The sequence below is a fragment of the Acidovorax sp. KKS102 genome, assembly GCF_000302535.1.
Taxonomy (GTDB): Bacteria; Pseudomonadota; Gammaproteobacteria; order Burkholderiales; family Burkholderiaceae_C; genus Acidovorax.
In genome coordinates this window covers 2,959,055-3,016,131 of the sequence record NC_018708.1, presented here as the reverse complement: position 1 = coordinate 3,016,131, position 57,077 = coordinate 2,959,055, and the positions used below count along the sequence as shown (strand labels likewise).

Here is a 57,077-nt window from a genome sequence, read left to right as displayed (position 1 = left end):
GGCGATTTCTTTCGCGGTGTTCTCGACGGCGTTCTTCACTTCAACCAGGTTGGCTTCGCAGACGGTGTCAAAAGATGGCATGGTGGTCTCAATCAATCTCGGGAAACAAAGGTGGCTCACAGGCCGCCGGCAGGGGCGGGTGCGACAATCGGGCCAATGGTAGTCGAGAAAAACGCCCCTTTACAGCCCTGCAACACCTTCGGCATTGCCGCGCGCGCCCAGACCCTGGTGCGTGTGCGTTCAGTGGATGACCTGCTGGCTGTGCTGGCCGACCCGGAACTGGCACCCGCACCCAAGTTTGTGCTGGGCGGAGGCAGCAACATCATCCTGACGGGCGATGTGAAGCCCGTCGTGCTCAAGATGGAAATCAAGGGCCTGCGCCTGGTCGAGGAAACGCCCAAGGCCTGGATCGTGGAGGCGGGTGCTGGCGAGGTCTGGCACGACGCCGTGGCCTGGACGTTGGCGCACGGCTATCCCGGCCTGGAGAACCTGGCCCTGATCCCGGGCACCGTCGGGGCATCGCCCGTCCAGAACATTGGTGCCTACGGCGTGGAGTTGCAGGACCGTTTCGAGTCGCTCGACGCCATCGATCTGACCACGGGCCAGTCGTTCAGCCTAGATGCCGCGCAATGCGGCTTCGGTTATCGCGATTCGGTCTTCAAGCACGCCCCTTCTGAGGCGCAGGACGGCAGCGGGCTGCCGCGCGGCATGGGGCTGGCCGGCCGGGCGGTGATCACCCACGTGCGCTTTCGTCTGCCCAAAGCCTGGAAGCCGGTGCTGGGCTACCTGGACCTGGAGCGCCGCCGTGCCGAGGCGGGGGTGGAGCACCCCAGTGCCCAGCAGATTTTTGAATGGATCTGCGATATTCGCCGCGCCAAGCTGCCCGACCCTGCCGTGGTGGGCAACGCCGGTAGCTTCTTCAAGAACCCTACTGTGTCGCCCGACCAGTGCGCCGACATCATCGCCCGCGAGCCCAAGATCGTGCACTACCCCATGCCGGACGGCAGCATCAAGCTGGCGGCGGGCTGGCTGATCGATGCCTGTGGCTGGAAGGGCAAATCCATCGGCAAGGCCGGGGTGTACGAAAAGCAGGCCCTGGTTCTGGTCAACCGGGGGCGGGGGGCCGAGAGTGTGACGGGGGGCGAGGTGATGACCCTGGCCAAGGCCATCCAGACCAGCGTGTACGAGCGCTTTGGCATCCGGCTGGAGCCCGAGCCGGTGGTGGTGTAGCGCGCGAAGTGTTTTGCGGCCCCTGTGCCTCGGGCGTGCATGTGTAGCGCCTGCTCTGATGCGGCAATGAAAAAGCCACCCCATGGGGTGGCTTTACTCATTGATTGATAGCTGCTCAGGCATATTGCACTTGCGCTACCAGCCATTTTTATCCCCAAGGAACTGCCAAGGCGCTCCCGGCGGCACCCGGGAGGCTTCTGGCAGTTGGGGGCTTCTGCAGGGCTTACTTGCGGTCGTTTTCCAGCTGGGCCAGGGCGGCATTGCCTCCCAGCGACAGCAGGCCAGCGCGCGAGTACACGCCCAGCTTGTCGCGCGTGTCCACGATGTCCAGGTTGCGCATGGTCAGCTGGCCGATGCGGTCCAGCGGGCTAAACGGCGCGTCCTCCACCTTTTCCATCGACAGGCGTTCGGGTGCGTAGGTCAGGTTGGGCGACTCGGTGTTGAGGATGGAATAGTCGTTGCCGCGGCGCAGCTCCAGCGTCACGGTGCCTGTCACGGCGCGCGCCACCCAGCGCTGTGCGGTTTCGCGCAGCATGATCGCCTGGGGGTCGAACCAGCGGCCCTGGTACAGCAGGCGGCCCAGCTTCAGGCCGTTCACGCGGTACTGCTCGATGGTGTCTTCGTTGTGGATACCACTCACCAGGCGCTCGTAGGCAATGTGCAGCAGCGCCAGGCCGGGGGCCTCGTAGATGCCGCGGCTCTTGGCTTCGATGATGCGGTTCTCGATCTGGTCGCACATGCCCAGACCATGGCGGCCGCCGATGCGGTTGGCCTCCAGGAACAGCTCCACCGGGTCGTTGAACTCGACGCCATTCAGGGCCACGGGCTGGCCTTCTTCGAAGCGCACCGAGACTTCCTCGGCCTTGACGACCACGTCATCCTTCCAGAAGGCGACGCCCATGATGGGGTTCACGATGCGGATGCCGCTGTTGAGGAACTCCAGGTCTTTCGCCTCGTGCGTGGCGCCCAGCATGTTGCTGTCGGTGCTGTAGGCCTTTTCGGCGCTCATCTTGTAGCCGAAGCCTTCCTTCGTCATGAAGGCCGACATTTCGGCGCGGCCGCCCAGTTCGTCGATGAACAGCTGGTCGAGCCAAGGCTTGTAGATCTTGAGGGACGGGTTGGTCAGCAGGCCGTAGCGGTAGAAGCGCTCGATGTCGTTGCCCTTGAAGGTCGAGCCATCGCCCCAGATGTTGACGTCGTCTTCCTTCATCGCGGCCACCAGCATGGTGCCGGTCACGGCGCGGCCCAGGGGCGTGGTGTTGAAGTAGGTGGCACCGGCGGTGCGCACGTGAAAAGCGCCGGCCTGCAGCGCGGCGATGCCTTCGTGGGCGAGCTGCGTGCGGCAGTCGATCAGGCGGGCCTTCTCGGCGCCGTATTCCATGGCCTTGCGCGGAATCGCGTCGTAGTCGGGCTCGTCGGGCTGGCCCAGGTTGGCCGTGTAGGCGTAGGGCAGGGCGCCCTTGTTCTTCATCCAGCGCAGCGCGGCGCTGGTGTCCAGGCCGCCGGAAAACGCGATGCCGACCTTCTGGCCGAGGGGGAGGTTCTGGAGGATGGTTGCCATGGAGTTTTCTTCAAAAATGATAGCTGCCAGCGCATTGTGGACTAGCGCCAGAGGCCAAAATCAATCAAATTTCAGCCCGAACATCTCAGCCGAAGTGGCAGATGTAGTGGTAGGCCTCGGTCACGCGGATGTCGAACTTGGAGTTGCCGGGTACGCTGAACTTTTCGCCTGCGGACGATTTCACCCACGCATCGGTACCCGCCAGCTTGTATTCGCACGAGCCTGCCACGCATTCCATGATTTCAGGAGCGCCGGTGTTGAACGTGAGCGTTGCGGGCAGCACCACGCCCACCGATTTCTTCGTGCCGTCCGGGAAGGTGATGCCGTGGCTCACGCACTTGCCGTCAAAGTACACATTGGCCTGGGTGGTGACGGACACGCCGTCGATTTTTTCGGTGGTCATGGATGCGCGGGTAGGAATGGAGGAAACCCGCGATTTTAGGGCAGGGTGCTGACGCCCCGGGCGGCGCGTTGGCACGAAATCCGCGCACGTGACCGCACGCACCAAGAAAAAGAGCCCCGAAGGGCTCTTGGTTCACTGGGCTGCGCAACTTGGCTGCCTGCGCTTAACGCCAGTAGGGGTTGCGATGGTGCGGGTAGTAGGGGCGGCCGCTGTCGTAGCCATACTCAATCACCGTCACCGGGGGCGTCACATAGGTAGGGGGCGCCTGGTACACCGGCTGCACAGGGTAGGTGGAGGTCACCACCCCCGGCTGGCTGTACACGCCTTGGGCGGCATACGGGTCGGGCTGTGTGGAATAGGTCTGGCCAGCGGGCTGCACGTTCACGGGGATCCAGCGGCCTGGATCGTTCTGGGTGCGCGTGGTGTATTGGCGCCCAGCGTATTCATACACCACGTTGTAGCCTACGGTGCGGTTTTCGTAGTAGGTCTCGGTGGTGCAGCGCTGCACATTTTGGTATTGCGGCTGGCCGTTGCCCTCGATCTGGTTACCCACCACGGCTCCTCCCAAAACCCCGATAGCGGTGGCTGCGGCACGGCCGCTGCCCTTGCCGATGGTGTTGCCCACTGCGCCACCGGCAATGGCGCCGATCACTGCGCCAGCGCCCGTTGTGCGGTTGCCGCTGTAGACGGTCTCATTGCCACACACCTGCTGCGGAACGCCGACCTGCTGAATGATGGGCGTGGCAGACAGCACACGGCCTTGTTCCTGAGCGCTGGCCACGACGGCGACGGCTGCCAGGGCAGAAAAAATCACGATCTTTTTCATGGAGAAACTCCTTTCGGGTCGGTACATAACGCACCAGACTGAAGAAAAGTTTAGGCCCGCAAGGTCAATTCGGGGTCCGGACGCCGTAAATCTGCGTAAAGATTTGTGCGATTTTCCCGCGTTCCTCGTCCGAAGTCAGCCTTTGGATGCGCGATTGGGCCCGACGGGCCACTGGTCCGGCACAAATCCGACCGTGACATGCAGACCTTGGGCGTCCTGCCACTGCACCACGGGGCGCTTGATCACGCTGGGTTGTTGCTGCACCAATGCGCTGGCGCTCGCGTCGTCCTGCACCGATGCCTGGGTGGCTGCGTCCAGCTTGCGCCAGGTGGTCCCCTGGCGATTGACCAGCTTTTGCCAGCCGACTGCCTTCAGCCAGCCAGGGAGCAGGTCGGCGGGAACGCCTTGCTTCTTGAAATCATGAAACTGGATATCCAGCCCCTGCTCGGCAAACCAGGCGCGGGATTTTTTGACGGTATCGCAGTTGGGGATGCCGTAGACGGTGATGACGGTGTTCATGCCGCGCATCATCCTCGAAATTGCCGGGGTGAATGCGGGCTCGGCGACAATCCCGGGCTGTATGCAAACCAAACCCCACACCCTGGAAGGCTGGCTGCGCCACTGCGAGCAGCTGCACCCCCGCAATATCGACATGGGCCTGGACCGGGTCGCGGAAGTCGCCCGCCGCATGGCACTGCGGTTCGAGTGCCCGGTGATCACGGTGGCGGGCACCAACGGCAAAGGATCGACCTGCGCCATGCTGGAGGCGGTGGCGCTGCAGGCAGGTTATCGCACCGGCGTGTACACCTCGCCGCATCTGGTGCACTTTGAAGAGCGCTGCCGGGTGCATGGCGAAATCGTCTCGGCGGCCGATTTGGTACCGCATTTTGAGGCAGTGGAGGCCGCCAGAATCCAGAACGGCAATGAGGTCTCGCTTACGTATTTTGAGTTCACCACTCTGGCCATCTTGCGCTTGATGAGCCATGCGTTGCTGGATGTGGCGATTCTCGAAGTCGGCCTCGGAGGACGCCTGGATGCCACGAACGTGATCGATACCGACTGCGCCATCATCACCAGCATCGACATCGATCACACAGAGTTTCTGGGCCCGGACCGCGAGAGCATTGGCCGCGAGAAGGCGGGCATCATGCGCACGGGGCGCCCAGCCATCGTGAGCGACCCCATGGCGCCGCAGAGCGTGGTGGACCACGCGCGAGAGATCGGCGCCGATTTGTGGAGTTTTGGGCGCGATTTCAATTTCTCGGGTGACAAGCAGCAGTGGAACTGGGCTGGTCGTGGGCGGCGCTACGCCGGGCTGGCTTATCCGTCCCTGCGTGGGGCCAACCAGCTGGTGAACGCCTCGGGCGTGCTGGCGGCTTTTGAGGCATTGCGTGAGCGACTGCCTGTGACTGCCCAGGCTGTCCGCAACGGCATGGCCATGGTGGAGTTGCCGGGGCGCTTCCAGATCGTGCCGGGGCAACCGACCCTGGTGCTGGACGTGGCGCATAACCCGCACTCCGTGGCCGCGCTCACGGCCAATCTGGATGCGATGGGTTTTTTTCCTACCACTCACGCGGTGTTTGGCGCGATGGCGGACAAGGACCTGGCGCCGATGCTGGCCAAGGTCGGGCCTTTGGTGGATCGCTGGTATTTCACCGACCTGCCCACGCCGCGCGCAGAGTCGGCTGCCGTGTTGCAGCAGAAGTGGAATGCTGTGCACATGGTGGCGGGCGGTCGCCGAGACGTCACCTCCAGCTTGCATGTCGACCCGCTGCAGGCCCTGCAGGCGGCGGTGGCCGCCGCAGACCCCGCTGATAGAATCTTGGTCTTTGGCTCGTTCTATACGGTGGGTGGAGTGTTGATCAACGGAACACCCCGCTTGCACGCCAAACATCTGGGCGCCTGAGCGCCTCACGAGTCCTTAGTCCATGGCATTTTTCAAGTTCCGGTGGCCCGGTCAGGGTGAGCAGCAACAGGCTGAAAAGCCGTCCAAGCGCTCGCGCACACCCCAGGCTGAGAGCATCGAAGTGATGCGCCGCCGCGCCCGGCACCGTTTGATTGGCGCCGCAGTGCTGGTACTGGTGGGGGTCATCGGGTTTCCGTTGCTGTTTGATACCCAGCCACGGCCCATCCCCGTGGACATTCCCATCGAGATTCCGGATCGTAACAAGGTAGCGCCGCTGGTGGTGCCCACGCCGGTGGCTGATGCACCCGCCGCCAAGCCCGCGGCCCCCGCGACACCGGAGCCTGCTCCGACGGCTGCTGCGCAGCGGCCTGCGCCTTCGCGTACGGCTGCTGCCAATGGCTTGGCGGACGGTGAAGAACTGGTGCCGAGTGCTCGCCCGGCTCCCTCCAAACCCACTCCTCCTCCGGCAGCTGCACCTGCAGCCGCCAAGCCTGAGGTGAAACACGAAGCCAAGCCGCCCTCAGCTCCCGCGCCGTCTCCCGCCCCAGAGCCCAAGCCTGCACGCGCAGATGATTCGGCGCGAGCCCGTGCCCTGCTGGAAGGCCGCAGCACCGAGGCGCCTGCCGCTGCTGGTTCCGAGGAAGCTCGCTTCATTGTTCAGGTGGGCGCCTTTGCCGATGCCGAAAAGGCCCGTGAGGCACGTACCAAGGTGGAGCGGGCGGGTCTCAAGACCTACACGCAGGTGGTGGACACGAAGGACGGAAAGCGCACCCGTGTGCGCGTGGGCCCGTTCACCAATCGGGCAGAGGCAGACAAGGCGGCGGCGCGCATCAAGGCGCTGGACTTATCGGCTTCGGTGCTCACCCTGTAAACGTTAGTCGGACTGCCATTTGTCCATGGCCGCGCTGGATTGGGTATTCCTGGCCGTGTTGCTGGCCTCCATGCTGATTGGTGCGTGGCGCGGTTTGGTGTTTGAGGTGTTGTCGGTATTGGGTTGGGTGGTCTCGTTTTTTGTGGCGCAATGGTTTGCGGCCGATGCGGCGGCCTTGTTGCCTATGGGCGGGTCGGGTGAGTCGTTGCGATACGCCGCTGGCTTCGTGGTGGTGTTTGTGGCTTCGGTTTTTGCTTGTGGTTTTCTGGCCTGGGTGGCCAAGAAGCTGGTGGAAGCTGTGGGGCTGCGTCCGGCAGACCGCACCTTGGGCGCTGTTTTTGGTGTGTTGCGCGGCGTCGTCTTGTTGCTGGCGGTGGCTGTGGTGGCGGGTATCACCCCCGTGCACGAGGCACAGTGGTGGCAGGAGTCGCAGGGTGCACCGGTCTTGACCGAGGTGCTCAAGGGGTTGAAACCGGCGCTGCCGGACGAATTTGGAAGGCATCTGCCTTCGTGAGGATCGAAGCGGCAGCGGTCAGAAGCTGCTGCCGTTGGATGACCGCGGGGCTGTTCCCGCAAACGGATGGAATACAACTATGTGTGGAATCGTCGGCGTCGTCAGTCCTGCGCCCGTCAATCAGCTGATCTATGACGCTTTGCTGCTCCTGCAGCATCGTGGCCAGGATGCTGCTGGCATCGTGACCCAGCAGGGCCGCAAATTCTTCATGCACAAGGCCAAGGGCATGGTGCGCGACGTTTTTCGCACGCGCAACATGCGTGCTCTGCCGGGCAACGTGGGTCTGGGCCAGGTGCGCTACCCCACCGCCGGCAACGCCTACAGCGAAGAAGAGGCCCAGCCGTTTTACGTCAACGCCCCGTTCGGCATCGTGCTGGTGCACAACGGCAATCTGACGAACGCCCGTGAACTCCGCACCGAGCTGTTCCAGACAGACCACCGCCACACGAACACGGAGAGTGACTCGGAAGTCCTGCTGAACGTGTTTGCGCACGAGCTCGAACGAGCCACGCGCGGCGTGCCTCTGCAGCCCGAGGATGTTTTCACGGCCGTGCGTGCGGTGCACAAGCGCATCAAGGGTTCGTATGCCGTGATCGCGCTGATCGCAGGCCACGGCCTGCTGGCCTTCCGCGACCCGCATGGCATTCGCCCTTTGGCCATGGGCCGCAGCCAGGACGGCACCGTGATGGTGGGTAGCGAGTCGGTGGCGCTGGAAGGCACCTCCCATGTGTTCGAGCGCAATATCAACCCCGGCGAAGCGATTTTCATCACGCTCGATGGCCAGGTTCACGCCAGCCAATGCGCAGAGAATCCGCAGCTCAATCCATGCATCTTTGAGTTTGTGTACCTCGCGCGGCCTGATTCGGTGTTGGACGGCATCTCGGTCTATCAGGCGCGTCTGAATCTGGGTGAAGCATTGGCCAAACGCGTGGTGTCCACGGTGCCGCCCAACGAGATCGATGTGATCATTCCCATCCCCGAGTCCAGCCGCCCCAGCGCTACGCAACTGGCGCACCTGCTCGGCGTCCCGTACCGCGAAGGCTTCGTCAAGAACCGTTATGTGGGTCGTACCTTCATCATGCCGGGGCAGGGCGTGCGCAAGAAGTCGGTGCGCCAGAAGCTCAATGTCATTGGCAGCGAATTCAAAGGCCGCAACGTGTTGCTGGTGGATGATTCCATCGTTCGCGGCACCACCAGCCGCGAGATCGTGCAGATGGCGCGCGATGCGGGAGCCCGCAAGGTGTACCTGGCCAGTGCCGCGCCGCCTGTGCGCTATCCCAATGTGTATGGCATCGACATGCCCACCAGCAGCGAACTGGTGGCCCATGGCCGCACGGTCGAAGAAATTCGCCAGGCCATCGGCTGCGACGCTCTCATCTACCAGGACGTGGATGGCATGAAGAAGGCCGTGGGTGCGCTCAACAGCGCTATCGTCGGCTTCGATGCCTCGTGCTTTGACGGTGTGTATGTGACTGGCGACATCACGGCGGAAGGGATTGCCAGCCTGAATGAAGGGCGCGTGGGCTCTGAAGAGGGTGAGGAAGACACTTCGCGCCTTGCTTTGCCCAACGCGCAAGAAGCGTAGCCAAGGGCTTGCGCAGCCCCTTGGGGCCGTCGCACGCGATGCTGGACTTTCGGCAAAGCGGGCGATGCTGCTTCAGGATGGGCTGCGCCCGATGGATTGACCTCACTTGAGAACTGGCCCTGTTGAGGGCCAGCATTGATTTTTATGACTGAAACCACTGCTTCCAGCACGGGCCGCGTACGCACCCGCTTCGCTCCTTCGCCCACCGGCTTCATCCACCTGGGCAACATTCGCTCGGCCTTGTATCCCTGGGCGTTTGCCCGCGCCACGGGTGGTGACTTCATTCTGCGCATTGAAGACACCGACCTGGAGCGCTCCAGCCAGGCGGCGGTGGACGTCATCATCGAGGGTATGGCATGGCTGGGCTTGAACCACGACGAAGGCCCGTTCTATCAGATGCAACGCATGGATCGTTACAAGGCGGTCCTGGCAGAGTTGCAGGCTGCCGGTCACGTGTATCCCTGCTACATGAGCGTGGCCGAGCTGGATGCGCTGCGCGAGCGTCAGATGGCCGCCAAGGAGAAGCCGCGCTACGACGGCACATGGCGCCCCGAGGCTGGCAAGACCCTGCCCGCCATTCCGGAAGGCGTGCAGCCTGTGCTGCGCTTCAAGAACCCGCAGGGGGGCGTGGTGGCCTGGGACGACAAGGTCAAGGGCCGCATCGAGATCAGCAACGATGAGCTGGATGACCTGGTCATCGCGCGGCCCGATGGCACACCCACCTACAACTTCTGCGTGGTGGTGGACGATATCGACATGGCGATCACGCACGTAATCCGTGGCGATGACCACGTGAACAACACTCCACGCCAGATCAACATCTTCCGCGCCCTGGGCAAGGAGCCTCCGGTCTATGCCCACCTGCCTACCGTGCTGAACGAGCAGGGCGAGAAGATGAGCAAGCGCAATGGTGCCAAGCCGGTCACGCAGTACCGTGATGAAGGCTATTTGCCCGACGCCATGGTGAATTACCTGGCCCGCTTGGGCTGGAGCCACGGCGATGATGAAATCTTCAGCCGTGAGCAGTTCCTGCAGTGGTTCAACCTCGACCATCTGGGCCGCAGCGCGGCGCAGTTCGATGAAGCCAAGCTGCGCTGGGTGAATGCCCAGCATCTGAAAGCCATGGCTGATGACGCTTTGGCTGCGCTGGTGGCTCCGCAATTGCAGGCGCGTGGTGTTTCGGCCGAGGCGCTGGCCGATGGGCGTCTGCCCCGCATCTGCGCACTCTTCAAAGACCGGTGCGACACCACCGTCGCGCTCGCCAACTGGGCGCAGGTTTTTTATGGCGATATGTCGCCCGTGGATGCAGAGCGCGCGCAGCATGTCACCGACGCCATTGCGCCTGCTCTGGACGCATTGGCCGATGCGCTGTCTGCGTGTGAATGGGACAAGGCTTCCATCAGTGCGGCGTTCAAGCAGGTGCTGGCTGCCCAAGGTCTGAAGATGCCCCAACTGGCCATGCCTGCGCGCGTGTTGACGGTTGGTACCGCCCACACGCCATCGGTCGATGCGGTGCTGGAATTGGTCGGACGTGAAAAAGTTGTAGCGCGTTTGCGAAACCGCTAAAAATCTGTCTATAATTCAAGGCTCAGGTGATGACAACAAATACTAAGTGTTTGAAGTCATATAGTGGGGGTATAGCTCAGCTGGGAGAGCGCTTGCATGGCATGCAAGAGGTCATCGGTTCGATCCCGTTTACCTCCACCACATCGCTTGATAACGGTTAGTTCCAAGGTTTTGACCCTATCGTCTAGAGGCCTAGGACATCACCCTTTCACGGTGAGTACCGGGGTTCGAATCCCCGTGGGTCGCCAAGTTTGTAGCGCTTGGCTTGTGTTGAGAAATGCGAGCGAAAAGCTGCCTGCCAGGAGTGGTAGTTCAGTTGGTTAGAATACCGGCCTGTCACGCCGGGGGTCGCGGGTTCGAGTCCCGTCCACTCCGCCAGATATCAACCGCTGCAGTCGCAAGGCTGCAGCGGTTTTTTTATGCCTCTGTTGGTACGTCATGCGCTCGCATGGCTGTACAAGCATCTTGAGACAGGCCGCTGCTGGGGTTCAACCTGTTACAAGTGATAGGGCCTGTGCAAGAATCAGCGATAGTCGGCTGCACAGCCATACCGCCCAGGCGGCTCTCACAGACCCATCCCGCGCCTATGAACCTTTTTCGGCTGCAGATTCACCCACAGCACCTGGCCAGCTTCAAGGCTGTGGCGCCGGTGCTTTACTTGTTGACCGGTGGGGTGATTGCAGCCTGGGCCTATTTTTCGGTGGCCAGTCCGCAGCGGGTGGGGCACTACCTCACGCTGCACCAAGTGCTGGAGACGCTGTCCATTGCTGTGTCTGCCCTGGTATTTGCAGTGGGGTGGAAGGCACACAGCCTCAATCCGCAGCGCAATGTGCTCATCCTGGCCTGCGGCTTTCTGGGCGTGGCGATCCTCGATTTTTCGCACATGCTGTCATTCGCCGGCATGCCCGACTACATCACGCCCAACTCGGTGGCCAAGGGCATCAATTTCTGGTTGCCCGCGAGATACCTGGGGGCGCTGACGCTTCTGGGTGCGGTGGCGTTGCATTGGCGCGTGCCCGGCGATGCAGCAGCACCCGGCCCTGGCAGGTTTTTGGTACTGGCGCTGGTACTGGCCGTTGTTGCAGTCATCCACGCCGTTGTGTTCTGGTTTCCACATTGGTACCCGCAGACCTACGACGACCAGGGGCTCACACGGTTCAAGATCGCCTCCGAGTACGGGGTGGTGGCCTTGTACGCGGCGTCGCTGGGCGTGCTGCTGCACTGGGCGCGGGGGCGTGCCGCCTTTGATGTGGCCAGGTTGTTCGCCACCGTGTGGGTGATGGCCCTGAGCGAGTTTTTTTTCACGTTCTACGTCGTCGCAACCGACCCCTTCAATCTGCTGGGCCATATGTACAAAGTGGTGGGGTACTACTACCTGTACCGCGCCATTTTTGTGGGCACCATCGAGGCACCGTACCGGGTGCTCAAGCAGTCCGACAAGGCCATGCGGGCCGTGCTGGACGCCGTGCCCGACCTGATGTTCGAGGTGACCCGCGACGGGCGCTATGTGCAGATCCATACGCGCCAGCCCGAATTGCTGCTGATGCCTGCCAGCGAGGTCGTGGGGCGGTCGATCCACGACATCCTGCCCCCTGCGGCGGCCGCCGTAGCGCAGGCTGCGATCAATGCTGCAGCAGAGCAGGGCCTGGCCCGCGACTTCCAGTACGCGCTGGACTTGCCCGATGGCCAGCACTGGTTTGAGTTGTCTGTGGCACGCAAAGTGATGGACGACGAAGGGGACGATCACTTTGTTGTGCTCTCGCGTGACATCACCCAGCGTGTGCAAATGCTGGACACCTTGCGCAAGCTGCGGCATGCCGTGGAGCAGGCGCCCAACTCCATCTTCATTGCAGGCGCTGACGGCAACATCGAATACGTGAACCCCGCGTTCACCGCCACGACAGGCTACAGCCCCGAGGAGGTGATTGGCCGTAACCCGCGTCTGCTGAGTGCCGGGGCCACGCCTGCCAGCGTGTATGCCGACCTGTGGGCGCATCTGACATCGGGCCGTCCGTGGCGTGGCGAATTCGTCAACCGCCGCAAGGGCGGCGGCGAATACAACGAGTCCGCCATCATCTCGCCACTGCACGATGAGCAAGGCCGCATCACCCACTATCTGGCCGTGCAGGAAGACGTGACGGAGCGCCGTCGTGATGAGGAGCGCATCCGCAAGCTGATCAACTTCGATGCGCTGACGGGCCTGCCCAACCGCACGATGTTCGCGTCCCGGTTCAGCCAGGCCCTTGCACTGACGCAACGCAGCGGCCATCAACTCGCGCTGCTGTACCTGGACCTGGATCACTTCAAGAATGTGAACGACTCGCTCGGTCACCAGGTAGGGGACGGCTTGCTGATCGAGATCGCGCACCGGTTGCAGTCGGTGGTGCGCGATGAAGACACGGTGTCGCGGCAGGGCGGGGATGAGTTCGTGATCGTGCTGCCGCTCACCGACGCACAGCAGGCAGCCCATGTGGCCGATGAGCTGCAGGCGCAGGTGCGCCGCATCTGCAAGCTGGAGCACCACGAGCTGGTGGTGACTTCTTCCATCGGTATTGCGATGTACCCCGAGGATGGGGGGGACTTCGAGACCCTGGCGCAGCGCGCCGACGCGGCCATGTTCCGTGCCAAGGAGTCCGGGCGTGACACCTACCGGTTCTTTTCGGCGGACATGCAGGCCCGGTCGCTCAGGGTGCTGCAGATCGAGAATGCCCTGCGCAGTGCTTTGGTGCTGGGCCAGCTGACACTGCACTACCAGCCACAAATCCGGCTGAAGGATCGGCGACTGGTGGGGGTGGAGGCCTTGCTGCGCTGGACGCACCCCGAGCTGGGTGCCGTCAGCCCGGCCGAATTCATCCCGGTGGCAGAGAGCAGCGGCCAGATTCTGGGCATCGGCGAATGGGTGCTGCGCACCGCGCTGGCCCAGGCCCGGCAGTGGCGTGATGCAGGCCATACCGAGCTGGTGGTGGCGGTGAACCTGTCGATGGTGCAGTTCCGCCACCCGGGTCTGGTGGACATGGTGGGGCGGGCGCTGGCCGACAGCAACGTGCCACCGCAGATGCTGGAGCTGGAGCTGACCGAAAGCATCGCCATGGATGCACCGGAGCAGGTGATTGCCATCGTGCGGCAGTTGTACGACCTGGGCGTGCAGCTGTCCATCGACGACTTTGGCACCGGGTACTCGTCGTTCAGCTACATCCAGCGCCTCAAGGTGCACAAGCTCAAGATCGACCAGTCGTTTGTGCGCCATCTGGGCGAAGACCCCAGTGCGCCCCACATCGTGCGCGCCATCATTGGCCTTGCGCAAAGCCTGGACCTGGAGACCATTGCCGAAGGTGTGGAAACGGTGGCGCAGCGCGATGTGCTTTTGGGACTGGGCTGCGACACGGGGCAGGGCTACCACTTCAGCCGCCCCGTGCCTGCCGCCGACTTGCAGGGGCTTCTCACCCAGGGCCACGCGGTATTGGGTTGAGACGGCGGGAGGCAGAGGCAAGCCGCCGCCCAAACAAAACAGCCGCGTTTTGGGCGCGGCGGTGGGGGCGTTAGCTAAGGGTTTGACTCGCGGCAGTCCCGTGGCCTGTGCAGGCTCCTGGTGGACTGTTTTGGTGCCGAACCGGCACCATGCGCTAGAGGAATATGCCTGAGATGCTATCGAAAGAGTAGCGTTCAGGTAGGCCTCTTTGACTTCTGCCCCAGCTCAGCGTGGAGCCAGGCGAATGGCACCGTCCAGACGGATCACCTCGCCATTGAGCATGTCGTTTTCGAGGATGTGGCGCACCAGCTTGGCGTAGTCCTGCGGGGTGCCCAGCCGGCTGGGGAAGGGCACGCCAGCGGCCAGCGCGTCCTGCACTTCTTGCGGCATGCCAAACAGCATGGGGGTGCCGAAGATGCCGGGCGCAATGGTCATGTTGCGGATGCCGTTGCGTGCCAGGTCACGGGCAATTGGCAGGGTCATGCCCACCACGCCGCCCTTGGAGGCTGCATAGGCGGCCTGGCCGATCTGGCCGTCATAGGCAGCCACGCTGGCCGTGGAGATCAGCACGCCACGCTCGCCGGTGGACTCGGGCTCGTTCTTGCTCATGGCCTCGGCGGCCAGGCGGATCATGTTGAAGCTGCCGATCAGGTTGACCGTGATGGTCTTGCTGAACAGGGCCAGCGCATGCGCGCCGTTCTTGCCCACGGTCTTCTCGGCGGGGGCGATGCCGGCGCAGTTCACCAGGCCCACCAGCTTGCCCAGCGACACGGCCTTGGCCACCACGGCCTGGCCATCGGCCTCGTTGCTCACATCGCACTTCACGAAGGCGCCGCCGATTTCCTTGGCCACAGCCTCGCCTTTTTCGGCCTGCATGTCGGCAATGACCACGGTGCCGCCCTGGGCGGCCAGCATGCGTGCTGTGCCTTCGCCCAGGCCCGATGCGCCGCCGGTGACGATGAATACCTTGCCTTGGATGTCCATGGTTGTCTCCAGTAAGTGACGTTAACGTAAACGTCAATTATGGCGCATCTCCCTGCCGTGCTGAACGCGAAAAAAAGCCCGGACCAGGCCGGGCTTGTGGTGGGTGAGGGCAGGGCAGGTTACTGGAAGCCCACGCGGTCCAGCATCTGCTGCACCTTGGTGGTGTTTGCACCCACCGCGCTGATCGGGATGGTCTCGCTCTTGAAAGGCTTGCCACCGGTCATGGCCTTGAGTGCCGGGTTGTCCAGCGTCACGCCTTTGGCTGCGGGCCACTCGTTGTTGCCATTCGCAAAGTAGTTCTGTGCCTCGGGGCTGGCCAGGTATTCGAGGAACTTGATGGCGTTGGCCTGATTCTTGGAGTGCTTGGCCACTGCGCCGCCAGCGATGTTCAGGTGCGTGCCCCAGGATTCCTGGTTGGGGAACACCACGCCCACCTTGTTGACCACGGCTACGTCTTCGGGCTTGTTGGACCGCATCATGCGCGCCAGATAGTAGGTGTTGGTCACGGCGATATCGCACTCGCCGGCGGCCACGGCCTTGATCTGGTCAGTGTCGCCGCCCTTGGGCGGGCGGGCCAGGTTGGCCACCATGCCCTTGAGCCAGGCTTCGGCCTTTTGTTCGCCCATGTGTTCCGTCACCGCGCCGAACAGGCTCAGGTTGTAGGGGTGCGAGCCGGAGCGGATGCACAGCTTGCCCTTGTTCTTGGGGTCACCCAGCTCTTCGTAGGTGTCCACATCGGCCTTTTGCATCTTGACCTTGTTGTAGACGATCACGCGCGCACGGGTGGACAGGCCAAACCACGAGATACCGCCGTCCGCTGCAGGCTGGCTGCGCAGATTGGCGGGGATGGCATCGTTCAGCACCTTGGACTGGATGGGCTGGAACAGGCCGTCCACCTCGCCCTTGTACAGGCGGGCAGCGTCCACCAGCAGGATCACGTCAGCGGGAGAAGCAGCGCCCTCGGCCTTCAGCCGGGCCAGGATGCCGGCATCGTCCGCGTCCACGCGGTTGATCTTGATGCCCGTGGCCTTGGTAAAGCCGGTGTACAGCGCTTCGTCGGTGGAGTAGTGGCGGGCCGAGTAGAGGTTGACCACTTGTTCCTGGGCGTGCACGGCGCCTGCAGCGGCGGCCAGGGCACAAGCGCTCAGCAAGGCTTTCACAGTCTTCGACATGGGTTGCGTCTTTCGGGGTTGAAACTGCGTCAATGATAAAGCAAACGCGAATTATTCTTGATCAATGTCTTGCGCAAAGGCCGGATTTCGGGTCCGGGTTTGAGGTGGCGCAAGGGCCGCATGCCGTGGATGCCGGACCACCGTAAAAAGATCGGTTCGCCGCGCGGGCCCGTTCCCACGCTTGCGGCCTGTGGGTGGTCAGGCCAAAAAAAAGCCCGGTCGTAAAACCGGGCTTTAAAAGGATCCTTGAAACGGGGGTTTCGAGAGGATCCAAGGAGACAACTGAGGCGCTGTCGACAAGGTCAGCAGCGCATGGGTTGAATTATCAGGGTATTCCCTGAACACGGCCTAGAGGTTGCACTCCAGACCGCAGGTAGGGCGATTAACGCTTGCGGGGAGCGGCCGTCTTGGCAGCGTTGGCAGCGGTGTTGGCCACGGCGTTGAAGTTGGCTTCAGCCACATCAGACGCTTGCTTCACAGCCTTTTGTACCGACTCAAACGCGTTGTTGGCGGCAGACACGGCGCTCTTCATCACGGCCACAGCGGTTTCGGAACCGGCGGGGGCGTTCTTGGCGGCGCTGTCCACCAGGTTGGTGAAAGCCTTCTGTGCGTCGGTGGCCTGGGCTTCGAAAGCCTTGCCGAACTCGGCACCGGTGCCCGAAGCGATGTCATACAGGTGGCGGCTGTAAGCAGCGGTCTTTTCAGCCAGGGGCTGGAACAGGCCGGCTTGCAGGGCCAGCAGTTCTTGGGCGTCCTTCACGGCCAGCACGGCTTGCGTGTGGTTGGCGGCTTCGGACAGCGCAGCGCGCGAAGCGGTCACGTTCAGTTCGACCAGCTTTTCCACGCCTTCGAAAGCCTTGGAGGTCAGGCCAAACAGGGTTTCGATGTTGGCCTTGTGGGATGCCAGGATTTGTTCTGCGGTCAGCGACATGTCATATCTCCTAAAAATGAGGGCCCATGGGGCCGGGGTGGTTCACAGACATCTGCGCTGACCTTGACCTGATAGTCATGTTGCAGTGCAGCATGGGTTGAATTTTAGGGACTTGCGGCGCTATTGCAAGGGGTTTTTGTTGCAACGCAGCAAATTAGACACGATCACCCAGAAATCCTCGGCTTGCCACAATCGTGTCATGCATGCTTACTACGCCGACCACTTCGTGTTGCCCCTGCCCGAGGGTCACCGCTTCCCCATGGCCAAGTACCGCATGCTGCGCGACCGGATTGCAGAGCATTTGCCGGGCGCCGTACTGAAAGAGGCACTGCCCGCATCCGATGAGGCGCTGGCGCGCGTGCACAGCCCGCAGTACATAAACGCCGTGGACCACGGCACGCTCGCGCCCGCCGCCCAGCGGGAGATCGGCTTTCCCTGGAGCCCGGCCATGGCTGAGCGCGCGCGCCGCTCGGTGGGCGCCACCCTGGCCGCTACCCGCGCCGCGTGGCGCGAGGGGGTGGCGGGCAACCTGGCTGGCGGCACGCACCACTCGTATGCCGACAAAGGCAGTGGCTTTTGTGTGTTCAACGATGTGGCGGTGGCTGCCCGGCAGGCACAGGCCGACCACCTGAACGATGGCTCGGGCTGGCCGCTGCAGGTGGCGGTGATCGACCTGGATGTGCACCAAGGCAACGGCACAGCCCATATCTTTCAGGGGGACGACAGCGTGTTCACCCTGTCGCTGCATGGCGCACGCAACTTTCCGTTTCGCAAGGAGCCGAGCGACTTGGATGTGGAACTGCCCGACGGGTGTGCGGATGATGAGTACCTGCACGCGCTGGACCAGGCCTTGGAGACGCTGGACCACCGCTGCAAGCCGGATCTTGTGTTTTATCTGGCGGGGGCGGACCCCCACGTGGGTGACCGGCTGGGGCGTCTCGCCGTCACCCACGATGGGCTGGAGGCACGCGACCGGCGGGTGTTTGACTGGGCCTGGCAGCGGCGCATTCCCACGGTGTTCGTGATGGCGGGCGGTTATGGCAACGACCTGGAGGACACGCTGCAGGCGCAACTTACCACCTGGCGCGTGGCCTGGCAGTACCACCAGCGCTGGCAGAATGTGCGGCCATGACCTCTGCCGCCAGCCCCTCTCCTGTCGCTTCTTCCGCGCCGGTCCGCCCGGCTCCGCAGCCGCGCAGCGCCTACCGCGTGTTTCGCCCCATCACCACACGCTGGGCCGACAACGACGTTTATGGGCATGTGAACAACGTCGTGTACTACAGCTGGTTCGACACGGCGGTGAACGCCCATCTGATCGACCAGGGCGTGCTGGACATCCATGCGGGCCAGACCATCGGCCTGGTCATCGAGACCCAATGCAATTACTTCGCGCCACTGGCGTTCCCGCAGACCGTGGAGGCGGGCATTCGCGTGGCGCGGCTGGGGGGCTCCAGCGTGCGTTACGAGGTGGGCCTGTTTGCGCAGGGCGAGCCGCTGACTGCGGCGGCGGGGCACTTCATCCATGTGTACGTGGACCGTGAAACCCGCCGCCCGGTGGCTGTGCCAGACGCATTGCGCAATGTGCTGCAGGCGCTGGTCATGCCCGGCTGACAGGTCGTTGATTGGCGGCTGATCAGTAGCTGCAAACCGTAGCTACTGATTTGATAGCGCCAGGCGCAACTGCAAGGTGCGCCTGGGCCCAGAACAGCCTGAATTGCCGACGGCGGCTGAACACTGGCTGACGCCGCCCGCCGTGCCGCGCACCGGACGCCGTGATGGCCTACACTTTGCGGCTTTGTTGTCCGGTCTGCGGCCGGAGCATCGCGTGCCCAGCGTGCGCGGTTTCTGAGGCTTGCCCTGTCCATGATCATCACCAGCCTGCTCGACACCGACCTGTACAAGTTCACCATGATGCAGGTGGTGCTGCACCAGTTTCCGGGCGCGCAGGTCGAATACAAGTTCAAGTGCCGCAACCCCGGCGTGCAGCTGGCGCCGTTTGCTAACGAGATCCGCGACGAGATCCGTTCGCTGTGCAGCCTGCATTTTCAGGATGCCGAACTGACCTACCTGCGGTCGCTGCGGTTCATCAAGAGCGACTTCGTGGACTTTCTGGGGCTGTTCAGGCTCAACGAGAAATACATCACCGTCGTGCCCCAGCACAATGGCGAGATCGACATCACCATCCGCGGGCCCTGGCTGCACACCATCCTGTTCGAGATCCCGGTGCTGGCCATCATCAACGAGGTGTACTTTCGCAACACGCAGAAGGTGCCCGACTTTCCGGAAGGCCGCCGCCGGCTCGATGCCAAGATCGCACTGCTGCAGGGCGAGGGCCTGTCGGACCTTAAGATTGCCGACTACGGCACACGCCGCCGCTTCAGCCGCGCCTGGCACGAAGAAGTGCTGCGCGTGCTGGTGGCCCGCCTGGGCACCGGCGACCGCCGCCCGGGTGCACCCGCAGGCCCTGGGCAGTTTGCGGGCACCAGCAACGTGCTGTACGCGATGAAGCTGGGCGTGACCCCTTTGGGCACCATGGCGCACGAGTATCTGCAGGCCTGCCAAGCGCTGGGCCCGAGGCTGCGCGACAGCCAGGTGTTCGGCTTCGAGATGTGGGCCAAGGAATACCGGGGCGACCTGGGCATTGCGCTGTCGGACGTGTACGGCATGAGCGCCTTCCTGCGCGACTTTGACCTGTACTTCTGCAAGCTGTTCGACGGAGCCCGCCATGACAGCGGCGACCCGTTTGCCTGGGGCGAGCGCCTGCTGGACCACTACCGCAAGAATCGCGTGGACCCGCTGACCAAGACGCTGATCTTCAGCGACGCACTCACCATCCCGCGCACCATCGAGCTGTACCAGCAGTTCCGGGGCCGCTGCCAGCTGGCGTTTGGCATTGGCACCAATCTGACCAACGACCTCGGCAGCCCACCAGCCCACGAGCCCTTGCAGGTGGTCATCAAGATGACACGCTGTAACGACCAGCCGGTGGCCAAGCTGTCCGACACGCCGGGCAAGGGCATGTGTGATGACGAGAAGTACCTGGCCTACCTGCGCCAGGTGTTTGATATCCCTTCGCCGGTGTGACCGTGCCCCGCAGGTGCCATGGCCCTGCGCCCCCTGATTTTTAGCAATGAGACGGAGACAAGAACCATGAAATTTTCGCGCGGGCTGGCAGTGGCCGGCCTACTGGCGGCGTTGCCGGGTCTGGCACTGGCGGCCGATATTGATGGCAGTGCGCTGTCGGTGCTGTGGGGCGTGCCCTTTGCCGGCATTCTGCTGTCGATTGCCTTGATGCCGCTGTTGGCTCCTATCTTCTGGCACCACCACTTTGGCAAGGTTGCAGCCGGCTGGGCGCTGGCTTTTCTGGTGCCGTTTGCGCTGGTGTTTGGCCCGGGCGCAGCGGGCGCAAGTTTTGTCCACGCGCTGGTGGCCGAATACATTCCGTTCGTCATCTTGCTCACTGCGCTGTTCACCGTGGCGGGGGGCATCTACATCCGGGGCAACCTGCATGGCAGCCCGGCGCTCAATACCGCCATCCTCGCTATTGGCGCGGTGCTGGCTAGCGTCATGGGCACCACGGGGGCGTCGATGCTGCTCATCCGCCCGTTGATCCGCGCCAATGACAACCGCAAGCACACGGCGCATGTGGTGGTGTTTTTTATCTTCATCGTCTCCAACGCCGGGGGCTCGCTCACGCCGCTGGGCGACCCGCCGCTGTTCCTGGGCTTCCTGAAGGGCGTGGACTTCTTCTGGACGGTGAGCCACATCTTCCCCGAGACCCTGTTCCTGGTCGGCTCCCTGCTCGCCCTCTTTTTCGTGATGGACTCCTGGTACTACCACCGGCGCGAAGAGGTGCTCAAGGCCGACCCCACCCCCGACACCAAAGCCATCGGCTTTGACGGCAAGGCCAACTTTGCGCTGCTGGGTGTGGTGGTGGCGCTGGTGCTGCTCAGCGGCCTGTGGAAATCGCAGGTCGCGTTCACCATCGCCGGGGCCGAAGTGGGTCTGCCCGGTATCGTGCGGGATGTGGGCCTGATCATCGTGGCGCTGGTGTCCCTGCGCATCACGCCCAAACAGGTGCATGAAGACAACCAGTTCAGCTGGGGCCCCATGCAGGAGGTGGCCAAGCTGTTTGCGGGTATCTTCCTCACCATCATTCCGGTCATTGCCATGCTCAAGGCGGGCGTCAATGGTCCGTTTGGCGCCGTGGTGTCCGCCGTCACGCGGCCGGACGGCACCCCCGACCCGGCCATGTACTTCTGGGCGTCCGGGCTGCTCAGCTCCTTCCTCGACAACGCGCCGACCTACCTGGTCTTCTTCAACACCGCCGGGGGCGACCCCGCCGTGCTGATGACCACCCTGGCCCCCACGCTGGCTGCCATCTCGGCCGGCTCGGTGTTCATGGGCGCCAACAGCTACATCGGCAATGCGCCCAACATGATGGTCAAGGCCATTGCCGAAGACCGGGGCGTGAAGATGCCCAGCTTCTTCGGCTACATGCTGTGGTCGGGGGGCATTCTGGTGCCGCTCTTTATCGTCATGACTTTCATCTGGTTTAGATAGTGAACATCCCCCTGAGCGGCTGCGCCGCTTCCTCCTTCTCTCGCACCGCTGCGCGCTGCGGGAAGGGGGACGCCGCCCTCGCTGCAGGGCGGCCTTTGCTCGGCGGCCGCTGGCTTGGTCCACGCCAGTTTTTATAGGCCGACGTGCCTTGCGAATAGTTTGGAGATTGAAGACTTATGAGCAAACCCCGCATCTTGGTCGCCCGCGCGATCTTTCCCGACATCGTGGACCGTCTGCGTGAGCATTTCGACGTCGAAGCCAACCCCGACGACGTGATCTGGGCCCCGCAAGAGTTGGCTTCGCGCCTGGCCGACAAGGACGGTGTCCTGACCACCGGCAGCCAGCGCATCGACGGCGCGCTGCTCGCCGCCGCGCCGCGCCTCAAGATCTGCGCCAACATGGCCGTGGGCTACAACAACTTTGACGTGGACGCCATGACGGCGGCTGGCGTGCAGGGCACCAACACGCCCGATGTGCTTACCGAGACCACGGCCGACTTTGGCTTTGCATTGCTTATGGCCACGGCCCGCCGCATGACCGAGAGCGAGCATTACCTGCGGGCCGGAAAGTGGACCAAGTGGAGCTATGACATGTTCGCGGGCAGCGACATCCACGGCAGCACGCTGGGCATCATCGGCATGGGCCGCATCGGACAGGGCATTGCCAAGCGCGGCGCACACGGCTTTGGCATGAAGGTGATCTACCACAACCGCTCGCGCCTGTCGCCCGCGCTGGAGGCCGAATGCAAGGCCACCTATGTGGGCAAGGAAGAGCTGCTGCGAACCGCAGACCACGTGGTGCTGGTGGTGCCCTACACGGCAGCGTCGCACCACACCATTGGCGCGCCTGAGCTGATGCTAATGAAGCCCACGGCCACGCTGGTCAACATCGCGCGTGGCGGCATCGTGGACGACGCGGCGCTGGCGGTGGCCCTGCGCGAGCGCCGCATCGCGGCTGCAGGGCTGGATGTGTTTGAAGGCGAACCCAGCGTGCACCCCGATCTGCTGACCGTGCCCAACGTGGTGCTCACCCCGCACATTGCCAGCGCCACCGTGCCCACCCGGCGCGCCATGGCCAACCTGGCGGCGGACAATCTGATCGCGTTCTTCGACGGGCGCGGGCCGCTCACACCGGTCAATCGGCCTGCCAGCCTGGGTTGATTTCAAGTTTCGAGTCCAATCGACCGGATGCGCTAGTCGATCATGCGCTGATAGCTATCAAAACCATAGTAAACCTTGACCACTGACACCCTTGTTCTCCTGGCAGCGCTGGCACTGGCGCTGGTTCTTCTGGTGGTGCTGTTGCTGCGCCGTCCCCGCGTGGATCTGCCGCCCGAGTGGCTGGCACGCCTGCAGTCGCTGGAGCAAACCACGCAGGCCACGCAGATTGCCGTGGCCAAGAATGACGGCGCGCTGGACGGCATGGGGCAGCAGCTGCGCGGCTTTACCCAGACCACACAGTCCACGCTGGAGACCCTGCGCCACGCGGTGGATGAGCGACTGGCCCAGGCGGTGGCAGAGTCCCGCAACGGCCGGGCGGAGCTGCTGGCAGCTTTCGGCGTGTTTGAAGGGCGGCTTGACCAACGCCTGGCGGCTTTCGATGCGGCGCTGACGCAGCGCCAGGCCGCGCAAGACGCCGCCCTGGCCCAGCGGTTTGACGCCTTGCAGAACGCCGTGGCGGGTCGGCTGGAAGAGAGCAGCAAGGCTCTGCTGGCCCATCTGGCCCAGGGCCAGGCCGACGCGGCAGCTGCGCGCACCGAGCTGTCGGCCACCTTGGTGGGCTTTCGCACCGAGCTGACCACCACCACCGCCGCGCTGGCGGCCGAAAGCGTCAAGTCCCGAGAAGCCATGGCCGAAAGCACGGCGCTTTTTGAAAAGCGCATCCAGGAGCGCTTTGAGGCCCTGCAGGCCGCCACGCGCCTCACGCTCGACTCGCTCAAGGGCGACATCCAGACGCAGCTGGGCGCCATGTCCACCGCGCTCAAGGACCAGCTCGAAGCCAACGGCTTTCAGATCAAGAACCAGTTCTCGGTGCTGCAAGACGCCGTGTCGCAGCAGCTCACCGGCATGGTGCAGGGCAGCCAGCACAACGCTGAGCAGCTGCGCAACGCGCTCAACGAGCGGCTGGCCGCCATACAGGCCGACAACGCCACCAAGCTCGAAGAAATGCGCCGCACAGTGGACGAAAAACTCCACGCCACGCTGGAGCAGCGCCTCGGCGAGTCCTTCAAACTCGTCAGCGACCGGCTCGAACAAGTGCACAAGGGCCTGGGTGAGATGCAGACCCTGGCGGGCAGTGTGGGCGACTTGAAGCGCGTGATGACCAACGTGAAGACGCGCGGCACCTGGGGCGAAATGCAGCTGGGCGCCATCATCGACAACGTGCTGACGCCCGACCAGTTCGCGCGCAACGTCAAGACTGTGCCGGGCAGCGACGAGCTGGTGGAGTTTGCGATCCGCCTGCCCGGCAAGAGCGACGAGCATCCGGTGTGGCTGCCCATCGACTCCAAGTACCCCGTGGAGCAGTACCAGCGCCTGCTGGACGCGCAGGACGCGGCCGACAAGGCGGCCATCCTGTCGGCGGGCAACGCGTTCGAGACCTCGATCAAGCTCGAAGCCAAGAAGATCTTCGCCAAGTACGTCTCGCCCCCGCACACCACCGACTTTGCCGTGCTCTACCTGCCTACCGAAGGCCTGTTCGCCGAAGTCATGCGCCGCCCCGGTCTGGTCGAGGCCGTGCAGAACGACTGCCGCGTGATGATCACCGGGCCGGCCAATCTGGCCGCCATGCTCAACAGCCTGCAGATGGGTTTCAAGACGCTGGCGATTGAAAAGCGCTCGTCGGAGGTCTGGAGCCTCTTGGGCATGGTCAAGACCGAATTCGCCAAGTTTGGCGATGTGGTCGAGGCCACCAAAAAGTCCATCGACGCCGCCGCCAAGAAGTTTGACGAGGTGGGCGTGCGCACCCGCGCCATCCAGCGCAAGCTGCGCGATGTGCAGGAATTGCCTGCGCCCGGCGCGGCCGGTCCGCTGGTGGGCGGCAGCACGTCGGCATTGCCCGGTCTGGACCCCGAGGAAGACCTGCAGTGAACTGGGCTCTGGCGCGCCTGATTGCGGGCCAGATCTGCGTGCACGCCTGCATGGCGGGCATGCGTCTGGCCGCTCCGCTGCTCGCCCTGCGCGAGGGCCACAGTGCTGCGGCCGTGGGGGTGTTGCTGGCACTGTTTGCCCTCACGCAGGTCTTTCTGGCCCTGCCCGCAGGGCGCTATGCAGACCGGCACGGCCTCAAGCGCCCCGTGGGCTACGCGGTGGCGGTGGCATCGGTCGGGGCGGCGCTGGCGCTGGTGTTCCCCGTTTTTCCGGTGTTGTGCCTGGCGGCGTTGATGACCGGTGGCGCCAGCGGCGCCGCGATCATTGCGCTGCAGCGCCACGTGGGGCGCGCCGCGCACGACGCCACGCAGCTCAAGCAAGTGTTCAGCTGGCTGGCCATCGGGCCTGCGGTGTCCAACTTCATCGGGCCCTTCTGTGCGGGGCTCATGATCGACAACGCGGGCAGCGCGGCAGGCAGCGTGGAAGGCTACCGCGCCGCCTTCGCGCTGATGGCCGTGCTGCCCCTGCTCACCTGGTTCTGGGTGCGCGACACGGTCGAGCTGCCGCCCGTGATCGCGGCCGCAGGCGGCCCCCCCCAGCGCGCGTGGGACCTGATGAACGAGCCGTCGTTTCGCCGCCTGCTGCTGGTCAACTGGATCTTGTCCTCATGTTGGGATGTGCACACCTTTGTGGTGCCGCTGCTCGGGCACGAGCGGGGCCTGTCGGCGTCGGTCATCGGCTCCATCCTGGGCGCGTTTGCAATTGCCGCTGCCGTCATCCGGGTGCTGATGCCCATCGTGGCCGAGCGGCTGCGCGAGCGGGTGGTGGTGGCGGGCGCCATGGTGGCAACCGCCGTGCTGTTTGGTGTGTACCCGCTGCTGCACAGTGCGCTGGCCATGGGCGTTTGTTCGGTGCTGCTCGGGTTTGCGCTGGGCTCGGTACAGCCCATGGTGATGAGCCTGCTGCACCAGATCACGCCGCCAGCGCGCCACGGCGAGGCACTGGGCCTGCGGCTCATGGCCATCAATGCATCCAGCGTGCTCATGCCCATGCTGTTTGGCTCGGCCGGGGCGGTGATTGGCGTGGGAGGGCTGTTCTGGGTGGTCGGGGTCTGCGTGGGCTTAGGTTCCCGCCAGGCTTGGCTGATGGGGCGCCGCACTTGACGGGTGCGCCGCGATACTGGTGCTCCGGGGCACCAGCATCGTGTCGCGACTACCGTCAGAGCTTGTAAAACGCCCGAATCAAATCCCAGGCTTCCTGGGGTTCATCGGTGTAGTGAAACAGGTTGAGGTCCTGCGCAGAGATGGTGCCTTCTTCCACCAGTACATCGAAGTTGATGAGGCGCTTCCAGTAGTCCGTGCCGAACAGCACAATGGGCACGGGCTTGGCCTTTTTGGTCTGGACCAGGGTCAGCACTTCAAACAGCTCGTCCAGCGTGCCAAAGCCGCCAGGGAAGGCCACCAGCGCCTTGGCACGCATCATGAAATGCATCTTGCGCAGCGCGAAGTAGTGGAACTTGAAGGACAGCGAGGGCGAGATGAAGCGGTTGCCGCTTTGCTCGTGGGGCAGGGCAATGTTCAGGCCCACGTTCAGTGCGCCCGCATCGTGGGCGCCCCGGTTGGCGGCCTCCATGATGCCCGGGCCGCCGCCGGTGCAGATGTAGATGCGGTCGGCAGGGCGCTGACGCTCGCTGTAGTCGGCCACCAGCTTGGCGAACTGGCGGGCCAGGTCGTAATAGCCCGCGTTGCGCACGGCCAGGCGTGCGCGGCGCACGCGCTCGGCATCGCCACTGGCTTCGGCGTCGGCCAGCTGGGCTGCGGCTTCGTCGGGCGCCACAAAGCGCGCACTGCCGTACACCACCACGGTGCTTTCAATGCCTTGTTCGGCCTGGCCCAGGTCGGGCTTGAGCATTTCGAGCTGAAAGCGGATGCCGCGCGTTTCGCGGCGGAACATGAATTCGGGGTCGGCAAAGGCCATGCGATTGGCATCGGCCTGCAGGGGGTTGCCGTTGTGGGCGTGGTTGTGCAGCTCGGCCCAGGCATCGGCCAGGCGGCGTTCATTGAGTTGGGTGTTGGCTTCCATGAGGGGCTCGCGTATCGGTAGGTGAACAGAGAAGAGCGGGGCAGCACCGGCAGCAGCAGGTTTGGGCCCATGCAGTGTGGCGTGGATTGATGACGAAATGACGTGCTAGTGCTGGAATATCAAGCGCGAGATGCTATGAAATACGAAGCACTTTGCATGCCAAGCACTGTGAGGCCCAGGGAGCCCAGCAGATGCAGTGCGGTGGTGCCCAGTGCCAGGGCGTAGCGCTGCACCATCAGCATCTCAACGACTTCGGCCGAGAAGCTGGAGAAGGTGGTGAGCGCGCCCAGAAACCCGGTGACCAGCGCCAGCCGCCACACAGGGTCCAACTGGGGCATGGCGTGGAACACGGCCACACACACGCCAATCAGGTAGCCGCCCACCAGGTTGGCGGCGAGGGTGCCCCAGGGAATCAGCCCGCCGGGGCTGAGCCACAGGCCCAGGCGCCAGCGCGCCAGTGCGCCCACACAGGCGCCGATGCAGATGGCAAGAACGTTCAACATCGGGGCATTGTCGCTGGATTTTGAGGCGTCGGACGGGCTGCTCTCCATCCCTCAAAACGCCAAGCGGGGCGTCCCCGGTGGGGGCGCCCCGCTTGGTCGTGTCTGCTGGTGGCCGGTATGTTCAGCGCGCCGACATCTGCTGTGGCAACCAGGTCACGATGCCAGGGAAGACATAGATCAACGCCACGGCGCCACACATCAGGAAGAACATGGGCATGGCCACCTTGGCAATCCAGGGCAGCTGGCGCCCCGTCATGCCCTGCAGCACAAACAGGTTGAAGCCCACGGGCGGTGTGATCTGCGCCATCTCCACCACCAGCACGATGAAGATGCCGAACCAGATTGGGTCGATGCCCGCAGCCTGCACCGTGGGCATGAGCACGCCCATGGTCAGCACCACCATCGAGATGCCATCCAGAAAGCAGCCCAGGATGATGTAGAAAACCGCCAGTGCCACGATGAGCTGCGCCTGGTTCAAGCCCAGCGACGCTATCCACTCCGCCAGGTGGCGCGGCAATCCGATGTAGCCCATGGCCAGCGTGAGGAACGCAGCACCCGCGAGGATCAGCGCGATCATGCAGTACAGGCGCGTGGCGCCCATCAGCGAGTCCTTGAACGTGCCCCAGGTCATCGAGCCCTGCACGGCCGACAGCACCAGCGAGCCCACCACGCCCACGGCCGCTGCCTCGGTGGCGGTGGCAAAACCGGTGTAGATGGAGCCCAGCACGGCTGCAATCAGCAGCACCACGGGGATCAGGCTGCGCGATTCCGACAGCTTTTGCATGAAGCTCATGCGCACATCGGCGGCGGGCACCTGCTCCGGGTGGCGCAGCGCCCACAGCATGATGTAGCCCGAGAAAAGTGCCGCCAGCAGGATGCCCGGCAGCACACCCGCAATGAACAGCTGCGAGATCGACACCTCGGCCGACACGCCGTACACGATCATGATGATGGACGGCGGGATCAACAGACCCAGCGTGCTGGCACCCGCCAGCGTGCCCACCACCATGTGTTCGGGGTAGCCCCGGCGCGTCAGCTCGGGCAGCGTCATCTTGCCGATGGTGGCGCAGGTGGCAGCGCTGGACCCCGACACAGCGGCAAAGATGGTGCAGCCCACCACGTTGGTGTGCAGCAGCCGGCCCGGCAGCGCCTGCACCCAAGGGGCCAGGCCCTTGAACATGTCTTGCGACAAGCGGGTGCGGAACAGGATTTCACCCATCCAGATGAACAGGGGCAGGGCCGTGAGCGTCCAGCTGGAGGCGCTACCCCAGATGGTCACTGCCATCGCATCGCCCGCCGGGCGGGCAGAGAACAGCTGCATGGCGATCCAGGCGACGCCGGAGAGGGTGAGCCCGATCCATACGCCGCTGCCCAGAATCAGGAACAGCGACAGTACGAGCAGGCCGGTTATGGCGAGGTCACTCATGGTTGGTTGTGCCAGGTTTATTCATTGCGCAATGCTTCGCCAGACGAGGCATCTACACGCTTGCCCATCATCTCCAGCACCAGCTCGTCCAGGAACGCGATGGCCAGAATCACCGTGCCCACGGCCATGGCGATCTGCGGAATCCACAGGGGTGTGGCGTCGCTGCTGGTGGAGATGTCGTGGAACTCGTGCGACTGCCAGGCCAGCTTGCAGCTGTACACCGCAAACAGCACGGCCAGCAGTGTGGCAATGGCCAAAGCCCAGATCTCGAACGCCTTCTTGGCGCCGCCCTTCAAAAAGTTGAGCAACAGCGTGACGCGGATGTGCTCGCCGCGCTTCAAGGTGTGGGCGAGCGCCAGAAAGCCCGATGCGGCCATCAGGTAACCCGCATAGGCGTCCGTGCCCGGCACGTGAAAGTGGAACTGCCGGCTGGCGATGGACAGCAGCACCATCCCCAACAAGCCGACCATGAAAAGCGCCGCCAGGGCGGCGGCGCTGTCGTACAGAAAGTCCAGCAGACGACGCATGTGCGTGGGCGCCTGGGCTTATTTGCGGTAGGCGTCGATGAGCGCCTTGCCTTCGGGGCCGGCCTTGTTCAGCCATTCCTTGAGCATGGTGTCACCCACCTTGGCCATGTCGGCCTTCAGTGCGGCCGGTGGTGTCACCACGTCCATGCCGTTGGCCTTGAGCTTGGCGACGGTGTCGGTGTTGACCTTGGCGCTGTTGGCCCAGCCGCGGGCTTCGGCGTCGGCACCGGCCTTCAGCAGCGCTTCCTGGCTGGGCTTGTCCAGCGCGTCAAACGCCTTCTTGTTCACCAGCACGGCGTTCTTGGGCAGCCAGGCCTGGGTGTCGTAGTAGAACTTGAGGTGCTCGTACAGCTTGCTGTCCACACCGGTGGCGCCCGAGGTCATTGTCGATTCGACCACGCCCGTGGCAAGGGCCTGCGAGAACTCCGCAGCCTGCACCGTCACGGGCTGGGCACCGACCAGCTCGGCAATGCGGGCGGTGGCAGGGCTGTAGGCGCGCCACTTGATGCCCTTGAGGTCAGCGGCAGAGGCCAGCGGCTTCTTGGTGTAGATGCCTTGTGGAGGCCAGGCCACCGCGTACAGCAACATCATTCCCTGCTCAGCCAGCTTCTTTTCCAGGAAGGGCTTTTGGGCGGCGTAGAGCTTCTTGGAGGCGTCGTAGCTGTCGGCCAGGAAGGGCAGGCCATCCACGCCAAACAGCTGCCATTCATTCTGGAAGTTGGCCAGCAGGATCTCGCCCATCTGCGCCTGGCCGCCTTGCACGGCGCGCTTGATTTCAGGGGCTTTGAACAGCGCGGCGTTGGCATGCACCGTGATCTTGAGCTTGCCGCCGGTGGCCTTGTCCACATCGCTGGCCAGCTGCACCATGTTCTCGGTGTGGAAGTTGGTGGCAGGGTAGGCGGCGGCCAGGTCCCACTTGGTCTGGGCAAATGCCGAGGTGGCAGACAGGCCCGCAGCCAGGGTCAGGGCGAGTGCGGTCACGGGGAAGATTCGACGCTTCATGGATATTGCTCCGCAGGGTTGTATGTACAAGGTTGGATGTAACAAATCACTGTATCGGAAGCCGATCCGATTGCGATAGGTGTTTTGCCTAAACGCTGACAAATTGCCAACAAATTACCATCGACTTGCCTACAATGCCCCATGCATATCCCGTGCCAATGACAGAACCCGCAGGCCTGAACCCGCCATGAAATCTGACGCCAAGCCCAAGGCCAAGTCCGCGCTTCCACCCAAAGCCGACTCCGGTCCCATCGTGTCATCGGCGCACTTGGTGTCGGCGCAGAGCGCAGAGATGAGCGAGTTCGAGTTCGGCCTCATCGTGGCGGGCAACGCGTTCCACCGCTGGGTGGTGCACTGCATGGCGGCGGCGGGTCTCAAGGACCTGACGCCGCTCGACGTGGTGGTGCTGCACCACGTCACGCACCGTGCGCGCGACAAGCGACTGGCCGACATCTGCTTCATCATGAACGTGGAAGACACGCACCTGGTGAACTACTCGCTCAAAAAGCTGCAGACCCTGGGCGTGGTCGCCTCGCAGAAGAACGGCAAGGAAGTCACCTATGCCGCCACCGACACCGGCCGCGCCTATGTGCAGCGCTACCGCGAGATCCGCGAGAGCTGCCTCATCGATGCCTTGAATGCCGATGACGCGCTCAACCGCGACATCGGCGAACTGGCCCGTTTGCTGCGTGTGCTCTCGGGCATGTACGACCAGGCGGCGCGATCGGCGGCGTCGTTGTGACCCTGGACCTCCGATTTTTGGATTTTTGAATGAAAAGCGGCTGTAGCGCAGGTACCGATTGCGCTGGCAGCTATTGATTAGATAGCATCACCATGTCCCAACAAGCTTCTTCTTTGGCCCGCTGGCAGTTCTGGATCGACCGGGGCGGCACCTTCACCGATGTGGTGGGCAAGCGCCCGGACGGCACTCTGGTCACGCACAAGCTGCTGTCCGAGAACCCCGAGCAGTACAAGGACGCTGCCGTGGCGGGCATTCGCCACCTGCTGGGCCTGCAGCCCGGCGAGCCGGTCACGCCCGCGCTGGTGGAGTGCGTGAAGATGGGCACCACGGTGGCTACCAACGCCCTGCTGGAGCGCAAGGGCGAGCCCACGCTGCTCATCACCACCAAGGGCTTCAAGGACGCGCTGCGCATTGCCTACCAGAACCGCCCACGTTTGTTTGACCGCCACATCGTGCTGCCCGAGCTGCTGTACGAGCGCGTGGTGGAAGCCCAGGAGCGCATGGGCGCGCAGGGTGAGGTGATCGAGCCGCTGGACGAAGACCACCTCAAGGAACGCCTGTGGGCCGCCTACGACGCGGGCCTGCGCAGCGCGGCCATCGTGTTCATGCACGGCTACCGCTACACCGCACACGAAGAGGCTGCGGCCCGCATTGCGCGCGAAATGGGCTTCACGCAGGTGAGCGCATCGCACGCCACCAGCCCCATGATGAAGCTGGTGAGCCGGGGCGACACCACCGTGGTCGATGCCTACCTGTCGCCTATCCTGCGCCGTTATGTGGACCAGGTGGCGAGCGAAATGCCGGGCGTCAAGTTGTTCTTCATGCAGTCGTCGGGGGGCCTCACGGACGCGCAGGTGTTCCAGGGCAAGGACGCGATCTTGAGTGGACCCGCAGGCGGCATCGTCGGCATGGCCCGGACAGCGGAGCTGGCCTTTCGCAGTGACCCGGCGGGGTTGGCGGGCCACGCGAAGGTCATCGGCTTTGACATGGGCGGCACCAGCACCGATGTGAGCCACTACGCGGGCGAGTTCGAGCGCGAGTTCGAGACCCAGGTGGCCGGTGTGCGCATGCGTGCGCCCATGATGAGCATCCACACCGTGGCGGCCGGTGGTGGCTCCATCCTCGGCTTTGACGGCGCGCGCTTCCGCGTCGGCCCCGAGAGCGCGGGTGCCAACCCTGGCCCCGCCAGCTACCGCCGGGGCGGCCCGCTGGCCGTGACCGATGCGAATGTGATGGTGGGCAAGATCCAGCCCGCGCATTTCCCCAAGGTGTTTGGCCACGCTGCCAACGAGGCGCTGGATGGCGACGCAGTGGCGCGCAAGTTTGGCGATCTTGCCGAGCAAACCGGGCGCAGCGCCGAGGATGTGGCCCACGGCTTTATCCAGATTGCTGTGCAGCAGATGGCCAATGCCATCAAGAAGATCAGCGTAGCGCGAGGGTATGACGTGACGCGCTACACACTGCAGTGTTTTGGCGGCGCGGGCGGCCAGCACGCGTGTTTGGTGGCCGACGCGCTGGGCATGACCCGCGTGTTTGTGCACCCGCTGGCCGGTGTGCTCAGTGCCTACGGCATGGGCCTGGCGGACCAAAACGTGATCCGCGAACAGGCCGTGGAAACGAAGCTGGTGCCTGAGGCACTCGCGGGCATCGAGGCCACGCTGGACCAACTGGCTACCACCGCACGCACCGAGCTGGAGCGCCAGCAGGTGGGCGCAGGCACAGCCGTGGTGCACCGCCGCGTGCATGTGCGCTACGAGGGTAGCGACTCTGCGCTTATCGTGCCGTTCGGCTCGTTGGCCGAGATCACCGCAGGCTTTGAAGCCGCATACCGCCAGCGCTTTGCCTTTCTCATGCAGGGCAAGGGCCTGGTGGTGGAGGCCGTATCGGTCGAGGCCGTGGTGCCCGGCGACGCGCCCGTGGAGCCACGCCATGCGCTGCAGCCCGCACGCGAGGTGCCGCGCCGCAGCACCGTGCGCATGTACACCGGTGGCGTGGACGGCGTGCCCGCGTGGCACGACGCGGCCCTGGTGGTGCGCGAGGACCTGCGCCCCGGCGACGTGATCCCCGGCCCGGCCATCATTGCCGAGAAGAACGCCACCACCATCGTGGAGCCCGGCTGGGAAGCGCAGCTCACCGAGCTGGACCACCTGCTGCTCAACCGCCGCGTGGCGCGCGCTGTGCAGCATGCGGTGGGCACCACCGTGGACCCGGTGCTGCTGGAGGTGTTCAACAACCTGTTCATGAACATCGCGGAGCAGATGGGGCTGCAGCTGCAGAACACGGCGTACTCCGTCAACATCAAGGAACGCCTTGACTTCAGCTGCGCGCTGTTCGACACGGCGGGCAACCTGATTGCCAATGCGCCGCACATGCCCGTGCACCTGGGCTCCATGGGCGAGAGCATCAAGACGGTGATCCGCGAGAACGCGGGCAAGATGCAGCCCGGCGACGTGTTCGTGCTCAACGACCCGTACCACGGCGGCACGCACCTGCCGGACATCACGGTCATCACGCCGGTCTATATCGCTGATGAAGCCACGCCCACGTTCTATGTGGGCAGCCGGGGCCACCACGCGGATGTGGGCGGCACCACGCCGGGGTCGATGCCGCCGTTCTCCACGCGCATCGAGGAAGAGGGCGTGCAGATCAACAACGTGAAGCTGGTGGAGCGTGGCGTACTGCGCGAGGCGGAGATGATTGCGCTGCTCGAAAGCGGCGAATACCCCAGCCGCAACCCGCAGCAGAACATGGCGGACCTGCGCGCGCAGATCGCAGCGAATGAGAAGGGCCAGCAGGAGCTGCGCCGCATGGTGGCCGAGTTTGGGTTGGACGTGGTGCAAGCCTACATGCGCCATGTGCAGGACAACGCCGAAGAATCTGTGCGCCGCGTCATCACGCGCTTGAAGGACGGGCAGTTCACCCTGCCGCTGGACAACGGCGCGCAGATCAGTGTGGCCGTTAAGGTGGATGCGCAAAGCCGCAGCGCCACCATCGACTTCACCGGCACCAGCCCGCAGCAGACCAACAACTTCAACGCGCCCACGGCGGTGTGCATGGCGGCGGTGCTGTACGTGTTCCGCACTCTGGTAGATGACGACATTCCGCTGAACGCCGGGTGCCTCAAGCCGCTCAACGTCATCATCCCGCCGGGGAGCATGCTCAACCCCAACCCCCCAGCCTCGGTGGTGGCGGGCAATGTGGAGACCTCCACCTGCATCACCAACGCGCTGTACGGCGCGCTGGGCCTGATGGCGGCGGGGCAGTGCACCATGAACAACTTCACCTTTGGCAGCACGCGCTACCAGTACTACGAGACCATCTCGGGTGGCAGCGGCGCGGGTGGGGTATGGGATGCGAACGGGCAACTGGCGGGCGGTTTTGACGGCACCAGCGTCGTGCAGTGCCACATGACCAACTCGCGCCTGACGGACCCCGAGGTGCTGGAGTTCCGCTTTCCGGTGCGGCTGGAGGGCTACGAGATCCGCAAGGGCTCGGGCGGTGCGGGGCAGTACAAAGGTGGTGATGGCGGCATTCGCCGCGTGCGCTTTCTGGAGCCGATGACGGCCAGCATCTTGTCCAACGGCCGCCACCATGGCGCGTTTGGCATGGCGGGTGGCCAGCCAGGCGCGGTGGGCATCAACAAGGTGGTGCGCAGCGATGGCCGGGTGGAGCTGCTGGACCACATCGGCCAGGCCGAGATGGCGCCGGGCGATGTGTTTGAGATCCACACCCCCGGCGGCGGCGGGTTTGGCGTGCCAGGGGCGAAATAAGAGCCAAAACCGCTGCAGGCGCATGTTTTATATGCACCTGCAGCTATCAAATCAGGAGTGTTTGATCAGGGTGAGGTGATCAGGAGTCTTTGGCTTCTGTGCTGCCATCCACCTCGGGCTGGCTCAGGCTGGGTGGCACATCACGCCCGGCCTGCCGGGCGCGGAACAGCGCCGCGCGCATCAGAAAAATCGACATGATGGGCACCGTGATCGCCACGAACACGGCAATCAGCAGCGCATGCAGCGCCAGGCTGCTGTCGGCCACCGAGAAGTACAGCACCGTGCCGTGCATGATCAGCCAGCAGCCCAGCGTGGCGATGATGGAGGGGGCGTGTACCCGTTCAAAAAACGTGGGCAGCCGCAGCAGTCCGATGGAGCCCAGCAGGGCCAGCGCAGCACCTGCCAGCACCAGCACGGCCACGATGATTTCCAGCCACAGCGGAAGAACCGCCGTGACGGTGGTGGCAGCGTCGGTCATTCGATCACCTCGCCGCGCAGTAAAAACTTGGCCATGGCCATGGAGCCGACAAAGCTGAACAGCGCCAGCAGCAGCGCGGCCTCGAAGTAGTTCTTGCTGCCGTAGAGCAGACCCAGCACCAGCATCATCAGCATGCCGCTCAGGTACATGCAGTCCAGCGCCAGCACGCGGTCTTGCGCGGACGGGCCCTTGAGCAGTCGGATCAACGCACAGCCCATGGCCAGTGCGAGCATGAGCAGGGCGGCCGGCAGGGCCCAGTCCAGCACGGGGGTCATTCAAAAATCTCCATCAAGGGGGCCTCGTAGCGCTGCTTCACCTCAGCGATTACCGTGGCGGGGTCGTCCAGCTCCAGCACGTGCAGCAGCAGCATGCTGCGGTCCAGCGAAATCTCGGCCCACGCGGTACCGGGCGTGATGCACACGATCATCGCCAGAACAGCCAAGGCGTTGGGGTCCCGCACATCCAGCGGAATGTGCACAAAGCCCGCTGGGTGGCGCCTGCGGCCGGGCGCCAGCAGCAGGCCGGCCACGGCCAGGTTGGACCGGGTAGTGTCTGCCACCACCGTGAGTGCCAGGCGCAAGACGGTGCCTGGCTTGCGAATGCGCACCGGCAGCGGGCGCAGCCCGGCCGTCAGCAGCGGGATGGCCAGTGCCAGCACGGCGCCGAGCACCAGGTGGCCTGCACTCAGACTGCGGTTGAGCAGCAGCCACAGGCCCAGCAACGCCAGCGAGAGCAGCGGCGCCGGCACCAGGCGCCGCAACAGACCGGGGCGCGGGGAAACGGCTGGGGCGTTGGATGCCGTCGATGGGCCTGGCTGGGTCATGGCTTGCTCCCCGGTGGCAGGGTTTCAGGCGCTGCTGCAGGCGAAGGTGCGACGGGCGCCGCGGTCATCACCGCACGCACGTAGGTGCCGGGCGCATGCAGGGCATCGGCCGTGGCCTGGGTGTAGCGCATCACTGCACCGGCTTGCCACACCAGCGCCACACACGCCAGCAGCAGCAGGGCAATGGGCAGCCCCTCCAGCACCAGCAGCTGCGGTGAAGCCCGGCCCTGGGCCGACCAGAAATGGCGAATGCCCGCGCGCGTGAGCGCCAGCAGTGCCAGCAGCCCCGAGCCCACCAGCAGCGCCACCAGCGTCCAGCCCGCAGCGCCCAGGCGGAAGCCCTGGGCCGCACCCAGCCCCAGCGGGTTGAGCAGTGCATGGACCATGGCGAACTTGCCCACAAAGCCGGGCAGGGGCGGCAGGCCCGCAATCACCAGCGTGCAGGCCATGAACGCCAGGCCCAAAAAGGCCGCAGCGGCAGGGATGACCTGGCCGATCAGCGCCTGTTCCTTGTCGTCCAGGTTCATGCCCTCCGTGGGCACCAGATCGGCCGATAGAAACGGAGCGTCGTCGGTCTGCTCGTACGGCGCGAGGTTGGCTCCGTCATTGCGCCAGCGGTCGATCAGGTCGGTAAGCAGGAACAGCGCGCTCACAGCCAGCGTGGAGCTGAGCAGGTAGTACAGCAGCCCGCTGGTGAGCAGGTTTTGTCCGAAGCCGACAGCGGCCAGCAGCGTGCCCGATGACAACACGGCGCTGGACCCGGCCAGATGCCCCAGGCGCTGCGATCCCAGCATGCCAATGGCGCCAAACGCCATGGTCAGCATGCCGCCGCCAATGAGCCACTGGCTGCCAAACAGCGCGGATTCACCGGCCTCGGCGCCAAACAGCAGCGTCCACAGCCGCAGCACGCTGTACACGCCCACCTTGGTCATGAGCGCAAACAGCGCACCCACGGGCGCGGTGGCCGCGCTGTAGGCGGGCACCAGCCAGAAGTTGAGCGGCCACACGGCGGCCTTGATCAGGAAGGCCACTGCCAGAATGGCAGCGGCCGCGTGCAGCAGACCCCGGTCTGCCACGGCCACACCCGCAATGCTCTGCGCCAGGTCGGCCATGTTGAGCGTGCCGGTGATGCCGTAGAGCATCGACACCCCGATGAGGAACAGCGACGACGCCGCGAGGTTGATGGCGATGTAGTGCAGCCCCGCCGACACGCGCGGGCGGCCCGAGCCGTGCAGCAGCAGCCCATAGGACGCCGCCAGCATGATCTCGAAGAACACGAACAGGTTGAACAGGTCGGCCGTGAGAAACGCCCCGGCCAGCCCCATGAGCTGGAACTGGAACAGCGGGTGAAAGTGCACGCCCGCCCGGTGCCAGCGCGCGGCCGAGAACAGCACCGTGGCCAGCGCCACCGTGCTGGTCAGCACCAGCATCATGGCCGACAGGCGGTCGATGACCAGCACGATGCCGAACGGCGCCGGCCAGTTGCCCGGCAGGTACACGCCCAGGCTGGTCTGCACGCTGGGCTCCTTGGCCTGCACCAGCAGCAACACAGCCACCACCAGGCCCACCAGGGTCGAGGTGATGTTGAGCGTGACCTTGGTGCGCTGGCGTTCCTCGCGCAGCAGCAGCATGAGCCCGGCCGTGAGCAGGGGCAGTGCAATGGGCGCAAGGATCAGGTGCGGCATCAGCCACGCGGTGATCGATGCGGTGATGCTCATGCCTCCCGTCATGGCATTTCCTGCACGTCTTTACCCTTGGTGCCGTCCACATGGTCGGTGCCGGCCATGCCACGCGATGCCAGCAGCACCACCAGGAAGAGCGCGGTCATGGCAAAGCCGATCACGATGGCCGTGAGAGTGAGCGCCTGGGGCATGGGGTCGGCATAGTGGGCCAGGTCTTGCGGCACCCCGGGCTGCAGCACGGGCTCCTTGTCAATCGCGAGGCCCAGGCGGCCCATGCTGAAGATGAACAGGTTGACGGCGTACGACAGCAGCGACAGGCCCATGATGACCTGGAAGGTACGCGGCCGCAGCAGCAGCCAGACGCCGGATCCGGTGAGCACACCAATGGCCAAGGCCAGTATCAGTTCCATGGGCCTTCTCCTGGTGTGGCGGCGGCCTGGGCTTCTTCGGCCGCGCGTGCGTTGTTGTAGCGGTGGCTGCGCACCGACTGGTGGGCAATGCCGGTGAGGATGAGCATGGTGGAGCCCACCACCAGGGTGAACACGCCGATGTCGAAGAACAGTGCGCTGGCCACATGGATCTCACCCACCACGGGCAGCGAAAAATGCGCCGTGTGGCTGGTCAAAAACGGATAGCCCCAGGCCAATGCGCCCAGGCCCGTGGCCAGTGCGGCGAGCAGGCCCACGCCGATCCAGCGGCGCGGGTACAGCGGCAGATGCGCCTCGACCCACGAGGTGCCCGAGACGATGTACTGCAGCAGCAGCGCTACCGAGAACACCAGCCCCGCCACAAAGCCACCGCCGGGCTCGTTGTGGCCGCGCATGAAGAGGTAGACCGCAACCAGAGTGGCAAACGGCAGCATCAGCCGCACCAGAACGGCGGGCACCATGAGGTAGCCCACGGCGGTGTCGGCAGTCTGGCGTGGGTTGGCGAGGTCGGTGTCCACATCGGCGGGCAGTGCGCGCTGCTGGGGCGGCAGGTCCATCACCTCGCGCGCAGGGCGGAAGCGCCGCAGCAGCGCATACACCGTGAGCGCCACAATGCCGAGCACCACGATCTCGCCAAAGGTGTCAAAGCCCCGGAAGTCCACCAGCATGACGTTGACCACGTTGGTGCCGCCCCCTTCGGTAAGCGCACGCTCCAGAAAAAAGGTGGAGGTGCTGTCGGGGAACGGGCGGCTCATCATCGCGAACGACAGCAGCGCCATGCCACCACCCGCAGCCAACGTCAGCGCCATGTCGCGGTAGCGGCGCAGCTGGGTGCGGCGCTCTTCGGCCAGCGTGGGCACGCGCAGGCTCTCGTCGCGCCGCGGCAGCCAGCGCAGGCCCAGCAGAATGAGGATGGTGGTCACCACCTCCACCACGATCTGTGTGAGCGCCAGGTCGGGCGCCGAGAACCACAGGAAGGTCAGGCACACGCACAGCCCGGAGCCACCGAGCAGCGTCAGGGCGGCCAGCCGGTGGTATTTGGCCTGCCAGGCTGCCGCGACGGCGCACACGGCGCCCAGCAGCCACAGCAGCGCAAAGGCAGGCGACAGCGGGAGCTGCACCCGGTCGCCAATGGGCAGGCCCCGCGCCCACAGGGGCAGGGTGCCCGCCACCAGCGCAGCGCACACCAGCCACAGCATCTGCCACTGCAAGCGACCGGTGCCCAGCAGGCGGCGGCCATTGCGGCCCACGAGGCTGAGCAGGGCCAGCGTGGCCTCAAAGGCCCGCTGGCCACTGATGCGGCGCATGACGGGTGGCGCATCGATGGCACCCTTTTCGCGCTGCCAGCGCAGCAGGGCGTAGAGCGCAATACCCCCGCCCAAAGCCACCAGGCTCATCACAAAGGGTGTGTTGAAGCCATGCCAGACCGCCAGGCTGTAGGTGGGCAGCTCGCCACCCACCACGGGCCGTGCGGCAGCGGCCAGGTAGGCCCCCACCGACCACGCGGGCAGCGTGCCCACCACCAGGCAGGCCAGCACCAGCAGTTCCACCGGCACGCGCATCCAGTGCGGGGGCTCGTGGGGATGACGCGGCAGGTCCGTAGCGGGCGGGCCGAAGAAAACATCCACCGTGAAGCGCAGCGAATACGCCACGCTGAACATGCCGGCCACCGTGGCGGCCACCGGCAGCAGCCATTCGAGCAATGGCGTGGTGTTCACGTACACCGTCTCGGCAAAGAACATTTCCTTGGAGAGGAAGCCGTTGAGCAGCGGCACGCCCGCCATGGCCGCGCTGGCCACCATGGCCAGGGTGGCGGTGATCGGCATCATGGTGCGCAGGCCCGACAGGCGGCGTATGTCGCGCGTGCCGCTTTCATGGTCCACGATGCCCACGGCCATGAACAGCGAGGCTTTGAAGGTCGCGTGGTTCATGATGTGGAAGACCGCTGCAACGGCCGCCAGCGGGCTGTTCAGGCCCAGCAGCAGGGTGATCAGGCCCAGGTGCGAGATGGTCGAGTACGCCAGCAGCCCCTTGAGGTCGTTCTGGAACATGGACGCGTAGCCGCCCACCAGCAGAGTGGCCAGGCCCGCGCCGCCCACCAGCCAGAACCACTGCTCGGTGCCCGCCAGCGCGGGCCACAGGCGCGCCAGCAGAAACACGCCGGCCTTGACCATGGTGGCTGAGTGCAGGTACGCCGACACGGGTGTGGGCGCGGCCATGGCGTTGGGAAGCCAGAAGTGGAAGGGGAACTGCGCGCTCTTGGTCAGCGCGCCCAGCAGAATCAGGACAAGTGCGGTGGTGTAGAGCGGGTGGTTCTGGATGAGCTGGGCCGCAACCAGCACATGGTCCAGGTCGTAGCTGCCGACGATGTGGCCCAGCACCAGCATGCCCGCCAGCATGGCCAGGCCGCCTGTACCGGTCACCGTCAGAGCCATGCGTGCGCCACGCCGGGCATCCTTGCGGTGGTGCCAGTAGCCGATCAGCAGGAAGGAGAACAGGCTGGTCAGCTCCCAGAAGAACGCGATCTGGATGATGTTGCCCGACAGCACTACGCCCGCCATCGCGCCCATGAAAGCCAGGAAGAATGAGAAGAAGCGCGGCACTGGGTCTGCGGGCGACATGTAATAGCGCGCGTACAGCACCACCAGGCTGCCCACGCCCAGCACCAGCATGCAGAACATCCACGCAAAGCCATCCATGCGGATGACGAGGTTCAGACCCAGCGCGGGCAGCCAGGCCAGCTCTTGCCGGATCACGCCGCCGTCCGCAATCTCCGGGAAGTACAGCGCCGCCTGGGCTGTGCAGAACACCGCGATAAGTCCCGCCAAGGTGGACTCTGTATTGCGGGCGTTGGACGGCAGAACCGCTGCCAGCAGGCTGCCGATGAAGGGGAGAAGGATGAGGGTGATCAGGGGCATGCGCGATTGATTTTAGGGGCAGCCCCTAAAAACCCTGCCCGGCCCTCGCTGTTGGCTATGCCATGCCGCAAAAAAACAAGCCCGCTGGAGCGGGCTTGCTGCTTGTGAAGCGTGCTTAGTTTTTGCTAGCGCCTGTTGCTGGGGCGGGCGCTGCCGGTGCCGCCGTCGCCGTGGCAGGTGGTGTGGCTGGCGTGGTTGCCGTTGCGGACTCCTTGTCAGCGCTGCCACGGGCTTTGCGGTCTGCGGTGTGGCGGCTGCTGTGCTTCTTATTGTTCTTAGCTTCTGCCTTGGCTGCAGCTGCCGCGCTGTACTTCTTGCCGTTGACGGTCAGGCCCTCTTTGGAGAAGTTGACGGCACTCTTGTTGCCCACGCCACCCACACGGCCGATGAAGTCGGCCCAGTCTTTGAAGGGCGCGCTTTGGCGCTCTTGCAGGATGCGGCCCGACAGGCCGGGGCCGATGCCCTTGATGCCGTCGAGTTCAGCCTCGGTAGCGGTGTTCACGTCCACGGCGGCCCAGGCGGCGGTAGCGAGCAGGGTGGCAACCAGCAGGGTCAGTAGTTTCTTCAGCATGGCGAGGAGCTTAGGGTGTTGAGGGATACGGCTCTTAGAGTTCTTCGACCCGGCGCGCCGGGTAGCTGTCCCAGGTTTGGCAGCCGGGGCATTGCCAGAAATGCTGGCGCGCTTCAAAACCGCAGGCCGCGCAGCGATAGCGGGTGAGCGGCTTGACGGCATGGTCCAGCGCGCGTTGGACCTGGGGGTGGAATTCTTCGTGCTCCAGCTTTTCGGTGGCCAGCCATTTGGCGGCGGCGACCAGAGAGCGTTCCTTGTCCAGGTGCTCCACATAACGCTGGCGGGCAGACGGGCGGGTGGCCTCGTCGGCAGCCTCCATCGCCACGATGCTTTCCAGCACGTCCAGCGAAGGTGCTTGCGCATAGTGGGCCTGCAGCAGGGCGTGGACTTCGGGCGTGCGGCCAGTGGCTGTTGCGGCTTCGACCATCAGCGGGGCGGCCAGGGGAAGCGCAGCGGGGTTGCGCTCGCCCAGCGTTTTGAGGGTGGACAGCACGGCGGCCGGCTGGCCCATCAGGCGTTGCAGGCGCGCCAGTTCGATGCGCGCGCGCGCTGCCTCGGGGGCGGCCGCCACGGCCTGGTCCAGCAGGGCCTGCGCGCCCGGCAGGTCGCCCTGCGCGATCAGCGCCAGGGCCTGCTCGCACAGGTAGTGCGCCTGCCGCGTGCTGAAGTCGCCCTGGTCGGCGGCGTGCATCTTGCGGGCAATGCTGGCGGCATGGGGCCAGTCGCGCGAGCGTTCGTAAATGGCGAGCAGCGCCAGGCGGGCCTGGGCCTCGAACGGGGTGCCCTCCAGGCGCTGCAGCGCGTCTTCGGCGCGGTCGAGCAGCCCGGCCTTCAGGAAGTCGAGGGCCAGCGCATGCTGGGCGCGCTCGCGGTCGGTACGGGAGAGGTCGCCGCGCGAGAGCAGATGCTCATGCACCCGCACAGCGCGGTCGTACTCGCCCCGGCGGCGAAACAGGTTGCCCAGGGCGAAGTGCAGCTCGGAGGTGTCGGGGTCGTTCTGCACGGCCTCGATGAAGGCGTCGATTGCCTGGTCCTGCTGCTCGTTGAGCAGGAAGTTCAGGCCCTTGAAGTAGGCCTTGGGCGCGCGGCGGTTTTCGGCGCGCAACTGGCGCAGATCGAACCGCGACGCCAGCCAGCCCAGCACAAAGGCCAGCGGTAAGCCCAGCAGTATCCAGCTCAGGTCAAATTCCATGGATCGAGGGCAGGTCAGGAGGTGGTGGGGGCACTGCCGGGGTGGCGCTGGCGGCGGGGGGCGCTGCGGGCGCAGGTGCCACAACGACTGCGGCCTGGGCGCGACGGGCCGCGTTACGGTGGCGCCACCAGCGCGGTACCATGCCCAGGGCCCCGACGACCAAGCCTGCGGCGAACGCGGTCAGCACCACCAGCACCAGCGGCGCGCGCCATTGCGTGCCAAAGAAGAAGTGCACGGTCGCGTCCTGCTGGTTGTTCAGCGCGAAGGCGAAGAGCGTAAAAAAAATGGCTGCCTTCAGCAGCCACAGGAGGTATTTCATCGGTCTCCCCAGTGGTGGGGCGATTCTAAGAGCTTGGCGCAATAGGCCTGCGCATTGCTGCACGAAGGACAATACAAGCCAAAACGGCAGCAGGCGCTAGTGAATCATGCGCTCGCTGCTATCAATTTCATATCAACTGCCCAGGGTACCTGTGGCAGGCGGGGCCTTTTCTTCCATTTCGGCCGTGCGTTTGTCCACGGCTTCGCGCAGGGCCTTGCCTGGCTTGAAATGCGGCACACGCTTTTCGGGAATGGCCACAGCCTCGCCGCTGCGCGGATTGCGGCCCATGCGGGGAGGGCGGTGGTTGACCGAGAAGCTGCCAAAGCCCCGGATCTCGATGCGGTGCCCGCGCACCAGGGCCTCGCCCACGGCGTCCAGAATGGTCTTGACGGCGTATTCGGCATCCCGGTGGGTGAGCTGACCGAAACGGGCGGCCAGTTCTTCGACGAGGTCTGAGCGGGTCATGGAATCTTGGGACATAGGCAGTCAGTCTTGGCTGAAAAAAGAGCGGGCGCCGAGGCGCCCGCTGTCTGACCGTTTAACGGGTCAGCGCTTTACTTTTCCGAGTTGTCCAGCTTGGCGCGCAGCAGGGCGCCCAGGCTGGTCGTGCCGGCGCTTTCGCGGCTCGATTGCTGGCTCAGGTTGGCCATGGCGCCTTGTTCGTCAGCCATGTCCTTCTGCTTGATCGACAGCTGGATGTTGCGGGTCTTGCGATCCACGTTCACCACCACGGCCGTGACTTCGTCGCCTTCCTTCAGCACGTTGCGGGCATCTTCCACGCGGTCGCGGGAGATTTCCGAAGCGCGCAGGTAGCCCACGATGTCTTCGCCGAGGTCGATTTCAGCGCCACGGGCGTCCACGGTCTTGACCTTGCCGGTCACCGTCTGGCCCTTGTCGTTCACGGTCACGAAGGTCGTGAATGGGTCGCCGTCGAGTTGCTTGATACCCAGGGAGATGCGCTCACGGTCCACGTCCACAGCCAGAACGATGGCTTCGACTTCCTGGCCCTTCTTGTAGTTGCGCACAGCGGATTCGCCGGGCTCGTTCCAAGACAGGTCAGACAGGTGCACCAAGCCGTCGATACCGGCAGCCAGACCCACGAACACGCCGAAGTCGGTGATGGACTTGATGGGGCCCTTCACGCGGTCGCCGCGCTTGGTTTCCTGTGCAAACTCTTGCCATGGGTTGGCCTTGCACTGCTTCATGCCCAGGCTGATACGGCGCTTGTCTTCGTCGATTTCCAGAACCATGACTTCGACTTCGTCGCCCAGCGAAACCAGCTTGGCGGGAGCGATGTTCTTGTTGGTCCAGTCCATTTCAGAGACGTGCACCAGGCCTTCGATGCCGGGTTCAAGTTCGACGAACGCGCCGTAGTCGGCAATGTTCGTGATCTTGCCGAACAGGCGGGTGCCTTGGGGGTAGCGGCGGTTTACGCCCATCCATGGGTCGTCGCCCATTTGCTTCAGACCCAGGGACACGCGGTTCTTTTCGGTGTCGAACTTCAGGATCTTGGCAGTGATTTCCTGGCCAGCGGTCACCACTTCGGAGGGGTGACGCACGCGGCGCCATGCCATGTCGGTGATGTGCAGCAGGCCGTCGATGCCGCCCAAGTCCACGAACGCACCGTATTCGGTGATGTTCTTGACCACGCCCTGAACGATGGAGCCTTCCTTCAGGGTTTCCATCAGCTTGGCGCGCTCTTCGCCCATGGAGGCTTCCACCACAGCGCGGCGGCTCAGCACCACGTTGTTGCGCTTGCGGTCCAGCTTGATGACCTTGAATTCCATGGTCTTGTTTTCGTACGGCGTCAGATCCTTGATCGGACGGGTATCGATCAGCGAGCCGGGCAGGAATGCGCGGATGCCGTTGACCAGAACGGTCAGGCCGCCCTTGACCTTGCCGGACGTGGTGCCGGTGACGAATTCGCCGGATTCCAGGGCCTTTTCCAGGCTCATCCAGGAAGCCAGACGCTTGGCGGTGTCGCGCGACAGGATGGTGTCGCCGTAGCCGTTTTCGATGGAGCCAATGGCCACCGAGACGAAGTCACCCACTTGGACTTCGACTTCGCCCTTGTCGTTCTTGAACTCTTCCAGCGGCACGTAGGCTTCGGACTTGAGGCCAGCGTTCACGACCACGAAGTTGTGCTCGACGCGCACGACTTCAGCGGTGATGACTTCGCCTGGGCGCATTTCCGTGCGCTGCAAGGATTCTTCAAAAAGGGCGGCAAAAGATTCGGACATGTGTTTCCTTGCCACAAACAGGATTCCGGCAGCACCATTGCTACCGTTTTTATAGCTGCTTGCGGTGGTTTTTTGCGGTAGAACCGCGGGTTAGGTTATCGATCCACACAACCTGTGCGCTGACGCGCGAGAGGAGCTGCGTGGGCCTGTGGCAAGGCCTTTCGGCACTGCCTGGAGCCCGAGGGCTCCACATTGTCAGCGCTGCGCAGAAACTGCGAAGGGCTGACGCTCCTGCCACCAGGCCAATACTTGTTCGACGGCTTGTTCAATCGTCAAATCGGAGTTGTCCAGGACCAGAGCGTCCTGCGCGGGCTTGAGAGGTGCAACACTCCGGGAGCTGTCCCGGGCGTCGCGCGCTTCCAGATCCGCGCGAAGGTCTTCGATACTAGCCGAAAAACCCTTAGAAATCAACTGTTTATAACGGCGCTCTGCGCGGCAGGCGGCGCTGGCCGTGAGATACACCTTCAAGGGGGCCTCGGGGAAGATCACGGTGCCCATGTCGCGCCCGTCGGCCACCAGCCCCGGCAGGCGCTGAAAGCTGTGCTGCAGATCGACCAGCGCAGTGCGCACGGCGGGCAGGGCGGACACACGGGACGCGTTCATACCGGCTTCTTCGGTCCGTATGGCTTCGGTCACGTCGTCGCTGCCCAGCCACACCTTGCCGCCCTCAAACCGCACCGGCAGCGTCTGGGCCAGGGTGGCGATCCGGGCTTCGTGGTCAGCGTCTATGGCCAAACCTGCCCGCAGCGCGGCCAGGGCGGTGATGCGGTACATCGCGCCGGAGTCCAAAAAGCGATAGCCCAGCCGCTGCGCCACCGCCGCGGCCACCGTGCCCTTGCCCGAGGCCGTGGGGCCGTCGATGCAGATCACCGGGATGTGGGCGGTCTCGACCTGGGCGACCGAGAACAGGGCCTCGAAGTAGTCCGGGAAGGTCTTGGCCACGCACTTGGGGTCTTCGATGCGCACCGGCAGACGCGCCGGGTTGAATGCGGCCAGCGAGAAGCACATGGCCACGCGGTGGTCGTCGTAGGTGTGGATGCTGGCAGCCTTCCAGTCGGTGACCTGGGCCGGGGGCGTGACGCGGATATAGTCCGCGCCTTCCTCCACCGTGGCGCCGAGCTTGCGTAGCTCGGTGGCCATGGCGGCGATGCGGTCGGTTTCCTTCACGCGCCAGCTGGCGATGTTGGTCAGCGTGGTGGTGCCCTGGGCATACAGCGCCATCACGGCCAGCGTCATGGCGGCGTCGGGAATGTGGTTGCAGTCCAGGTCAATGGCGTTCAGGGGCCACGCGCCGCGTTCAATCTGCAGCCAGTTGGGGCCGCCGGTGACCACGGCGCCCATGGCCCGGGCCGCTTCGACAAAGCGGATGTCGCCCTGGATCGAATCCAGGCCCACGCCCTGAATCTTGATGCCTTTTTGGCCGCTAGTGCTAGAAGTAATTGCGCCAAGCGCGATGAAATAACTAGCGGATGAGGCGTCTGCCTCCACATGGATGCTGCCTGGCGACTGATAGCGGCTGCCTGCCGGGATGGTGAAACGCTGCCAGTTCTGGTGCTCGACCACAATGCCAAAGCGCGCCAGCAGTTGCAGGGTGATGGCGATGTAGGGCTTGGAAATCAGCTCGCCCACCACCTCGATCACGATGGCCTGCGTGCCCGCCGCCAGCGGCAGCGCCATGAGCAGGGCGGTGAGGAACTGGCTGGATACATCGCCGCGCACTCGGATGGGCTCTGCCAGTGCCAGCGCAGGCACGCCCTGGCCATGGGCAATCTTGAGCGGCGGGTAGCCGTCGTTGCCCAGGTAGTCGATCTGGCAGCCCAATTGGCGCAGCGCATCGATGAGATCGCCGATGGGGCGCTCGTGCATGCGCGGCACGCCAGACAGCTCGAACTCGCCGCCCAGCAGCGCCAGCGCCGCCGTTAGTGGGCGCATGGCCGTGCCCGCATTGCCCAGGAACAGCTTGGCGGGGGATTGGGGCACGCGGCCACCCAGGCCGGTGATGTGCACCGTGCTGCCTGCTTCATCCACCGTGCACCCGATCTGGCGCAGGGCGTCCAGCATCACGCGCGTGTCGTCGGACGCCAGCAGGTCGTGCACGGTCGTGGTGCCATTGCTCAGCGCAGCCAGCAGCAGCACACGGTTGGAGATGCTCTTGGAGCCTGGCAGGTGGACTTCACCCGCAGCGGCTTGCAAAGGGGGGAGATCGAGGAATGCGGTGCTGTACATCAGTGTCTTTCGTCCATTGGTGCAAGCGCCCTTCATTACTGGCGCAGGCCCATCCCAGTGCACCCGTGGAACTGGCTTTGCCAGGCCACCGGGTGCGTCCCCCTTGGGGGAAGGCGCCGTAGGCGACTCAGGGGGTTATTTTCTCTTCGCGCCCATGCGCCAATGCGCCCGGGTTTCGCTGGCCAAGGTCAGCATGTCTTCAAGCGCCTGGGCATTGCCTTTTTCCATGGCCTGCTCGATGTTGCGCAGTGCCTGCTGGAACAGCTTGGACTGGGCAATCAGCTCGTCGCGGTTGGACAGCAGGATGTCGCGCCAGACCTTGGGATCGCTGGCGGCAATGCGGGTGAAGTCGCGGAACCCGGGGCCCGCGAGCGACAAAAAGTCATCGCCGTGCGTCTGGCCGGTGATGCTGTTCATCATCGCAAACGCCAGCAAATGGGGCAGGTGGCTGACGGCGGCAAAGGCCGCGTCGTGCGACTCTGGCGACATGCTGGTCACGCGGCAGCCCAGGGCAGTCCAAATCTTTTCGGCGTCCTGCAGCTGGGCCGTCAAGGTGCGCTCGGTGGGGGTCAGGATCACCTGGCGCCCGCTGTACAGGTCGGCTTCGGCGTGTTCCACACCTGACACTTCGCGCCCCGTGATGGGGTGTGCGGGCACAAAGGAGCCCACCTGGTCCCGCAGCGAGCGCTGCGCGGCCTGCACCACATCGGACTTGGTCGACCCCACGTCCATGATCAGCATCTGGGGGGTGACAAGGTGCTTGATGGCCTTGAGGGTGGCTTCGGTAGCCGCCACGGGGACTGCCACCAGCACAATGTCTGCGCCTGCCACGGCCAGCAGGGCAGAGGGTGCCTCGACGTCGATCACGCCCAGCTGGCGGGCGCGGTCGGTGGTGGAGGGCGACTTGCTGTACCCCACCACGCGCTTGACCAACCCGGCCTTCTTCATGGCCAAGGCGAACGAGCCTCCCATGAGTCCGCAGCCGATCAGCCCCAATTGTTCGAACATGGCGACGGCTCCTTATGACGAGACAGGGTAGGTCCCCAGGACCTTGTAGAACGCGCACAGGCTGCGCAGTTCTTCCAGCGCCCGTGCCACATGGGGCTGGGCGGGGTGACCGTCGAGATCAATGTAGAAGTAGTACTCCCACTGGCCGGTGCGGGCTGGGCGCGACTCAAAGCGCGTCATGGACACACCGTGCGTCTTGAGCGGCACCAGCAAGTCATGCACAGCGCCGGGCCGGTTGGGCACCGAGACCACCAGGCTGGTGCAATCCTTGCCGGATGGAGGCGGTGTCTGCAGCGTGTGTGGCAGGCAGATGATGGCGAAACGCGTGCGGTTGTACGCGTCGTCCTGAATGGCGTGGGAGACGATGTGCAGGCCGAACTGGGTGGCCGCGCGCTCGCTGGAGAGGGCCGCCCAGGCAGGGTTGGTGGTAGCCAGCCGCGCGCCTTCGGCGTTGCTGGACACCGGGCGGCGCTCGGCGTGCGGCAGGTGCTTGGACAACCAGGCCTGGCATTGGGCCAGCGCCTGCGGATGGGCCAGCACCACCTCGATGCCGTCCAGCGAATTGCTGGTGCGCAGCAGGTTGTGGCGCACCAGCAGGCTGACCTCGCCGACCACATGCGTAGGTGTGTGCAGGAACAGGTCGAGCGAGCGGGTGACCACACCCTCGGTGGAGTTCTCCACGCCCACCACGCCGTACTGCGCGCTGCCCGCCGCCGTGGCGTGGAATACCTCGTCAAAGTTGGCGCAGTACATCAGGTCGGCAGCACCGCCGAAGAATTCAATCGCGGCCTGTTCGCAGAATGTCCCCTCCGGGCCGAGCACCGCCACGCGCTGGGGCGATTCGAGCGCCAGGCAGGCGGACATGATTTCGCGCCAGATGGCAGCCACATGCGGGCCCTTGAGCGGGCCGGGATTGGCGTTGGTGATCTTCTCAATGACCTGTGCCACGCGGTCGGGGCGGAAGAAAGGCGTGCCTTCGCGCTTTTTGACCTCGCCCACCTGTTCGGCCACCAGCGCCCTCTGGTTCAGCAGCGTGAGCAGTTGCTGGTCGATGCTGTCGATTTGCACGCGCAGGCTGGCGAGGTCGGGTGAGGCTTGCGGATTGTTCATGGACGGTGGGGTAGCGGTGCGTGCTCGGGGAGCCGTTTTCTGTTGCTGTCGTGTCGGGTGCGCGCTCAGGCGTGCTTCTGCTCAAATTCTCGCATGTAGTCCACCAGCGCCTGCACGCCCGCCAGCGGCATGGCGTTGTAGATGCTGGCGCGCATGCCACCCACGGACTTGTGGCCCTTGAGCTGCAGCAGACCGCGCTCCTTGGCGCCGGCCAGGAAGGCGTCGTTGCGGCTTTCATCGCGCAGGAAGAACGGGATATTCATGCGCGAGCGGCAGTTGGCCGCCACTTTGTTGACGTACAGCTGCGATTGGTCGATGGCGTTGTACAGCAGCGTCGCCTTGGCAATGTTGCGCTGCTCCATGGCGGCCACGCCGGTCAGGCCACCTTCGGTCTGGCGCTTGAGCCACTGGAAGGTCAGCCCTGCAATGTAGATGCCCCAGGTGGGCGGCGTGTTGTACATGGACTGGTTGTCAGCCACGATTTTGTAGTCGAAGGCGCTGGGGCAGGCGGGGAGGGCGTGGCCCAGCAGGTCTTCGCGCACGATCACCAGCGTGAGGCCAGCGGGCCCCAGGTTCTTTTGCGCGCCGCCAAAAGCCAGGCCCACGCGGCTCCAGTCCACGGGCCGCGAGGCCACGTGCGACGAGAAATCGATCACCAGAGGCGCATCGCTGCCCAGCGCCTTGAGGTCGGGCAGCTGGTGGAACTCGGTGCCGTGGATGGTTTCGTTGCTGCACAGGTGCAGGTAGCTCGCACCCCGGCTTACCGTCCAGGAGGCTGGGTCCGGCACGGTGGTAAAGCCCGTGTCTTCGCCCGTGGCGACGATGTTGACTTCGGACGCGTATTTGCGTGCTTCCTTTTGCGACTTCTGGCTCCAGCTGCCGGTCACCACAAAATCAACCACACCTGCGCGCGACAGGTTGAGCGGAACGATGGCGTTTTCGGCCAAGCCACCGCCTTGCATGAAGAGGATCTTGAAATGCGACGGAACGGCCAGCAGCTCGCGCAGGTCGGCTTCCGCCTTTTCGTAGATAGATAGAAACTCCTTGCCGCGGTGGCTCATCTCCATCACGCCCGTGCCACTACCGTGCCAGTCCAGCATCTCGGCGGCGGCTTGTTCCAGGACTTCGGAGGGGATGGCGGCGGGGCCAGCGGAGAAGTTGTAAGGACGTGTCATGTTCAGGGCTAAAAATGCATCAGGCGCTTATTCAATAAGCGCCTGATGCTTTGCTTTTGATAGCATTTGCGGGGCGTCTTCACGCCCTGCGGTGGTCAGGCGTCGGGGGCTTCGGGGGCGGGGGATGCGCCGCCGCTGTCTGGGCCTGCGTCCCCATCGGCTTCTGCATCCGTCACATTGGCATCGTTCTCCACAATGCGCTGCAAGCCGCTGAGTTTGGAGCCCTCGTCCAGTGCGATCAGCGTCACGCCCTGCGTGGCACGGCCCAGCTCGCGAATCTCGCTCACGCGGGTTCGCACCAGCACGCCCTTGTCGGTGATCAGCATGATCTCGTCGTCAGCATGCACCAGCGTGGCCGCAACGACCTTGCCGTTGCGCTCGCTCTGCTGGATGGCGATCATGCCCTTGGTGCCACGACCATGACGGGTGTACTCGACGATGCTGGTGCGCTTGCCGTAGCCGTTCTCGGTGGCGGTCAGCACGCTCTGCGTCTCGTCTTCGGCGACCAGCATGGCGATCACGCTCTGGCCGTCCTCCAGCATCATGCCGCGCACACCACGCGCTGCTCGGCCCAGCGGACGCACGTCGTTCTCATCAAAGCGTACGGCCTTGCCACCGTCGCTGAACAGCATCACATCGTGTTTGCCATCGGTGAGGGCTGCGCCGATCAGGTAGTCACCGTCATCCAGGTTCACGGCGATGATGCCGCCCTTGCGGGGGTTGCTGAACTCGTCCAGCGCAGTCTTTTTCACGGTGCCCATGCTAGTCGCCATGAACACGAAACGGTCGGCCGGGAAGCTGCGCATGTCGCCGGTGAGCGGCAGCACCACGTTGATCTTCTCACCGTCCTGCAGCGGGAACATGTTGACGATGGGGCGGCCGCGCGAGCCGCGCGAACCGGCGGGCACTTCCCACACCTTGAGCCAGTACAGGCGGCCCCGGTTGGAGAAGCACAGGATGTAGTCGTGCGTGTTGGCGATGAAGAGCTGGTCGATCCAGTCGTCTTCTTTGGTCGCCGTGGCCTGCTTGCCACGCCCGCCACGCTTCTGGGCGCGGTACTCGGACAGTGGCTGGCTCTTGATGTAGCCGGTGTGGCTCAGCGTCACCACCATGTCGGTGGGGGTGATCAGGTCTTCGGTGGAGAGGTCCTGCGCACTGTATTCAACGATTGAGCGGCGTGCGCCCAGCTTGTGCTGGCCGAATTCCTGCTTGATGGAGGTGAGTTCGTCGCCGATGATGACCGACACGCGCTCGGGCTTGGCCAGGATGTCCAGCAGGTCTTCGATGACCGCCATGACTTCCTTGTACTCGGCCACGATCTTGTCCTGCTCCAGGCCCGTGAGGCGCTGCAGGCGCATCTGCAGGATTTCCTGGGCCTGCGTTTCGGACAGACGGTACAGGCCATCCTGGCCCATGCCGAATTCTTTTTCCAGACCTTCAGGGCGGTAGTCGTCAGCGTTGATCACGCCGCCATCGGCGCGCGTGCGCGTCAGCATCTCGCGCACGAGTTTGCTGTCCCACGAGCGGGTCATCAGCTCGGCCTTGGCCACTGGGGGCGTTGGGGCGTTGCGGATGATGGCGATGAAATCGTCAATGTTGGCCAGCGCTACGGCGAGGCCTTCCAGCACATGGCCCCGGTCGCGCGCCTTGCGCAGTTCGAACACCGTGCGGCGCGTCACCACTTCGCGGCGGTGCTGCAGGAAGACGCTGATCAGGTCCTTCAGGTTGCACAGGCGGGGCTGGCCGTCGATCAGCGCCACCATGTTCATGCCGAACGTGTCCTGCAGCTGCGTTTGCTTGTACAGGTTGTTCAGCACCACCTCGGGCACTTCGCCGCGCTTGAGCTCAATCACCAGGCGCATGCCCGACTTGTCGGACTCGTCCTGGATGTGGCTGATGCCTTCGATCTTCTTTTCGTGCACCAGCTCGGCCATGCGCTCCTGCAGCGTCTTCTTGTTGACCTGGTAGGGCAGCTCGTCCACGATGATCGCCTGGCGCTGGCCACGGTCGATGTCCTCGAAGTGGCACTTGGCGCGCATGACCACCTTGCCGCGCCCGGTGCGGTAGCCGTCCTTCACGCCATTGATGCCATAGATGATGCCGGCCGTAGGAAAGTCGGGAGCTGGAATGATCTCCATCAACTCGTCAATGCTCGCCTCCGGATTGCGCAGCATGTGCAAACAGGCATCGACCACTTCGTTGAGGTTGTGGGGCGGGATATTGGTGGCCATACCCACCGCAATACCTGCTGATCCATTCACCAGCAGGTTAGGCAGCTTGCTGGGCAATACCAATGGTTCTTTTTCGCTGCCGTCGTAGTTGGGGCCGAAATCGACAGTTTCCTTGTCAATATCGCCCAGCATTTCGTGCGCGATTTTGGCCAAGCGGATTTCGGTGTATCGCATGGCCGCAGCGTTGTCGCCGTCCACCGATCCGAAATTACCCTGTCCATCCACCAGCATGTGCCGCAGCGAAAAATCCTGCGCCATCCGCACAATGGTGCCATACACCGCCGAGTCGCCATGCGGGTGGTATTTACCAATCACGTCGCCAACGATACGGGCCGATTTTTTGTAGGGTCGGTTCCAGTCGTTGTTGAGCTCATGCATCGCATACAGAACGCGACGGTGCACGGGCTTCAGGCCATCGCGCGCGTCGGGCAGTGCACGGCCCACGATCACGCTCATCGCGTAATCGAGGTAACTGCGCCGCATCTCTTCTTCAAGGCTGATCGGCAGGGTTTCTTTGGCAAACTGGGTCATTGGGACGGCGGGGGCGGCAAAGGAGAGCCATTTTAGGCGTAAGACCGTGTAGCGACGACGCAACATATCGAAGCAATTCAGGTTTTGTCCTACGGGCCCCGAACGGCGTGCACAGCTTTTGCCCTGTTACGTATGGCACAATCGTTTGAACGCTTAGGGTGGTGGTCACCCCAGGCGTCCTGATTCGCAGCGCGGCTGCGGCTTTTTCCCCAAGAGGAGAACCATGAAGAAACTGAACAAAGTGGCGATGTTGTTTGCCTCTGCAGCGCTCGCAACCGCCGCTGGCGCACAAACCGTTGACAACTGGCGCGATGCTTCTGGCCAACTGGTCTGGAAGAACGGTACCAACGAATACTGCTGGCGCGATGCCAACTGGACGCCTGCTACGGCAGCTCCTGGCTGCGACGGCGCAATCGCTGCTCCCGCACCTGCCGCTGCACCAGCTCCTGCTGCTGCTCCAGCACCCGCTGCCGCCCCTGCACCCGCACCCGCACCAGCTCCCGCTGTTGCCACCAAGGTGACCTACGCTGCTGACGCCTTCTTCGACTTCGACAAGTCGGTGCTGAAGCCAGAAGGCAAGGCCAAGCTGGACGACCTGGTCTCCAAGGTCAAGGGCATCAACCTGGAAGTGATCATTGCTGTGGGTCACACTGACTCCGTCGGCTCCGATGCTTACAACCAGAAGCTGTCGGTGCGTCGTTCTGAAGCCGTGAAGGCTTACTTGGTGTCCAAGGGCATCGAAAAGAACCGCGTGTACACCGAAGGCAAGGGCGAAAAGCAGCCCGTGGCTGACAACAAGACTGCCGAAGGCCGTGCGAAGAACCGTCGCGTGGAAATCGAAGTGGTCGGTACCCGCGCCGCTCAGTAATCTTCGGATTGCTGCACAAAAAAGCCCCGCTTGCGGGGCTTTTTTGCGTCTGGGGCTTTTAGCGTGCTCCCTTCATGGACAATCAGCGACATGATCGAAACCGTCAATGCAGATCCGGCCGAACTGGCCAAGTTTTCAGAATTGGCCCATCGGTGGTGGGACCCTGACAGTGAATTTCGTCCATTGCATCAGATCAACCCGCTGCGGCTTGACTGGATTCATGGGCTGAGCGCCTTGACCGGCAAGCGTGTGCTGGATGTGGGCTGCGGCGGGGGCATTCTGGCCGACTCCATGGCGCGCAAGGGTGCGGATGTGCTGGGTATCGATCTGGCAACCAAAGCGCTGCGCGTGGCGCAATTACACGCCCTGGAAGCGGGTACCCAAAACGTGCAATACCGTGAAATCAGCGCCGAGGCGATGGCCGCCGAGCAGCCTGCTGGTTTTGATGTGGTGACTTGCATGGAGATGCTCGAGCATGTGCCCGATCCTGCCTCTGTGGTTCGAGCTTGCGCCACCTTGGTCAAACCCGGTGGCTGGGTGTTCTTCTCCACCATCAATCGCAACGCCAAAGCCTTCATGCTGGCCATCGTGGGGGCGGAATACGTGCTCAATATGCTGCCGCGCGGCACCCACGAATACGCCAAGATGATCCGTCCCAGTGAGCTGGCGGGACATTGCCGCAGTGCAGGCCTGGATGTGCTGCACACCAAGGGACTGGAATACAACCCCCTCACGCGTCGCTATTGGCTCAGTGCCAACACCAGCGTCAATTACCTGTTTGCGACGCGTCGCCCGGGCTGATATGGCTACCGTTTTTCATGGCATTCGCGCAGTTCTGTTTGATCTGGATGGAACTTTGATCGACAGCGCCCCAGACCTCGGCGCGGCCGCAGACAAGATGCGCACCGACCGAGGCCTGCCTTCGCTACCTCCCGCCCGATACCGCCCCATGGCGGGTGCTGGGGCTCGCGGCATGCTGGCAGAGGCCTTTGGCATGGGCCCAGACCACCCTGACTTTGCCGTTATGCGGGAAGAGTTTTTTGTGAACTACGAGTCCCGCATGACCGAGCAGACCACCATTTTTGACGGTGTGCCTGAATTGGTTCGCCAGATTCTTGGTCGCAACATGGCATGGGGCGTGGTCACCAACAAGGCTGCACGCTTTACGGACCCGCTCACGCAGGCCATCCCGCTGTTTGCCACTGCCTCGGCCGTGGTCAGTGGTGACACTACGCCGCACGCCAAGCCGCATCCTGCCCCTTTGCTGGAGGCGGCTGCACGTTTGCGTGTGGCTCCTGAACACTGCATCTATGTGGGCGACGACGAGCGGGACATCGTGGCGGGCCTGGCAGCGGGCATGGGCACAGTGGCCGCCACCTACGGCTATTTGGGCGCAAAGACCGATCCCTCGGAGTGGGGCGCACATGCCGCAATTAAATCTCCTGGCGAGCTCTTGCAATTGCTCGTGAGCGCCTAAAATAGAAAGCCTAGGGGCTGTCCTGGTTTCGACGTGGGTTCGGGATCAGTGTGGTGCATGTCGAGCTTGAGTCACGCTCGTAAATCTCGATTTAACAAACTAACTGCAAACGACGAACGTTTCGCACTCGCTGCTTAATTGCCAGTGAGCCTTGCAACAGTTGGCCGATGGGCTGGGCAAGGGGGTTCTGAGCAATCAGGGCCTCCCGGCTGCAAGGATAATTACATGGGCTGGCTTCCATCCGGGTACCTTGGGTGGAGGCGAGAAAATAGGGTGCTGGCGGCCCATGTAGCGTGCGACTGCGCGACATGGGTAGCGAGATCCAAATCAGACCGCTAAACATGTAGATCTGCCTGACGAAGGCTTGCGGACGCGGGTTCAATTCCCGCCAGCTCCACCAAATACAAACCCCCAACCGGTTACGGTTGGGGGTTTTTCTTTTTTACGGTTTTGAGTGTCCGAGCGCGGCTTTTCGCTGTATCCGCTTGATCCGCTCATGCCGTCTGCTGCCTCCGCTGTGGGAAGCCGTAGTTCAGTCTCTCCGCGTCAATTTGCAGTGGTGCATGTCTCGGCTTCGCACGGGAAACACTAGACAAAGCGGGCCCACATATTGGTCTCCGCAAAATCGACGACCCGCCAGCATCTTTCGCCAGCGCCGCACAAGAAACAAAATGAAATAAACCGAAACTGGGTCGAGACCACGTTCCATGCCACCGCGGGCACCATCAGGGTCATGTTCCATACCGTCTTTGAAAGGACTGCATCATGAAACCCTGGATCAAGAAAACGCTGATGGGCATTTTTGGTGCGTCCATCGCGGTGGGTGGGCTGACGGCCTGCTCCAGCGGGCACCATCAGCGCGGCCCGATGACTGCGGAAAAGATGGCCGAAGTGCGCGGCAAGATGGTGGACCGGGTGAGTAGCAAGCTCGACCTGAACGAGGCGCAAAAGACCAAACTCAATGCGCTGGCCGATCAGCTGGAGGCCCAGCGTGCGGCGTTCATCGGCAAGACGGCAGACCCCCGTGCCGAGGTGCAGGCCATTGTCGCGGGCGACAAGTTTGACCGGGCGCGGGCGC

Annotated in this window: 49 protein-coding genes, 3 tRNA genes and 1 other RNA gene (2 of these 53 running past the window's edge); 24 read left to right on the top strand and 29 right to left on the bottom strand. The window is 64.1% G+C overall.

Annotated elements, in window-relative coordinates:
* Positions 1-81 carry the beginning of a YajQ family cyclic di-GMP-binding protein gene (locus C380_RS13810; protein WP_015014473.1) on the bottom strand. It extends 405 nt beyond the left edge of the window, so only the first 81 of its 486 coding nucleotides appear in the window; the start codon lies at positions 79-81; its stop codon lies off the left edge, out of view.
* A gap of 75 nt (positions 82-156) precedes the next feature.
* Between C380_RS13810 and murB the strand changes: the two genes are divergently transcribed.
* Complete coding sequence (gene murB, locus C380_RS13805; RefSeq protein ID WP_015014472.1) at positions 157-1,230, top strand: UDP-N-acetylmuramate dehydrogenase; 1,074 nt, start codon at positions 157-159, stop codon at positions 1,228-1,230.
* Between the two features lie 223 nt (positions 1,231-1,453).
* On the opposite strand, the gene argG is transcribed toward murB, so the two are convergent.
* The 4 genes from argG to C380_RS13785 all read right to left on the bottom strand — a co-directional run bounded on the left by argG (position 1,454) and on the right by C380_RS13785 (position 4,548).
* Positions 1,454-2,791, bottom strand: coding sequence for an argininosuccinate synthase (gene argG / locus C380_RS13800; RefSeq protein ID WP_015014471.1), 1,338 nt, complete (start codon positions 2,789-2,791; stop codon positions 1,454-1,456).
* An 85-nt stretch (positions 2,792-2,876) separates the two neighbouring features.
* Positions 2,877-3,194 (bottom strand): pyrimidine/purine nucleoside phosphorylase, encoded by a 318-nt coding sequence (locus tag C380_RS13795; RefSeq protein WP_015014470.1) that lies wholly within the window; start codon positions 3,192-3,194, stop codon positions 2,877-2,879.
* 163 nt (positions 3,195-3,357) lie between these two features.
* A complete protein-coding gene (locus tag C380_RS13790) occupies positions 3,358-4,020 on the bottom strand; it encodes a glycine zipper 2TM domain-containing protein (protein WP_015014469.1) in 663 nt (220 codons plus the stop codon).
* Positions 4,021-4,155: 135 nt separating this feature from the next.
* Positions 4,156-4,548 carry an arsenate reductase gene (locus C380_RS13785; RefSeq protein ID WP_043566585.1) on the bottom strand — a complete coding sequence of 131 codons (393 nt, stop codon included), beginning with the start codon at positions 4,546-4,548 and terminating at the stop codon, positions 4,156-4,158.
* Positions 4,549-4,600: 52 nt separating this feature from the next.
* Here C380_RS13785 and folC point away from each other — a divergent pair, with 52 nt between their 5' ends.
* From folC to C380_RS13740, 9 genes are all read left to right on the top strand, one after another.
* Complete coding sequence (folC, locus tag C380_RS13780; protein ID WP_015014467.1) at positions 4,601-5,926, top strand: bifunctional tetrahydrofolate synthase/dihydrofolate synthase; 1,326 nt, start codon at positions 4,601-4,603, stop codon at positions 5,924-5,926.
* 22 nt (positions 5,927-5,948) lie between these two features.
* Complete coding sequence (locus C380_RS13775) at positions 5,949-6,797, top strand: SPOR domain-containing protein (RefSeq protein WP_015014466.1); 849 nt, start codon at positions 5,949-5,951, stop codon at positions 6,795-6,797.
* A 25-nt stretch (positions 6,798-6,822) separates the two neighbouring features.
* Positions 6,823-7,311, top strand: a complete 489-nt coding sequence (locus tag C380_RS13770; RefSeq protein ID WP_015014465.1) for a CvpA family protein — start codon at positions 6,823-6,825, stop codon at positions 7,309-7,311.
* A 79-nt stretch (positions 7,312-7,390) separates the two neighbouring features.
* Complete coding sequence (gene purF / locus C380_RS13765; protein ID WP_015014464.1) at positions 7,391-8,896, top strand: amidophosphoribosyltransferase; 1,506 nt, start codon at positions 7,391-7,393, stop codon at positions 8,894-8,896.
* A 144-nt stretch (positions 8,897-9,040) separates the two neighbouring features.
* Positions 9,041-10,462: a glutamate--tRNA ligase gene (gene gltX / locus C380_RS13760; RefSeq protein ID WP_015014463.1), complete on the top strand. Its 1,422-nt coding sequence runs from the start codon at positions 9,041-9,043 to the stop codon at positions 10,460-10,462.
* A gap of 65 nt (positions 10,463-10,527) precedes the next feature.
* Positions 10,528-10,603, top strand: a tRNA-Ala gene (locus C380_RS13755).
* Between the two features lie 32 nt (positions 10,604-10,635).
* Positions 10,636-10,710, top strand: a tRNA-Glu gene (locus C380_RS13750).
* A 53-nt stretch (positions 10,711-10,763) separates the two neighbouring features.
* Positions 10,764-10,840 (top strand) — tRNA-Asp (locus C380_RS13745).
* 208 nt (positions 10,841-11,048) lie between these two features.
* Positions 11,049-13,931: an EAL domain-containing protein gene (locus tag C380_RS13740; protein ID WP_015014462.1), complete on the top strand. Its 2,883-nt coding sequence runs from the start codon at positions 11,049-11,051 to the stop codon at positions 13,929-13,931.
* 225 nt (positions 13,932-14,156) lie between these two features.
* Here the strand turns inward: C380_RS13740 and C380_RS13735 are convergent, their stop codons facing one another.
* The 3 genes from C380_RS13735 to C380_RS13725 form a co-directional block, all read right to left on the bottom strand.
* Entirely contained in the window at positions 14,157-14,915 is a 759-nt protein-coding gene (locus C380_RS13735) for a 3-hydroxyacyl-CoA dehydrogenase (RefSeq protein ID WP_015014461.1), read from the bottom strand.
* A gap of 119 nt (positions 14,916-15,034) precedes the next feature.
* The gene (locus C380_RS13730) at positions 15,035-16,087 is read right to left on the bottom strand and encodes a Fe(3+) ABC transporter substrate-binding protein (protein ID WP_015014460.1); all 1,053 of its coding nucleotides are present in this window, start codon (positions 16,085-16,087) and stop codon (positions 15,035-15,037) included.
* A 382-nt stretch (positions 16,088-16,469) separates the two neighbouring features.
* The gene (locus tag C380_RS13725; RefSeq protein ID WP_015014459.1) at positions 16,470-17,018 is read right to left on the bottom strand and encodes a phasin family protein; all 549 of its coding nucleotides are present in this window, start codon (positions 17,016-17,018) and stop codon (positions 16,470-16,472) included.
* A 199-nt stretch (positions 17,019-17,217) separates the two neighbouring features.
* Here C380_RS13725 and C380_RS13720 point away from each other — a divergent pair, with 199 nt between their 5' ends.
* The 7 genes from C380_RS13720 to C380_RS13690 all read left to right on the top strand — a co-directional run bounded on the left by C380_RS13720 (position 17,218) and on the right by C380_RS13690 (position 25,833).
* Positions 17,218-18,150, top strand: a complete 933-nt coding sequence (locus C380_RS13720) for a histone deacetylase (RefSeq protein WP_015014458.1) — start codon at positions 17,218-17,220, stop codon at positions 18,148-18,150.
* Entirely contained in the window at positions 18,147-18,629 is a 483-nt protein-coding gene (locus C380_RS13715; RefSeq protein ID WP_015014457.1) for a thioesterase family protein, read from the top strand. The genes C380_RS13720 and C380_RS13715 overlap by 4 nt, the downstream gene beginning before the upstream one ends.
* 252 nt (positions 18,630-18,881) lie before the next feature.
* Positions 18,882-20,102, top strand: coding sequence for a nicotinate phosphoribosyltransferase (gene pncB, locus C380_RS13710; RefSeq protein WP_015014456.1), 1,221 nt, complete (start codon positions 18,882-18,884; stop codon positions 20,100-20,102).
* A gap of 66 nt (positions 20,103-20,168) precedes the next feature.
* The gene (locus tag C380_RS13705) at positions 20,169-21,581 is read left to right on the top strand and encodes a sodium:proton antiporter (RefSeq protein ID WP_015014455.1); all 1,413 of its coding nucleotides are present in this window, start codon (positions 20,169-20,171) and stop codon (positions 21,579-21,581) included.
* Positions 21,582-21,757: 176 nt separating this feature from the next.
* Entirely contained in the window at positions 21,758-22,741 is a 984-nt protein-coding gene (locus C380_RS13700) for a D-glycerate dehydrogenase (protein ID WP_015014454.1), read from the top strand.
* A 75-nt stretch (positions 22,742-22,816) separates the two neighbouring features.
* The gene (rmuC, locus tag C380_RS13695; RefSeq protein WP_015014453.1) at positions 22,817-24,670 is read left to right on the top strand and encodes a DNA recombination protein RmuC; all 1,854 of its coding nucleotides are present in this window, start codon (positions 22,817-22,819) and stop codon (positions 24,668-24,670) included.
* Positions 24,667-25,833 carry an MFS transporter gene (locus C380_RS13690; RefSeq protein ID WP_015014452.1) on the top strand — a complete coding sequence of 389 codons (1,167 nt, stop codon included), beginning with the start codon at positions 24,667-24,669 and terminating at the stop codon, positions 25,831-25,833. Before rmuC ends, C380_RS13690 begins: the two co-directional genes overlap by 4 nt.
* Before the next feature lie 55 nt (positions 25,834-25,888).
* Here C380_RS13690 and C380_RS13685 read toward each other — a convergent pair whose 3' ends face one another.
* From C380_RS13685 to C380_RS13665, 5 genes are all read right to left on the bottom strand, one after another.
* The gene (locus C380_RS13685; protein WP_015014451.1) at positions 25,889-26,752 is read right to left on the bottom strand and encodes a TIGR00730 family Rossman fold protein; all 864 of its coding nucleotides are present in this window, start codon (positions 26,750-26,752) and stop codon (positions 25,889-25,891) included.
* 119 nt (positions 26,753-26,871) lie between these two features.
* A complete protein-coding gene (gene crcB, locus C380_RS13680; protein ID WP_043565422.1) occupies positions 26,872-27,255 on the bottom strand; it encodes a fluoride efflux transporter CrcB in 384 nt (127 codons plus the stop codon).
* Between the two features lie 121 nt (positions 27,256-27,376).
* Complete coding sequence (locus C380_RS13675) at positions 27,377-28,681, bottom strand: TRAP transporter large permease (RefSeq protein WP_015014449.1); 1,305 nt, start codon at positions 28,679-28,681, stop codon at positions 27,377-27,379.
* Positions 28,682-28,698: 17 nt separating this feature from the next.
* Entirely contained in the window at positions 28,699-29,208 is a 510-nt protein-coding gene (locus tag C380_RS13670; RefSeq protein WP_015014448.1) for a TRAP transporter small permease, read from the bottom strand.
* An 18-nt stretch (positions 29,209-29,226) separates the two neighbouring features.
* Positions 29,227-30,210 carry a TRAP transporter substrate-binding protein gene (locus tag C380_RS13665; RefSeq protein ID WP_015014447.1) on the bottom strand — a complete coding sequence of 328 codons (984 nt, stop codon included), beginning with the start codon at positions 30,208-30,210 and terminating at the stop codon, positions 29,227-29,229.
* 187 nt (positions 30,211-30,397) lie between these two features.
* On the opposite strand from C380_RS13665, the gene C380_RS13660 reads away from it, so the two are divergent.
* Both C380_RS13660 and C380_RS13655 read left to right on the top strand, forming a co-directional pair.
* Entirely contained in the window at positions 30,398-30,952 is a 555-nt protein-coding gene (locus tag C380_RS13660; RefSeq protein ID WP_015014446.1) for a winged helix DNA-binding protein, read from the top strand.
* Positions 30,953-31,044: 92 nt separating this feature from the next.
* A complete protein-coding gene (locus C380_RS13655) occupies positions 31,045-34,722 on the top strand; it encodes a hydantoinase B/oxoprolinase family protein (RefSeq protein ID WP_043565419.1) in 3,678 nt (1,225 codons plus the stop codon).
* Between the two features lie 79 nt (positions 34,723-34,801).
* Here the strand turns inward: C380_RS13655 and mnhG are convergent, their stop codons facing one another.
* The 16 genes from mnhG to gyrA form a co-directional block, all read right to left on the bottom strand.
* On the bottom strand, positions 34,802-35,200 hold the full coding sequence (mnhG, locus tag C380_RS13650) for a monovalent cation/H(+) antiporter subunit G (RefSeq protein ID WP_015014444.1): 399 nt from the start codon (positions 35,198-35,200) through the stop codon (positions 34,802-34,804).
* Positions 35,197-35,475: a K+/H+ antiporter subunit F gene (locus tag C380_RS13645; RefSeq protein WP_015014443.1), complete on the bottom strand. Its 279-nt coding sequence runs from the start codon at positions 35,473-35,475 to the stop codon at positions 35,197-35,199. The genes mnhG and C380_RS13645 overlap by 4 nt, the downstream gene beginning before the upstream one ends.
* Entirely contained in the window at positions 35,472-36,023 is a 552-nt protein-coding gene (locus C380_RS13640) for a Na+/H+ antiporter subunit E (RefSeq protein WP_015014442.1), read from the bottom strand. The genes C380_RS13645 and C380_RS13640 overlap by 4 nt, the downstream gene beginning before the upstream one ends.
* Positions 36,020-37,741: a monovalent cation/H+ antiporter subunit D gene (locus tag C380_RS13635; RefSeq protein WP_043566578.1), complete on the bottom strand. Its 1,722-nt coding sequence runs from the start codon at positions 37,739-37,741 to the stop codon at positions 36,020-36,022. Before C380_RS13635 ends, C380_RS13640 begins: the two co-directional genes overlap by 4 nt.
* A gap of 8 nt (positions 37,742-37,749) precedes the next feature.
* On the bottom strand, positions 37,750-38,115 hold the full coding sequence (locus C380_RS13630; RefSeq protein WP_015014440.1) for a Na+/H+ antiporter subunit C: 366 nt from the start codon (positions 38,113-38,115) through the stop codon (positions 37,750-37,752).
* Complete coding sequence (locus C380_RS13625) at positions 38,106-41,051, bottom strand: monovalent cation/H+ antiporter subunit A (RefSeq protein WP_015014439.1); 2,946 nt, start codon at positions 41,049-41,051, stop codon at positions 38,106-38,108. The genes C380_RS13630 and C380_RS13625 overlap by 10 nt, the downstream gene beginning before the upstream one ends.
* A 115-nt stretch (positions 41,052-41,166) precedes the next feature.
* Positions 41,167-41,622: a helix-hairpin-helix domain-containing protein gene (locus C380_RS13620; RefSeq protein ID WP_015014438.1), complete on the bottom strand. Its 456-nt coding sequence runs from the start codon at positions 41,620-41,622 to the stop codon at positions 41,167-41,169.
* A 34-nt stretch (positions 41,623-41,656) separates the two neighbouring features.
* Positions 41,657-42,814 carry a lipopolysaccharide assembly protein LapB gene (gene lapB / locus C380_RS13615; RefSeq protein WP_015014437.1) on the bottom strand — a complete coding sequence of 386 codons (1,158 nt, stop codon included), beginning with the start codon at positions 42,812-42,814 and terminating at the stop codon, positions 41,657-41,659.
* The gene (locus tag C380_RS13610; protein ID WP_015014436.1) at positions 42,804-43,133 is read right to left on the bottom strand and encodes a lipopolysaccharide assembly LapA domain-containing protein; all 330 of its coding nucleotides are present in this window, start codon (positions 43,131-43,133) and stop codon (positions 42,804-42,806) included. Before C380_RS13610 ends, lapB begins: the two co-directional genes overlap by 11 nt.
* A 132-nt stretch (positions 43,134-43,265) precedes the next feature.
* Positions 43,266-43,598, bottom strand: coding sequence for an integration host factor subunit beta (locus C380_RS13605; protein ID WP_043565417.1), 333 nt, complete (start codon positions 43,596-43,598; stop codon positions 43,266-43,268).
* 89 nt (positions 43,599-43,687) lie between these two features.
* On the bottom strand, positions 43,688-45,373 hold the full coding sequence (rpsA, locus tag C380_RS13600; protein ID WP_015014434.1) for a 30S ribosomal protein S1: 1,686 nt from the start codon (positions 45,371-45,373) through the stop codon (positions 43,688-43,690).
* A 195-nt stretch (positions 45,374-45,568) separates the two neighbouring features.
* Positions 45,569-47,599, bottom strand: coding sequence for a bifunctional 3-phosphoshikimate 1-carboxyvinyltransferase/cytidylate kinase (locus C380_RS13595; protein ID WP_015014433.1), 2,031 nt, complete (start codon positions 47,597-47,599; stop codon positions 45,569-45,571).
* 135 nt (positions 47,600-47,734) lie between these two features.
* Positions 47,735-48,607 carry a prephenate dehydrogenase gene (locus tag C380_RS13590; RefSeq protein WP_015014432.1) on the bottom strand — a complete coding sequence of 291 codons (873 nt, stop codon included), beginning with the start codon at positions 48,605-48,607 and terminating at the stop codon, positions 47,735-47,737.
* Positions 48,608-48,619: 12 nt separating this feature from the next.
* Positions 48,620-49,717, bottom strand: coding sequence for a prephenate dehydratase (gene pheA / locus C380_RS13585; RefSeq protein ID WP_015014431.1), 1,098 nt, complete (start codon positions 49,715-49,717; stop codon positions 48,620-48,622).
* Between the two features lie 65 nt (positions 49,718-49,782).
* On the bottom strand, positions 49,783-50,892 hold the full coding sequence (gene serC, locus C380_RS13580; RefSeq protein WP_015014430.1) for a 3-phosphoserine/phosphohydroxythreonine transaminase: 1,110 nt from the start codon (positions 50,890-50,892) through the stop codon (positions 49,783-49,785).
* Positions 50,893-50,987: 95 nt separating this feature from the next.
* The gene (gene gyrA / locus C380_RS13575) at positions 50,988-53,654 is read right to left on the bottom strand and encodes a DNA gyrase subunit A (protein WP_015014429.1); all 2,667 of its coding nucleotides are present in this window, start codon (positions 53,652-53,654) and stop codon (positions 50,988-50,990) included.
* A gap of 223 nt (positions 53,655-53,877) precedes the next feature.
* Here gyrA and ompA point away from each other — a divergent pair, with 223 nt between their 5' ends.
* The 5 genes from ompA to C380_RS13555 form a co-directional block, all read left to right on the top strand.
* Positions 53,878-54,522 carry an outer membrane protein OmpA gene (gene ompA, locus C380_RS13570; protein WP_015014428.1) on the top strand — a complete coding sequence of 215 codons (645 nt, stop codon included), beginning with the start codon at positions 53,878-53,880 and terminating at the stop codon, positions 54,520-54,522.
* A gap of 90 nt (positions 54,523-54,612) precedes the next feature.
* Positions 54,613-55,323 (top strand): bifunctional 2-polyprenyl-6-hydroxyphenol methylase/3-demethylubiquinol 3-O-methyltransferase UbiG, encoded by a 711-nt coding sequence (ubiG, locus tag C380_RS13565; RefSeq protein WP_015014427.1) that lies wholly within the window; start codon positions 54,613-54,615, stop codon positions 55,321-55,323.
* Position 55,324: 1 nt separating this feature from the next.
* Entirely contained in the window at positions 55,325-55,999 is a 675-nt protein-coding gene (locus C380_RS13560; protein WP_015014426.1) for an HAD family hydrolase, read from the top strand.
* A 13-nt stretch (positions 56,000-56,012) separates the two neighbouring features.
* Positions 56,013-56,399: a transfer-messenger RNA gene (gene ssrA, locus C380_RS24495) on the top strand.
* 365 nt (positions 56,400-56,764) lie between these two features.
* Positions 56,765-57,077: the 5' portion of a Spy/CpxP family protein refolding chaperone gene (locus C380_RS13555; protein WP_015014425.1), read on the top strand. 155 nt of this gene lie beyond the right edge of the window; 313 of the gene's 468 nt are visible here — the first part of the coding sequence; the start codon lies at positions 56,765-56,767; its stop codon lies beyond the right edge, outside the window.

What these genes read in the sequence shown, in the direction of transcription:
- C380_RS13625 (WP_015014439.1), bottom strand. Translation starts at nt 41,051, where the DNA reads ATGCCCCTGATCACCCTCATCCTTCTCCCCTTCATCGGCAGCCTGCTG.
- C380_RS13725 (WP_015014459.1), bottom strand. Translation starts at nt 17,018, where the DNA reads ATGTCGCTGACCGCAGAACAAATCCTGGCATCCCACAAGGCCAACATC.
- C380_RS13705 (WP_015014455.1), top strand. Translation starts at nt 20,169, where the DNA reads ATGAAATTTTCGCGCGGGCTGGCAGTGGCCGGCCTACTGGCGGCGTTG.
- C380_RS13655 (WP_043565419.1), top strand. Translation starts at nt 31,045, where the DNA reads ATGTCCCAACAAGCTTCTTCTTTGGCCCGCTGGCAGTTCTGGATCGAC.
- pheA (WP_015014431.1), bottom strand. Translation starts at nt 49,717, where the DNA reads ATGAACAATCCGCAAGCCTCACCCGACCTCGCCAGCCTGCGCGTGCAA.
- gyrA (WP_015014429.1), bottom strand. Translation starts at nt 53,654, where the DNA reads ATGACCCAGTTTGCCAAAGAAACCCTGCCGATCAGCCTTGAAGAAGAG.
- C380_RS13605 (WP_043565417.1), bottom strand. Translation starts at nt 43,598, where the DNA reads ATGACCCGCTCAGACCTCGTCGAAGAACTGGCCGCCCGTTTCGGTCAG.
- pncB (WP_015014456.1), top strand. Translation starts at nt 18,882, where the DNA reads ATGATCATCACCAGCCTGCTCGACACCGACCTGTACAAGTTCACCATG.
- C380_RS13620 (WP_015014438.1), bottom strand. Translation starts at nt 41,622, where the DNA reads ATGCTGAAGAAACTACTGACCCTGCTGGTTGCCACCCTGCTCGCTACC.
- C380_RS13775 (WP_015014466.1), top strand. Translation starts at nt 5,949, where the DNA reads ATGGCATTTTTCAAGTTCCGGTGGCCCGGTCAGGGTGAGCAGCAACAG.
- lapB (WP_015014437.1), bottom strand. Translation starts at nt 42,814, where the DNA reads ATGGAATTTGACCTGAGCTGGATACTGCTGGGCTTACCGCTGGCCTTT.
- C380_RS13785 (WP_043566585.1), bottom strand. Translation starts at nt 4,548, where the DNA reads ATGCGCGGCATGAACACCGTCATCACCGTCTACGGCATCCCCAACTGC.
- C380_RS13610 (WP_015014436.1), bottom strand. Translation starts at nt 43,133, where the DNA reads ATGAAATACCTCCTGTGGCTGCTGAAGGCAGCCATTTTTTTTACGCTC.
- C380_RS13645 (WP_015014443.1), bottom strand. Translation starts at nt 35,475, where the DNA reads ATGACCCCCGTGCTGGACTGGGCCCTGCCGGCCGCCCTGCTCATGCTC.
- C380_RS13590 (WP_015014432.1), bottom strand. Translation starts at nt 48,607, where the DNA reads ATGTTCGAACAATTGGGGCTGATCGGCTGCGGACTCATGGGAGGCTCG.
- argG (WP_015014471.1), bottom strand. Translation starts at nt 2,791, where the DNA reads ATGGCAACCATCCTCCAGAACCTCCCCCTCGGCCAGAAGGTCGGCATC.
- C380_RS13795 (WP_015014470.1), bottom strand. Translation starts at nt 3,194, where the DNA reads ATGACCACCGAAAAAATCGACGGCGTGTCCGTCACCACCCAGGCCAAT.
- C380_RS13700 (WP_015014454.1), top strand. Translation starts at nt 21,758, where the DNA reads ATGAGCAAACCCCGCATCTTGGTCGCCCGCGCGATCTTTCCCGACATC.
- C380_RS13595 (WP_015014433.1), bottom strand. Translation starts at nt 47,599, where the DNA reads ATGTACAGCACCGCATTCCTCGATCTCCCCCCTTTGCAAGCCGCTGCG.
- rpsA (WP_015014434.1), bottom strand. Translation starts at nt 45,373, where the DNA reads ATGTCCGAATCTTTTGCCGCCCTTTTTGAAGAATCCTTGCAGCGCACG.
- folC (WP_015014467.1), top strand. Translation starts at nt 4,601, where the DNA reads ATGCAAACCAAACCCCACACCCTGGAAGGCTGGCTGCGCCACTGCGAG.
- C380_RS13730 (WP_015014460.1), bottom strand. Translation starts at nt 16,087, where the DNA reads ATGTCGAAGACTGTGAAAGCCTTGCTGAGCGCTTGTGCCCTGGCCGCC.
- murB (WP_015014472.1), top strand. Translation starts at nt 157, where the DNA reads ATGGTAGTCGAGAAAAACGCCCCTTTACAGCCCTGCAACACCTTCGGC.
- C380_RS13740 (WP_015014462.1), top strand. Translation starts at nt 11,049, where the DNA reads ATGAACCTTTTTCGGCTGCAGATTCACCCACAGCACCTGGCCAGCTTC.
- C380_RS13670 (WP_015014448.1), bottom strand. Translation starts at nt 29,208, where the DNA reads ATGCGTCGTCTGCTGGACTTTCTGTACGACAGCGCCGCCGCCCTGGCG.
- C380_RS13665 (WP_015014447.1), bottom strand. Translation starts at nt 30,210, where the DNA reads ATGAAGCGTCGAATCTTCCCCGTGACCGCACTCGCCCTGACCCTGGCT.
- C380_RS13735 (WP_015014461.1), bottom strand. Translation starts at nt 14,915, where the DNA reads ATGGACATCCAAGGCAAGGTATTCATCGTCACCGGCGGCGCATCGGGC.
- C380_RS13715 (WP_015014457.1), top strand. Translation starts at nt 18,147, where the DNA reads ATGACCTCTGCCGCCAGCCCCTCTCCTGTCGCTTCTTCCGCGCCGGTC.
- ubiG (WP_015014427.1), top strand. Translation starts at nt 54,613, where the DNA reads ATGATCGAAACCGTCAATGCAGATCCGGCCGAACTGGCCAAGTTTTCA.
- ompA (WP_015014428.1), top strand. Translation starts at nt 53,878, where the DNA reads ATGAAGAAACTGAACAAAGTGGCGATGTTGTTTGCCTCTGCAGCGCTC.
- C380_RS13640 (WP_015014442.1), bottom strand. Translation starts at nt 36,023, where the DNA reads ATGACCCAGCCAGGCCCATCGACGGCATCCAACGCCCCAGCCGTTTCC.
- C380_RS13630 (WP_015014440.1), bottom strand. Translation starts at nt 38,115, where the DNA reads ATGGAACTGATACTGGCCTTGGCCATTGGTGTGCTCACCGGATCCGGC.
- C380_RS13675 (WP_015014449.1), bottom strand. Translation starts at nt 28,681, where the DNA reads ATGAGTGACCTCGCCATAACCGGCCTGCTCGTACTGTCGCTGTTCCTG.
- C380_RS13790 (WP_015014469.1), bottom strand. Translation starts at nt 4,020, where the DNA reads ATGAAAAAGATCGTGATTTTTTCTGCCCTGGCAGCCGTCGCCGTCGTG.
- gltX (WP_015014463.1), top strand. Translation starts at nt 9,041, where the DNA reads ATGACTGAAACCACTGCTTCCAGCACGGGCCGCGTACGCACCCGCTTC.
- C380_RS13720 (WP_015014458.1), top strand. Translation starts at nt 17,218, where the DNA reads ATGCATGCTTACTACGCCGACCACTTCGTGTTGCCCCTGCCCGAGGGT.
- serC (WP_015014430.1), bottom strand. Translation starts at nt 50,892, where the DNA reads ATGACACGTCCTTACAACTTCTCCGCTGGCCCCGCCGCCATCCCCTCC.
- C380_RS13685 (WP_015014451.1), bottom strand. Translation starts at nt 26,752, where the DNA reads ATGGAAGCCAACACCCAACTCAATGAACGCCGCCTGGCCGATGCCTGG.
- C380_RS13660 (WP_015014446.1), top strand. Translation starts at nt 30,398, where the DNA reads ATGAAATCTGACGCCAAGCCCAAGGCCAAGTCCGCGCTTCCACCCAAA.
- crcB (WP_043565422.1), bottom strand. Translation starts at nt 27,255, where the DNA reads ATGTTGAACGTTCTTGCCATCTGCATCGGCGCCTGTGTGGGCGCACTG.
- mnhG (WP_015014444.1), bottom strand. Translation starts at nt 35,200, where the DNA reads ATGACCGACGCTGCCACCACCGTCACGGCGGTTCTTCCGCTGTGGCTG.
- C380_RS13635 (WP_043566578.1), bottom strand. Translation starts at nt 37,741, where the DNA reads ATGAGCATCACCGCATCGATCACCGCGTGGCTGATGCCGCACCTGATC.
- C380_RS13770 (WP_015014465.1), top strand. Translation starts at nt 6,823, where the DNA reads ATGGCCGCGCTGGATTGGGTATTCCTGGCCGTGTTGCTGGCCTCCATG.
- C380_RS13560 (WP_015014426.1), top strand. Translation starts at nt 55,325, where the DNA reads ATGGCTACCGTTTTTCATGGCATTCGCGCAGTTCTGTTTGATCTGGAT.
- purF (WP_015014464.1), top strand. Translation starts at nt 7,391, where the DNA reads ATGTGTGGAATCGTCGGCGTCGTCAGTCCTGCGCCCGTCAATCAGCTG.